General features: G+C 44.0%; 56 protein-coding genes and 3 tRNA genes (2 of these 59 cut by a window edge). 18 read left to right on the top strand and 41 right to left on the bottom strand.

The window, feature by feature from the left end; all coding sequences use genetic code 11:
* Positions 1-382, bottom strand: the 5' end (the start) of a protein-coding gene (locus IW644_RS14830) for a hypothetical protein (RefSeq protein WP_269918241.1). 1,313 nt of this gene lie to the left of the window's left edge; only the first 382 of its 1,695 coding nucleotides appear in the window; the start codon lies at positions 380-382; its stop codon lies off the left edge, out of view.
* Positions 383-933: 551 nt separating this feature from the next.
* Here IW644_RS14830 and IW644_RS14825 point away from each other — a divergent pair.
* Both IW644_RS14825 and IW644_RS14820 read left to right on the top strand, forming a co-directional pair.
* Positions 934-1,704, top strand: a complete 771-nt coding sequence (locus IW644_RS14825) for a PRC-barrel domain-containing protein (protein ID WP_269918240.1) — start codon at positions 934-936, stop codon at positions 1,702-1,704.
* Positions 1,705-1,759: 55 nt separating this feature from the next.
* Positions 1,760-2,299 (top strand): hypothetical protein, encoded by a 540-nt coding sequence (locus IW644_RS14820; RefSeq protein ID WP_269918239.1) that lies wholly within the window; start codon positions 1,760-1,762, stop codon positions 2,297-2,299.
* Between the two features lie 77 nt (positions 2,300-2,376).
* On the opposite strand, the gene IW644_RS14815 is transcribed toward IW644_RS14820, so the two are convergent.
* The 5 genes from IW644_RS14815 to IW644_RS14795 form a co-directional block, all read right to left on the bottom strand.
* A complete protein-coding gene (locus IW644_RS14815; RefSeq protein ID WP_269918238.1) occupies positions 2,377-2,793 on the bottom strand; it encodes a VOC family protein in 417 nt (138 codons plus the stop codon).
* Positions 2,794-2,804: 11 nt separating this feature from the next.
* Positions 2,805-4,211 carry an aldehyde dehydrogenase family protein gene (locus IW644_RS14810; RefSeq protein ID WP_269918237.1) on the bottom strand — a complete coding sequence of 469 codons (1,407 nt, stop codon included), beginning with the start codon at positions 4,209-4,211 and terminating at the stop codon, positions 2,805-2,807.
* A gap of 314 nt (positions 4,212-4,525) precedes the next feature.
* Positions 4,526-5,824, bottom strand: coding sequence for an adenylosuccinate synthase (locus tag IW644_RS14805; protein WP_025256721.1), 1,299 nt, complete (start codon positions 5,822-5,824; stop codon positions 4,526-4,528).
* A gap of 282 nt (positions 5,825-6,106) precedes the next feature.
* Positions 6,107-6,289, bottom strand: coding sequence for a DUF2065 domain-containing protein (locus IW644_RS14800; RefSeq protein WP_071816877.1), 183 nt, complete (start codon positions 6,287-6,289; stop codon positions 6,107-6,109).
* A gap of 145 nt (positions 6,290-6,434) precedes the next feature.
* Positions 6,435-7,613, bottom strand: coding sequence for an aminotransferase class V-fold PLP-dependent enzyme (locus IW644_RS14795; RefSeq protein ID WP_269918236.1), 1,179 nt, complete (start codon positions 7,611-7,613; stop codon positions 6,435-6,437).
* A gap of 264 nt (positions 7,614-7,877) precedes the next feature.
* Between IW644_RS14795 and IW644_RS14790 the strand changes: the two genes are divergently transcribed.
* Positions 7,878-8,297 carry a hypothetical protein gene (locus IW644_RS14790; RefSeq protein ID WP_269918235.1) on the top strand — a complete coding sequence of 140 codons (420 nt, stop codon included), beginning with the start codon at positions 7,878-7,880 and terminating at the stop codon, positions 8,295-8,297.
* Between the two features lie 59 nt (positions 8,298-8,356).
* On the opposite strand, the gene trxA (IW644_RS14785) is transcribed toward IW644_RS14790, so the two are convergent.
* A complete protein-coding gene (trxA, locus tag IW644_RS14785; protein WP_269918234.1) occupies positions 8,357-9,226 on the bottom strand; it encodes a thioredoxin in 870 nt (289 codons plus the stop codon).
* A gap of 250 nt (positions 9,227-9,476) precedes the next feature.
* Here trxA (IW644_RS14785) and IW644_RS14780 point away from each other — a divergent pair, with 250 nt between their 5' ends.
* Positions 9,477-9,809, top strand: a complete 333-nt coding sequence (locus IW644_RS14780; RefSeq protein WP_179982221.1) for a DUF962 domain-containing protein — start codon at positions 9,477-9,479, stop codon at positions 9,807-9,809.
* Between the two features lie 292 nt (positions 9,810-10,101).
* On the top strand, positions 10,102-12,210 hold the full coding sequence (locus tag IW644_RS14775) for a S9 family peptidase (protein ID WP_269918233.1): 2,109 nt from the start codon (positions 10,102-10,104) through the stop codon (positions 12,208-12,210).
* 83 nt (positions 12,211-12,293) lie between these two features.
* Here the strand turns inward: IW644_RS14775 and IW644_RS14770 are convergent, their stop codons facing one another.
* The 6 genes from IW644_RS14770 to purE all read right to left on the bottom strand — a co-directional run bounded on the left by IW644_RS14770 (position 12,294) and on the right by purE (position 16,765).
* On the bottom strand, positions 12,294-13,487 hold the full coding sequence (locus IW644_RS14770) for a PQQ-dependent sugar dehydrogenase (RefSeq protein ID WP_269918232.1): 1,194 nt from the start codon (positions 13,485-13,487) through the stop codon (positions 12,294-12,296).
* A 187-nt stretch (positions 13,488-13,674) separates the two neighbouring features.
* Entirely contained in the window at positions 13,675-14,148 is a 474-nt protein-coding gene (locus tag IW644_RS14765; protein ID WP_118490413.1) for a Dps family protein, read from the bottom strand.
* 187 nt (positions 14,149-14,335) lie between these two features.
* Entirely contained in the window at positions 14,336-14,935 is a 600-nt protein-coding gene (locus IW644_RS14760; RefSeq protein WP_269918231.1) for a copper chaperone PCu(A)C, read from the bottom strand.
* A 66-nt stretch (positions 14,936-15,001) separates the two neighbouring features.
* Positions 15,002-15,077 (bottom strand) — tRNA-Thr (locus tag IW644_RS14755).
* 60 nt (positions 15,078-15,137) lie between these two features.
* Positions 15,138-16,274, bottom strand: coding sequence for a 5-(carboxyamino)imidazole ribonucleotide synthase (locus tag IW644_RS14750; protein ID WP_269918230.1), 1,137 nt, complete (start codon positions 16,272-16,274; stop codon positions 15,138-15,140).
* Complete coding sequence (gene purE / locus IW644_RS14745; protein ID WP_269918229.1) at positions 16,271-16,765, bottom strand: 5-(carboxyamino)imidazole ribonucleotide mutase; 495 nt, start codon at positions 16,763-16,765, stop codon at positions 16,271-16,273. The genes IW644_RS14750 and purE overlap by 4 nt, the downstream gene beginning before the upstream one ends.
* Before the next feature lie 276 nt (positions 16,766-17,041).
* Here purE and nhaA point away from each other — a divergent pair, with 276 nt between their 5' ends.
* A complete protein-coding gene (nhaA, locus tag IW644_RS14740; protein WP_269918228.1) occupies positions 17,042-18,316 on the top strand; it encodes a Na+/H+ antiporter NhaA in 1,275 nt (424 codons plus the stop codon).
* Here nhaA and IW644_RS14735 read toward each other — a convergent pair.
* From IW644_RS14735 to trxA (IW644_RS14720), 4 genes are all read right to left on the bottom strand, one after another.
* On the bottom strand, positions 18,278-21,094 hold the full coding sequence (locus IW644_RS14735) for an ATP-binding protein (protein ID WP_269918227.1): 2,817 nt from the start codon (positions 21,092-21,094) through the stop codon (positions 18,278-18,280). The genes nhaA and IW644_RS14735 overlap by 39 nt on opposite strands.
* 22 nt (positions 21,095-21,116) lie before the next feature.
* Positions 21,117-22,412, bottom strand: coding sequence for an amidohydrolase (locus tag IW644_RS14730; RefSeq protein WP_269918226.1), 1,296 nt, complete (start codon positions 22,410-22,412; stop codon positions 21,117-21,119).
* A 226-nt stretch (positions 22,413-22,638) separates the two neighbouring features.
* Positions 22,639-23,904 carry a transcription termination factor Rho gene (gene rho, locus IW644_RS14725; protein WP_014948094.1) on the bottom strand — a complete coding sequence of 422 codons (1,266 nt, stop codon included), beginning with the start codon at positions 23,902-23,904 and terminating at the stop codon, positions 22,639-22,641.
* A 271-nt stretch (positions 23,905-24,175) separates the two neighbouring features.
* A complete protein-coding gene (gene trxA, locus IW644_RS14720; RefSeq protein ID WP_118490421.1) occupies positions 24,176-24,502 on the bottom strand; it encodes a thioredoxin TrxA in 327 nt (108 codons plus the stop codon).
* A 100-nt stretch (positions 24,503-24,602) separates the two neighbouring features.
* Between trxA (IW644_RS14720) and rhlB the strand changes: the two genes are divergently transcribed.
* Positions 24,603-25,892, top strand: a complete 1,290-nt coding sequence (gene rhlB / locus IW644_RS14715; protein WP_269918225.1) for an ATP-dependent RNA helicase RhlB — start codon at positions 24,603-24,605, stop codon at positions 25,890-25,892.
* Between the two features lie 36 nt (positions 25,893-25,928).
* The gene (locus IW644_RS14710) at positions 25,929-27,440 is read left to right on the top strand and encodes a Ppx/GppA phosphatase family protein (RefSeq protein WP_269918224.1); all 1,512 of its coding nucleotides are present in this window, start codon (positions 25,929-25,931) and stop codon (positions 27,438-27,440) included.
* 91 nt (positions 27,441-27,531) lie between these two features.
* On the opposite strand, the gene hemB is transcribed toward IW644_RS14710, so the two are convergent.
* From hemB to tatA, 7 genes are read right to left on the bottom strand one after another with little or no spacing between them, the layout of a single operon-like run.
* A complete protein-coding gene (gene hemB, locus IW644_RS14705) occupies positions 27,532-28,542 on the bottom strand; it encodes a porphobilinogen synthase (protein ID WP_269918223.1) in 1,011 nt (336 codons plus the stop codon).
* Positions 28,539-30,437, bottom strand: a complete 1,899-nt coding sequence (locus IW644_RS14700) for a sensor domain-containing diguanylate cyclase (RefSeq protein WP_269918222.1) — start codon at positions 30,435-30,437, stop codon at positions 28,539-28,541. The genes hemB and IW644_RS14700 overlap by 4 nt, the downstream gene beginning before the upstream one ends.
* A 12-nt stretch (positions 30,438-30,449) precedes the next feature.
* Positions 30,450-31,226: a TatD family hydrolase gene (locus tag IW644_RS14695; protein ID WP_269918221.1), complete on the bottom strand. Its 777-nt coding sequence runs from the start codon at positions 31,224-31,226 to the stop codon at positions 30,450-30,452.
* Positions 31,227-31,781: a hypothetical protein gene (locus tag IW644_RS14690; RefSeq protein ID WP_269918220.1), complete on the bottom strand. Its 555-nt coding sequence runs from the start codon at positions 31,779-31,781 to the stop codon at positions 31,227-31,229.
* Positions 31,782-31,806: 25 nt separating this feature from the next.
* Positions 31,807-32,562 (bottom strand): twin-arginine translocase subunit TatC, encoded by a 756-nt coding sequence (tatC, locus tag IW644_RS14685; RefSeq protein ID WP_179982206.1) that lies wholly within the window; start codon positions 32,560-32,562, stop codon positions 31,807-31,809.
* Positions 32,563-32,862, bottom strand: coding sequence for a Sec-independent protein translocase protein TatB (tatB, locus tag IW644_RS14680; protein WP_012517066.1), 300 nt, complete (start codon positions 32,860-32,862; stop codon positions 32,563-32,565). It lies immediately after the preceding gene.
* Positions 32,862-33,107: a Sec-independent protein translocase subunit TatA gene (gene tatA / locus IW644_RS14675; protein ID WP_232091269.1), complete on the bottom strand. Its 246-nt coding sequence runs from the start codon at positions 33,105-33,107 to the stop codon at positions 32,862-32,864. The genes tatB and tatA overlap by 1 nt, the downstream gene beginning before the upstream one ends.
* Positions 33,108-33,284: 177 nt before the next feature.
* On the opposite strand from tatA, the gene IW644_RS14670 reads away from it, so the two are divergent.
* Positions 33,285-34,346 carry a hypothetical protein gene (locus IW644_RS14670; protein ID WP_269918219.1) on the top strand — a complete coding sequence of 354 codons (1,062 nt, stop codon included), beginning with the start codon at positions 33,285-33,287 and terminating at the stop codon, positions 34,344-34,346.
* A 69-nt stretch (positions 34,347-34,415) separates the two neighbouring features.
* Here IW644_RS14670 and ilvN read toward each other — a convergent pair whose 3' ends face one another.
* The 10 genes from ilvN to orn form a co-directional block, all read right to left on the bottom strand.
* The gene (ilvN, locus tag IW644_RS14665) at positions 34,416-34,913 is read right to left on the bottom strand and encodes an acetolactate synthase small subunit (protein WP_179982204.1); all 498 of its coding nucleotides are present in this window, start codon (positions 34,911-34,913) and stop codon (positions 34,416-34,418) included.
* Complete coding sequence (locus IW644_RS14660) at positions 34,913-36,631, bottom strand: acetolactate synthase 3 large subunit (RefSeq protein ID WP_269918218.1); 1,719 nt, start codon at positions 36,629-36,631, stop codon at positions 34,913-34,915. The genes ilvN and IW644_RS14660 overlap by 1 nt, the downstream gene beginning before the upstream one ends.
* A 273-nt stretch (positions 36,632-36,904) precedes the next feature.
* Entirely contained in the window at positions 36,905-37,282 is a 378-nt protein-coding gene (locus tag IW644_RS14655) for a DUF413 domain-containing protein (RefSeq protein WP_232091090.1), read from the bottom strand.
* 232 nt (positions 37,283-37,514) lie between these two features.
* Complete coding sequence (locus IW644_RS14650; RefSeq protein ID WP_269918278.1) at positions 37,515-37,976, bottom strand: hotdog fold domain-containing protein; 462 nt, start codon at positions 37,974-37,976, stop codon at positions 37,515-37,517.
* A gap of 143 nt (positions 37,977-38,119) precedes the next feature.
* Positions 38,120-39,691, bottom strand: coding sequence for a tetratricopeptide repeat-containing sulfotransferase family protein (locus tag IW644_RS14645; protein WP_269918217.1), 1,572 nt, complete (start codon positions 39,689-39,691; stop codon positions 38,120-38,122).
* Positions 39,692-39,784: 93 nt separating this feature from the next.
* Positions 39,785-42,256 (bottom strand): TonB-dependent receptor, encoded by a 2,472-nt coding sequence (locus IW644_RS14640; protein ID WP_269918216.1) that lies wholly within the window; start codon positions 42,254-42,256, stop codon positions 39,785-39,787.
* Between the two features lie 472 nt (positions 42,257-42,728).
* Positions 42,729-43,514, bottom strand: coding sequence for a hypothetical protein (locus tag IW644_RS14635; RefSeq protein WP_269918215.1), 786 nt, complete (start codon positions 43,512-43,514; stop codon positions 42,729-42,731).
* 224 nt (positions 43,515-43,738) lie between these two features.
* Positions 43,739-43,814, bottom strand: a tRNA-Gly gene (locus IW644_RS14630).
* A 53-nt stretch (positions 43,815-43,867) separates the two neighbouring features.
* A tRNA-Gly gene (locus IW644_RS14625) sits at positions 43,868-43,943 on the bottom strand.
* Positions 43,944-44,044: 101 nt separating this feature from the next.
* A complete protein-coding gene (orn, locus tag IW644_RS14620) occupies positions 44,045-44,590 on the bottom strand; it encodes an oligoribonuclease (RefSeq protein ID WP_269918214.1) in 546 nt (181 codons plus the stop codon).
* 86 nt (positions 44,591-44,676) lie between these two features.
* Here orn and rsgA point away from each other — a divergent pair, with 86 nt between their 5' ends.
* From rsgA to IW644_RS14600, 4 genes are all read left to right on the top strand, one after another.
* Entirely contained in the window at positions 44,677-45,720 is a 1,044-nt protein-coding gene (rsgA, locus tag IW644_RS14615; RefSeq protein WP_269918213.1) for a small ribosomal subunit biogenesis GTPase RsgA, read from the top strand.
* Positions 45,721-45,970: 250 nt separating this feature from the next.
* Complete coding sequence (asd, locus tag IW644_RS14610; RefSeq protein ID WP_269918212.1) at positions 45,971-46,948, top strand: archaetidylserine decarboxylase; 978 nt, start codon at positions 45,971-45,973, stop codon at positions 46,946-46,948.
* A gap of 3 nt (positions 46,949-46,951) precedes the next feature.
* Positions 46,952-47,827 carry a DMT family transporter gene (locus IW644_RS14605; RefSeq protein ID WP_269918211.1) on the top strand — a complete coding sequence of 292 codons (876 nt, stop codon included), beginning with the start codon at positions 46,952-46,954 and terminating at the stop codon, positions 47,825-47,827.
* A gap of 32 nt (positions 47,828-47,859) precedes the next feature.
* On the top strand, positions 47,860-48,552 hold the full coding sequence (locus tag IW644_RS14600; protein ID WP_269918210.1) for a glycerophosphodiester phosphodiesterase: 693 nt from the start codon (positions 47,860-47,862) through the stop codon (positions 48,550-48,552).
* Between the two features lie 93 nt (positions 48,553-48,645).
* Here the strand turns inward: IW644_RS14600 and IW644_RS14595 are convergent, their stop codons facing one another.
* Together IW644_RS14595 and IW644_RS14590 are read right to left on the bottom strand one after the other, a co-directional pair.
* Positions 48,646-49,074: a MerC domain-containing protein gene (locus tag IW644_RS14595; RefSeq protein ID WP_269918209.1), complete on the bottom strand. Its 429-nt coding sequence runs from the start codon at positions 49,072-49,074 to the stop codon at positions 48,646-48,648.
* 158 nt (positions 49,075-49,232) lie between these two features.
* Positions 49,233-50,180 (bottom strand): divergent polysaccharide deacetylase family protein, encoded by a 948-nt coding sequence (locus tag IW644_RS14590; RefSeq protein ID WP_269918208.1) that lies wholly within the window; start codon positions 50,178-50,180, stop codon positions 49,233-49,235.
* A gap of 253 nt (positions 50,181-50,433) precedes the next feature.
* On the opposite strand from IW644_RS14590, the gene IW644_RS14585 reads away from it, so the two are divergent.
* Complete coding sequence (locus tag IW644_RS14585) at positions 50,434-50,772, top strand: hypothetical protein (protein ID WP_269918207.1); 339 nt, start codon at positions 50,434-50,436, stop codon at positions 50,770-50,772.
* Between the two features lie 22 nt (positions 50,773-50,794).
* On the opposite strand, the gene IW644_RS14580 is transcribed toward IW644_RS14585, so the two are convergent.
* The gene (locus IW644_RS14580) at positions 50,795-51,958 is read right to left on the bottom strand and encodes a murein hydrolase activator EnvC family protein (protein ID WP_269918206.1); all 1,164 of its coding nucleotides are present in this window, start codon (positions 51,956-51,958) and stop codon (positions 50,795-50,797) included.
* Between the two features lie 265 nt (positions 51,959-52,223).
* Between IW644_RS14580 and IW644_RS14575 the strand changes: the two genes are divergently transcribed.
* The 4 genes from IW644_RS14575 (at position 52,224) to gpsA (ending at position 54,539) form a co-directional block, all read left to right on the top strand.
* Positions 52,224-52,649, top strand: coding sequence for a rhodanese-like domain-containing protein (locus IW644_RS14575; RefSeq protein WP_269918205.1), 426 nt, complete (start codon positions 52,224-52,226; stop codon positions 52,647-52,649).
* A gap of 12 nt (positions 52,650-52,661) precedes the next feature.
* Entirely contained in the window at positions 52,662-52,922 is a 261-nt protein-coding gene (grxC, locus tag IW644_RS14570; protein WP_269918204.1) for a glutaredoxin 3, read from the top strand.
* 61 nt (positions 52,923-52,983) lie between these two features.
* Positions 52,984-53,493 (top strand): protein-export chaperone SecB, encoded by a 510-nt coding sequence (gene secB, locus IW644_RS14565; protein WP_269918203.1) that lies wholly within the window; start codon positions 52,984-52,986, stop codon positions 53,491-53,493.
* Between the two features lie 8 nt (positions 53,494-53,501).
* Positions 53,502-54,539: an NAD(P)H-dependent glycerol-3-phosphate dehydrogenase gene (gpsA, locus tag IW644_RS14560; RefSeq protein WP_269918202.1), complete on the top strand. Its 1,038-nt coding sequence runs from the start codon at positions 53,502-53,504 to the stop codon at positions 54,537-54,539.
* A 58-nt stretch (positions 54,540-54,597) separates the two neighbouring features.
* Here gpsA and IW644_RS14555 read toward each other — a convergent pair whose 3' ends face one another.
* The 4 genes from IW644_RS14555 to IW644_RS14540 all read right to left on the bottom strand — a co-directional run.
* Positions 54,598-54,990 (bottom strand): NAD(FAD)-dependent dehydrogenase, encoded by a 393-nt coding sequence (locus IW644_RS14555; RefSeq protein ID WP_269918201.1) that lies wholly within the window; start codon positions 54,988-54,990, stop codon positions 54,598-54,600.
* A gap of 172 nt (positions 54,991-55,162) precedes the next feature.
* Entirely contained in the window at positions 55,163-55,627 is a 465-nt protein-coding gene (trmL, locus tag IW644_RS14550; RefSeq protein ID WP_269918200.1) for a tRNA (uridine(34)/cytosine(34)/5-carboxymethylaminomethyluridine(34)-2'-O)-methyltransferase TrmL, read from the bottom strand.
* Positions 55,628-55,694: 67 nt separating this feature from the next.
* A complete protein-coding gene (locus IW644_RS14545; RefSeq protein ID WP_269918199.1) occupies positions 55,695-56,663 on the bottom strand; it encodes an alpha/beta fold hydrolase in 969 nt (322 codons plus the stop codon).
* 66 nt (positions 56,664-56,729) lie between these two features.
* On the bottom strand, positions 56,730-57,671 hold the 3' portion of the coding sequence (locus IW644_RS14540; RefSeq protein WP_269918198.1) for an ATP-binding protein. 417 nt of this gene lie beyond the right edge of the window; 942 of the gene's 1,359 nt are visible here — the last part of the coding sequence; its start codon lies off the right edge, out of view; its stop codon occupies positions 56,730-56,732.

The raw sequence follows: 57,671 nt of genomic DNA, 5'->3' as shown, positions 1-57,671 counted from the left end.
TTAAAAGGCTTTCTGCCACACTAATTTCGATGGCTAATAATGTTGCAACAAAAACAGAAATAGACATAGTCACCATGGTAAAAATACCGAAAGCGGAGGAAACTTTCCTTCCGGTTTTTTTAGTATTATGTGATGAACTACTATTTTTACTACTAGAGCTATTATCGCTATTATCGGAAATATCTCCTATAGCACTTATACCTGATGCAATAGCTAAATTACTTAAAAGAAATTGAATACCTACCGCAACAACAACACCGGTAATAACACTAGTAAAAAACACGCCTGATAAAGAGGTTGTATCTTCTACTACGGTTTGAGCGCTAACTAAGGAGGGCAGCAATAAAATGCTCGCCAAAGAAAGATGGTTTAATTTACGCATGATGATTTCCTTGTTCCAAATTAAAGTAACTTCGTGTCGTCACTCTATGGAAAGCAACATAAATACCAGCGTTATTAAAGTGGCACATTCCTTCTTATAAACAAACACTTAACGCATAAAAACCATTCTTCCTGTCATTATTTTTTGTTAATAAGTTATACGTACCAGCGAACACAATGTAAAGATTGGTCTACCGTGTGTAAATACGTAATCATTGCAAGCACAAGATTGGTAAGACCAAATATTTTACTCTTTTCTTATTTATTAAAAATAGCGGATTTTTGTATTCGTAAAATTACTTCATACTTTCATAAAAACACTAAATTTATAATAAATACTGAAATTAGTAAAACCCACAAATAATCAGGAACCTACAACAAATCTAAATTTTAAAAATTCAAATGATAATTAACTTTATCGAATTAAAAAAAAGATTTATCTCTTTGGCAAAAGCAATATCTATTGTATAGGCGGTATACCGGTTGCAACGTCAGTTTTGTCTTTAAGCGGTAGACAAAATTCAAGGCAGTTTAATTTTCAAGGAGAAAACGATGGATATTCGTAAAAGACAAAACAACGCGTCGCTATTAAAGAAAAGCTCGATAGCTGCTGTCGTAGCACTAGGGCTGAGTAGTGGTGTTAGTGCACAGGAGCTGGATGAAGCGGAACGCTCTCAGATTGAAGTAATTAAGGGACAAACAGATGTTGATGTAAAACAGCCTGCCCCGTCAGTAGATGTTAAACAACAAGATCCTCAAGTTGATGTAGCCGTTGGCAAACCTGAAGTTGATATAGACTATCAGGACCCGGAGATTTCCGTGAAACAACAAGAGCCTGAGGTAAATGTTGTTCAAGCAGAACCTCAGATAAAAGTTAATGCGGCGAAGCCAAAGGTGACCGTAAATCAAGCGGAGCCTGAAATCACTATTGAGAGTAGCGAGCCCGAAATAAATATTGTCCGTCGAGACGCAAGTGGCGACATTCGTGAAGATAGTGATAAGGCCATGGTTGCGCACATGACTATTAACGAATTAGAAGACAACGATGTGGTAAATACTCGCGGTGAAGAAGTTGCATCAATTGAAGAAGTTGTTATGCAAAAGCAAAGTAACGATGTTTACCTTGTCGTAGAATCGGGTGGCATGATGGGTCTTGGCGAGAAGAAGAATGTCATTCCTCTAGATGAAGTGAAATTAGAAGAGGGTAATTTACTGCTTTCTTCAAGCAGAGAAATTCAGCAGTTCCCGGAGTACGTAGAATCTCGTTATTCATCTATAAGCGAAAAGCAGCAAACGTTAGAAAACATTTTGTCAGCTGAATAACCTTCGCAATTTTCAATAGATGAACAATGTAAAATAGATACCAAAGGAAATGACCATGAATTTTAAGAAAATCGAGAGTAAAGCCTTAATAACATCTGCACTACTGACATCAGCTTTGTTTAGCACAGGTAGCTTCGCGCAGGAAACAATGAGTTCGACGCTAGAGCCAAGTAAGTACGATAAAATTATGCGCACTTATGACAAAAACAAAAACGGGGAGCTTGATAAAAGTGAGTTAGCCCAGTACATGGCAAGTGAACAAAACAATGAGCGTAAAGGCGACAAGGTCACTGTAACGCAAAAGCCAGCTATAGTGACTATTAACCAAAAGCCTGCACAAGTTACAGTGCGTCAGCCTAAGCCTGAAATAACGATCACCACTAACGATCCAGATATCACCGTAGATCAGCCTGATCCTGAGGTAACTATCTCTCAAGCTCAGCCTAGAGTGAATATCAAAGCAGGAAAGCCTGCCGTAGATGTAAAACAACGAGACCCTGAAATAGAAGTAGAGCAACCAGACCCAGAAGTAGCGGTTGAACAAAGCGACCCTGATGTAGAGTTAGAAGGCAACTATATTGAAGTAGATCAGTAACCTTATGATTAAGCTCTATCGATATATGCCTATTGAGATATCTCAATAGGCATACCTATTAGCCTTGAAATGGCTTTCTAACTTGCAAATAGCTGATTAATATCTGCAAACGCTTTAAATTCTAACGCGTTACCGAAAGGGTCTTTAAAAAACATAGTGGCTTGTTCACCCGGCTTACCTTTAAAGCGAATATAAGGTGCGATAACAAACTCAGTATTTGAAGCCTCTAGCTTACTTGCCAGCGCTTGCCAATCATCCATCGTTAGAACAACCCCAAAGTGCGGCACCGGCACAGCATGATCGTCTACCCCGTTATGCGAAGGCGGTGACGGCATGGCCTCTACACAGTGTGTCACTAACTGATGACCGAAGAAGTTCCAGTCTATCCACTGTGCATCACTGCGCCCTTTCTCGCAATCCAATAGATCACCGTAGAACGCTTCAGCATCGGTTAAATTAGTGACCGGTATGGCAAGGTGAAAAGGCTGAACCATGAAAACTCCTGTTATAAAAACTTTTTAAGTAACGATAGCTTAAACTTTGAAAACGGTGCGTAACGAAAGAACACGTCTAAGGCAAAAGAACGCTTCATCACTGTTTTGATATGACTGAATGTATCAAAACCTGCTTGCCCATGATAGTTACCCATTCCGCTATTTCCCACGCCACCAAACGGCAACTCAGGGTTAGTCATAAACAGCATAGTGTCGTTAGTACACACGCTGCCTGAACTGGTTTTACTGATGATATTATCAAGCACATCGTCTTTATCACTGAATGCATAAAGCGCGAGTGGCTTAGGTCTGCTATTCACAAACTTAATGCCTGCCTCCATATTGTCGACAGTGATAATAGGTAGAATAGGGCCGAAGATCTCTTCTTTCATCAGCGGGCTATCTAACGAAGGCTCTAGCACAAGGGTAGGCGCCATTGCTGGACGAGATTCATCTAGCTCGCCGCCATACACCACATTGACGCTTTCAAGATAGCTCTCTAGGCGCTTTAGGTGACGATGATTAATAATATTGCCGTAGTCTCGTGAAGATAAAGGGGCTTTGCTATATTGCTTTTTCAGCTCTTTTTTAACCGCTTCGATAAGCTTGTGCTCAAAGCCCTTTTCTACAATGACATAGTCAGGGGCAATACAGGTTTGCCCAGCATTCATCCATTTACCCCACACTAGACGGCGTGCAGTTACGGCAAGATTTGTGTTTTTATCAACAAAACAGGGGCTTTTACCGCCAAGTTCTAGGGTTACTGGGGTTAAGTGCTTTGCTGCGGCACTCATAACAATTTTACCCACCACTTCCCCGCCAGTGTAGAAAATGTGGTCCCACTTGCAGGCAAGTAACGCTGTGGCTTCATCTTTACCGCCTTCAACCACAGCAACACATGAGTTATCCATGTATTGAGGGATAAGCTTAGCCACCAGCGACGATGTTTCTTGTGCTAGTTCGGAAGGTTTTAATACTGCACAGTTACCCGCCGCGATTGCAGCAATGTAAGGAGCAAGTAATAACTGAAGTGGGTAATTCCACGCACCAATGATAAGTACAGTGCCAAGGGGTTCAGGCTTGCGAAAGCTTTTACCGGGCCACGCCACCATTGGCGTAGATACTTTGCGCGGCTTTGCCCATTTATCCAAGTGCTTAAGCGTATGTTTTATATCAGAAAGTAGAAAGCCTTGTTCAGCGACCATGGCTTCGGTTTTACATTTGCCTAGGTCATTTTTAAGGGCCTGCAAAATGTCGTGCTGATTATCTTTAAGTAGTGTCTCTAATGCCTTTAACTGGCTTTTGCGCCACTCAAGGGACTGAGTTTTCCCTGTATCAAAACTATCATTAAGTTTGTGAACAACATCAACGAAACACACACCGGTTTCCACTGCGTGAAGAGAAGGTCTATTTGGCATAAGAAGGCTCCGATAGCATAACACCCACTGCAACAATTCGATGACTCTCTCTGGTATTGTTGACGGGTAAAGCAGCGTAATAATTAACTGATACTATCTTATATTAATAGGGATGTTCGAAGACAACGCAACTAAATTGTTAATTAATGTTTAATGCGATTACATATTAGAGGCTACAAGTAGATTTTATATGCGTGAAATGCAGGCGCTAAAAAGTGGGCGTGATGAAGGCAAGTGAAAAAGAGGTAAAGTCTGTCAGCAACAAAAAAGCCCAGTAAACACTGGGCTTTATAAACGTATTTAACGTAACGCTTTTACGCGTCGTAAGGGCTGCGCAAAACGATAGTTTCGTTTCTGTCTGGGCCTGTTGACACAATATCAACTGGTACACCTGTTAGCTCTTCAAGGCGCTTAATGTAGTTTTTCGCCGCTTGTGGAAGGGCTTCAAACTCAGTTACACCAAAGGTGTTGTCTGTCCAACCTGGCATTTCTTCATATACTGGCGTTACTTTTTCGTAACCGTCAGCGGCCATAGGTGGGACGTCTTTTACATTGCCGTCTGCATCTTTGTAGCCAACACAAATTTGAAGGCTTTCAAGACCGTCTAATACGTCAAGCTTAGTTAAGCAGAACCCAGTAATAGAGTTAATTTGTACTGCGCGCTTCATTGCAACTGCATCGAACCAACCAGTGCGGCGCTTACGCCCTGTAGTTGCACCGAACTCGTGGCCTTTAACACCTAAGTGTTGGCCTACTTCACAATCTAGTTCAGTAGGGAAAGGGCCTGAGCCTACACGCGTGGTGTATGCTTTTACGATACCCAGTACGTAATCTAGCTTAAGCGGACCGAAGCCAGCACCTGTTGCTACACCACCAACGGTAGTGTTAGACGAGGTTACATAAGGGTACGTACCGTGGTCGATGTCTAGAAGTGTGCCTTGAGCACCTTCAAACATGATAGGTAGACCAGCATTGTGCGCTTTGTCTAGTTCGTCAGTTACATCAACAACCATTGCTTTAAGAATGTCAGCAACTTCCATTGCACCTTTCAAGGTTTCATCAAAGTCTACCGCTTCTTCACCATAGTATTGCGTAAGTGTGAAGTTATGCACATCTAGCACTTCTTTCAGCTTTGCTGCGAAGTCTTCGGCGTTAAATAAGTCGCCTACGCGTAAACCGCGACGAGCTACCTTATCTTCATAAGCAGGACCGATACCACGACCAGTTGTACCAATTGCTTTTGCGCCACGGGCTTTTTCGCGCGCTACGTCAAGTGCAATGTGATAAGGAAGAATTAGCGGACAAGCTTCACTAATCTTTAATCGCTCGCGCACTGGAACGCCACGCTCTTCAAGCATAGTCATTTCTTTCATTAGTGCGTCTGGGCTAAGCACAACACCGTTACCAATAATACAGGTAACATTATCGCGTAGGATGCCTGATGGGATTAAGTGAAGTACGGTTTTTTCACCGTCGATTACTAGAGTGTGACCTGCATTGTGTCCGCCTTGGTAGCGAACAACATATTTTGCGCGATCAGTGAGTAGGTCTACGACCTTGCCTTTACCCTCGTCACCCCATTGAGTGCCGAGTACCACAACGTTCTTTGCCATGAATCATATGTGTAAGAAAATTAGGCGGGGATTCTACAAAATTCTAGGGCAAGGATCATCTCTTTTTCGAACAAAAATACGACTATTTTGTTTTTATTTTTGAAATCACAAAGATACCCAACCATCGCCGGCGGCTTTTTAAAATAAGGCTTGGCTTATTGTTTTATAAAACATATTTCCTAAAGCGCTAATTTTTATAGCATTCTAAACATTAGCTCGCGCAAAACCTGAACAGGCGGTCAACCTTGAACTTCGCAGCTCACAAAACAGCTTCTTCCTACATTAACTGAAATAAAAAAGCAGTAGCGCGCCAATTATCACAAGGGTACCGCCAATTTGGCGCAACTGATTACTCGGTTGCTGACTGATTTGAAGCAAATAATTGCGCCATTTATTCGGAAAAAGCAGCGGTCCTATTCCCTCAATTATAAGTACCAAAGCGAAAGCGGGTAATAGCCACTCCATAAATTTATCCTTAAAGTTGTGAGAGCCCTGTGATCTTGAAAAGCATGCTTTTAATGAGCATGTCGTCGATAAGTGCGCTGTTAATAAGTTCGCCAGGTTTTTCGCGACATTTTGTGCGGACTTTCCTGTAACGAACTAACACCTTTTAAGGTATTTCCGAAAGCGCACGTAAATCAATGTATTCGGGAGTATGGTATAGGCCAAAACCAAAGCGTAGCCGGTTACCTCTAAAGTCAGTAAGAATATGATGTGCTTTAAGCTTGGAAGCAAGGGCTTTTGTCACATCGGCATTATCTAATTCAAAGGTAAGAAAATGACCCCGATTCATTTCATTGTTAACGGCTAAGTGTTTTTCATTGAGTAACGGATGATTGCAGTCAGCAAGCTTTTTTAGAAATGTTCGCTGCATGCTCATTACGTAATCATTTATCGCGGCAACATCTAAACTATTATCTTCAAACATGCGAAGCACAGCTCTTAACCTGTAGAGCGCTGTAAAATCCATAGTAGCACCGGCAAAGCGCATACCATCTAAACTATATTGCACGTTATTTTTACCGCCCGTCTCGCGGGGTTTGTCTAACTCGCCAAATTCGGCAAACCAGCCGGTATACGTGGGTCTTAGCTTACAGCCCACCGGCACGTGGGCGAAGCACGCCCCCTCTCCCGCCTGTGCGTATTTATAACTACCTGAAAGATAAAAAATACGATGAGCAATATCGGCAAGGTCCGTAGGCTTTGCCATAAAGCCGTGATAACCATCAACTACGACGAGGGTATTGTCGTTAGTCACACTATGTACAATATCTGAAACGTCATTTACCACATAACCAGAATTGAAAAAGACCTGGCTAAAAAAAACTAGCTCAGGATTGTGTTCGGCAATAGCCGCCTTAAAGCGTGAAGCAAAAGTATGATAGGGCTTGGTAGGTACGGTAATAAGTTCTATTGCCCCCTGTTCTTCTAATCTACTCGCTTGGCGCTGAAAACTGTGAAACTCGCTGTCTGTCGACACCACTTTATAAGGTGCAGCACTATCTATGCAGCTCATAATACGATAAAGCAATTCGTGGGTATTTGGCGCAAAAACAATTTGCTCAGGCGCGCCAGTATTCAGTATTTTGCTAATACGCTGCTGCAGTTCCGGTACTAAAGTTTGGAAAAAGTACCCCCACTTTTCGTCTACGTATTTAGCGCTGTCATCCCAATAGTTGAGCATTGCTTCGCGTGTGCAGTCTGGCCAAAAATAATGGCTGTGACACGCATAATGCTGCTTACCTTTGTTAGCGTTGAGAAACCCCGTATAAAACTGCTGATATGCCATGCTTTATTGCCTAATATAAAAACCGCTTAAACCCTATCAAACTTCGGCGTATTTCGCATGAACCTGCGCCTACAGCAAAACATTTATTTACAAAATAGGTGTAAATAGTTTTGCCCAAATCGTTGCGCTTAATGTTATTTCTTATATACATACGCCCACTGCAAAACTGAAAAACTCTGCTATACCCTATAGAGGCGAGATGGTTTTGTAAGTCTAGTTAGCAAGCTCCATCTGTTCCACGCAGACACATATTAAAGGTACTTTATGCGTTTTCCTAAATACGGAAATTATTCATTGGATGTCTCAGGTAACGTTCTTGAAGTGTTTGCTACTGGCGCGTGGAATCTTAAAACAACAGAGTTTTTTATAGAGGAAATGCATGTGCTTATTGATAGGTTCGACAATAAGCCTTGGGCAGCCTTAATGGACGGACGCCGTTGGGTATTATCTACGCCGGAATGTCAGACCCGTTTAGCGGATGCAATAAAGGTAAATATTTCGAAAGGGCTTAGTCGCTCAGCGTATGTGCTAGATAGCGGAATGATCAAGCGTGCTCAGCTAGAACGCACCCACCCTTCAAACCAACGTGATTTTGAAACGGGCAACTATGAACGGGAGTATTTTGAAAAATACTTCGAGGCACTTAACTGGTTGCATAAGGAAGGGTTTTCACCTATTTGCTAGTTTTTATAGCCCAAGGCGATGGTTTTAGCGTTACGGTGAACGCTAAAACCCGAATAGGCTTAGTACAACAAGCTATAGACTTTACGACGATACTCTGACTTAAGCGGGTCGCCGTCAGCGAGTGCGTTCATCATATCCATCATTAACTTTCTGGCATCGCCAAAGCCAAGTTCTTTCTTTAATACTGTATAAAGAAGCTCTAATGCATCTTGTGCTTTGTTCGCTTGCTGCAACTGTACAGCTAGGTCAACCTTAAGCTGCAGGTCATCAGGGTTCGCTTCTACTGCCGCTTGAAGCTGGCGTATTTCAGGCGTATCTGCCGCTTGTTCTGCAAGTTCAATTTTGCCCGCCAAACTCTTATAGCGAGAGTCTTGATCTACTAACTTAATCTCTTCAAGCAAAGCTTTAGCTGTATCGATAGAGCCAGTCTCAACGTAGCAATCAATAAGCATATACTTAGCGTTAACATTGTCAGGGTTAAGCGTTAAGGCTTCTTTAGCCGCTGGCAGTGCTTCTGCGTAATCCCCTTGTTGGATCGCCTTGCCAGCAGTGGCAAGTAGATCATCTTCTGGGTTTGGCAAATATTTATCCAGCATTTCACGAATTTGCTGCTCAGGTTGTACACCTGCAAAGCCATCGACGGGCTGACCATTTTGCACCACCATTACCGTTGGTAGGCTTCTAATACCAAACTGAGCAGCCACTTCTTGCTGTGCTTCGCAGTCTACTTTGGCCAAAATCAAATGCTGACTATATTCACCTGCCAGCTTTTCTAGTATGGGCATTAGGTCTTTACAAGGTTCGCACCAATCAGCCCAGAAATCGATAAGCACCAGTTTTTCTTGTGATGCTTCTACAATAATTTGCTGAAAGTTTTCTACCGTAATATCCACGATGGTTGCTTGGCTATTTGCAACGAGATTTTCCATAACGCAGGCCTTTAATTTCTTGTATTGAGAGGAATATGGGGTAGACGCTGTAAAATTACAAGGTTAAGGCGCGTTATCTTTAGTTTCGCAACGAGCGACATACCCTTTTTATAAAAGCGGCCATTTCGCCTTTGTCGCTTTCACGACAATATCCAACCCCAATGAATGTTAATGTAGTGTAAAGTCGCTCTATTGAGCTACTTTATTATTGAGCCACCCTACATCTTTAAGATTTGGCCGAGAGGGTTTTATGACTACACAAACCAGTACAGACACTCAGTTTGCTTCATTCAAAGAGTTTTACCCATTTTATTTAAATGAGCATAAAGACGGCACATGCCGCACGCTTCATTTTATCGGCTCTTGGCTAGTACTTAGCGTTATAGCGCTGGCAATATATATGGCGAGCTGGTCGCTACTGTGGTTTATACCGCTAGTAGGTTACGGCTTTGCGTGGGTAGGACACTTCTTTTTTGAGAAAAATCGCCCCGCTACATTCAAGCACCCCCTTTACAGTTTGATGGGCGATTGGGTTATGTTTAAAGATATTCTGGTGGGCAAAATTAGCCTTAAAGGCGAATAAGCCTTATGAGAATTACACAAAGGCGATACTGCGTTAATACCGATAATACCCGCTGTAAGCCTCCCATTGTTATACATAGCGCTATGTGTTGCGATACATGCAGTAATACGCACTTTTAACGGACAATCCTGCCCCTTCACCGCACACCCTTTACATAATGGAAACGAAAGCGATATGGTTGAGAATAAGGTTCACAGTTTACTAAATTAACCCTAGCGTTAACGTTAAGAGCACGACTGCGAACACATTACCTATCGCGCTTAGCGCAAAAAGAATAACAAAAGGAACAAACATGTTTGTGTCTCGTTTCCCCCTTCGCCCTATGCGACAAGGCTTATTAGCTACCTCGACAGCATTATCATTATTGGTTTTAGGTATGAGCCAAGCCAGTGCGTTGCAAGATTCTGGCTCTGATTCAAATAGCGTAAATGCGCTAACGTACGAAGATACCTTTAACTTGGAATTTGTCGCTAACCCTCAATTCCTTGATAAAGAAACAGTCATTTATTCTCGTCAAAGCATGGATGTCATGACCGACGGAAGACAAAGCCGATTATGGCAGGTTAACATTAAATCAGGTGAGCATCGCCCGTTTATTGGACTAGACGAGAACTTGTCACAGGCGACTGTGTCGCCAAACGGTAAAATGGTGGCGTATACAAAATCGGTCAACGGCCGCGCACAAATCCACCTTTATTATTTAGATACAATGCAGTCTGTGCGTTTAACCAATACCATCGAGACACCTCGCCAGTTAACCTGGTCTCACGACAGTAAAACTTTAGCCTTTACGCAGTTTACCGAAGAAAAGCAAAAGCCATTGTTTACAGGAATGCCGAGCAAGCCAAAAGGAGCAAAGTGGGCTGACCAAGGCACCTATATTGACGCGGTAAAATATAGAGGTGACGGCAGAGGCTACTTGCGTGAAGGCTTCGATCAGATTTTTGTTTTGCCTGTGGAAGGCGGCACACCGCGACAGTTAACAACGGGGAAATTCCCAAGCGGGGGGACCCTTGCCTTTTCTAGAAACAATGACTGGATTTATTTCGCCACACCGCAGCGAGAAGACTATGCGCTGCACCCATTGTCTGGCGATATCTACAAAGTGAACGTAAGCACAGCGGCAGTTGAACAAGTTACCGATATGGAAGGCCCTGAAGGCAGACCAACCTTAAGCCCCGACGGAAAGTACCTTGCGTTTACTCAGCTAAACGACAGAAAGCTTTCATACCAAAACGGTGACATTGTTGTACTAGAGCTTAAAAGTGGTGATATCACCCGCTTAACTACATCGTTAGATAGAAGCTTAGGTAAGTTCACATGGCGTAAAGACAGTCGCGGATTAGTTTTCTCTTATCTTGATCATGGCGAGACTAAGCTTGCTACAGTCAACCTTAAAGGTGATGTAAAAACTATCGATGTAAGCATTGGCGGTCAGGCCTTTGGCCGTCCTTACACGTCAGGTGACTTTGCGGTTAGTGAAAAAGGTGACATCGTTTATACCACTGCCAGCCGCACCATGCCTGGCGACTTAGCGCTTTACAGAAAAGGTAAAGACGACACAGTGCTTACCGCTTTAAATAACGACGCACTTGGCCATAAGACATTGGCAGAGGTGCAAGACCTTTCCGTAGTATCAAGTGTTGACGAACTACCTATCGACGCATGGATTGCTTTGCCACCAGGATTCGATAGCAGCAAAAAATACCCGCTGATATTAGAAATTCACGGCGGTCCTCATGCGGCCTACGGCCCTCATTTTGCTATGGAAATTCAGCTAATGGCGGCGCAAGGTTATGTTGTGGTATGGGCTAACCCAAGGGGCAGTAGCTCTTACGGTGAAGACTTTGGTAATTTAATTCACCATAACTACCCGTCAGAAGACTACAACGACTTGATGGACGTGGTAGACGCCGTTGTTGAACAAGGCTATGTTGATTCAGAGAACTTGTTTATTACCGGCGGCTCGGGTGGCGGTACACTTACTGCCTGGTCTATTGGTAAAACTGAGCGCTTTAGTGCGGCAGTAGTGGCGAAACCCGTTATCAACTGGATGAGCTTTTCGTTGACGGCTGATGCATATCCTTACTTTAGCCAATATTGGATGGCTGATATGCCTTGGAAAATTGCCGATAAGTTGTGGCAGCGCAGCCCGCTAAGTTTAGTGGGTAATGTAGTAACGCCAACTATGCTCCTAACCGGCGAAGCCGATCACCGCACCCCTATCAGTGAAACCGAGCAATACTACCAAGCGCTGAAACTGCAAGGTGTGGATGCGGCGATGGTTCGAATTCCAGGTGCATCACACGGCATTGCAAGCCGCCCATCTCGGTTGATTCAAAAAGTGGGAAATATTGTGGCGTGGTTTGAGCGCTACAAGAAAGACAAAGACAGCGAGTAAATCGGTTTAAACTCTTAGCTCTGTTTACGAAAAAAGGCGCCCTTCAGTGTGAAGTGGCGCCTTTCTTTTTTTATCATCGACTCTTATTTGGTCAGCTTCACTACTTTGCCATTGGGCGCGCCTGTCAGTAAGTAAATAGCACCATCTGGCCCCACTTCTACGTCGCGGATGCGGTCGTGATTGTCGCGAACATACTCGAACTGCTCATCTGGCTTTCCATCTTCTACCTTGATACGGCGAAGGTGTGTAAATTTCAAAGAACCCACTAATATATCGCCGTTCCACTCTTTAAACATGTCGCCCTGATAGAAGGTTAGGCCGCTTGGTGCAATGGACGGGTTCCAGTACAACCAAGGCTGCTTCATACCATCCATATGAGTTTTATCGCTGATAATATCGCCGCTGTAGTCAACGCCATAAGTAATTTCTGGCCAACCGTAGTTCGCACCGCGCTCTAAGATATTTATTTCATCACCGCCTTTTGGGCCGTGTTCCATCGCCCAAACTGCGCCGGTTTCAGGGTGAATAGTTACGCCTTGGACATTGCGGTGACCATAGCTAAATATTTCAGGGGCATTGCCATCGGTGAAGGGGTTATCCTCTACTGCGCTGCCGTCACGGTTGATACGCACAATTTTACCAAAGTGATTATCGGTGTTCTGCGCTTCTTTCATGTACTTATAGCGATCGCCCATGGTCACGTATAAGTGCTTTTTAGCATCGAATGCTAAGCGACAGCCAAAGTGAAAGCCATTATCGACTATAGAGTCGGCACTGAAGATAACATCGACATTCTCAAGGCCCGAATCAGTAAGCGTGGCTTTTGCAACACTACTACTGCTGCCAGGCTTGCCTTCTGTCTCACTCGCTTTGCTGTAACAGAAATAAATTGTGTTGTTGCTGGCAAAGTCTGGGTCGATGGTAATGTCTAACATACCACCTTGGTTCTGTGCGACCACTTCTGGTACGTTGTTTAGGCGCCCTGACAATTTACCGTCTTTTGACAAACGTTGGATACCACCCGCTCGTTCGGTTACCAGCAAGTCGCCATCAGGTAAAAACACCATGCCCCATGGATGCTCTAAACCTTCAGCAAGCGTGGTTACGGTTATATCGCTGTCAGTAATTTCATGCGCTTCGCCATGCTTATGATCGCCGTGAGCTAGGGCAAATTGGCTTACCGTTAGCGCCATTGCACTCGCTACTGCGCACGCTATCGGGCGCGCTAACGTGCTTAAGGGTTTGGATTTAACTGCTAAAGTGCTTAATGGTTTCATCGTTAGAAGCCTCTTTTACAGAAGCTGTGTTTGGTTGCACAGACTTCTTCTATTATTTTTTAAGTTATAGCAGTATACAAAAAAGGGTACAGCGCTGCTGTACCCTTTGTGATAGTTTTACTCGCTAATGCGATAAAGTTAGTTTGTCGTCTAAACGATGCGAACCACCTTTACCACGGCGGCGTATTTATTTTGGAAGCGTTGCACGAAGCATCCACGCTGTTTTCTCGTGAACACGCATGCGGTCACCGATTAGCGCTGCAGATGATTCATCGTCAGCATCTTGCGCTAGCTTTAATGATTCGCGGCACGTTTTCACTACTTGCTCATGACCATGAGTCAGTAAGCGAACCATTTCGTTGGCCTCAGGCACACCTTCAACTTCTTCAATTGAACTAAGTTCAGCGAACGACTTATATGTGCCCGGCGCTGAAACACCTAAAGTACGGATACGCTCTGCGATTTCGTCTACCGCTTCCGCAAGCTCGGTGTAATGCTCTTCAAACATAAGATGCAGTTCACGGAACTGTGGCCCTTCTACATTCCAGTGGAAGTTATGCGTTTGAAGGTACAAAGTGTAAGAATCGGCCAATAGCTTTTTCAGGCCTTCTGCTACTGCGTTACGATCGCTTTCAGAAATACCAATATCAATCTTGCTCATGTCACACTCCTTAACGTTGAAACCCTTTTAAAGATTTTCGTTCAACCAGTTTCTTGGCCATCAAAAATCTAGGTCTTGATAATATAGGTTAATAATACTCTATAATTTTTGATTTAGATTAACGGTTTAGTTAATTGCTCCCATCGTATTAATCGATGACGTTAAGCGTTTTGTCTTAGATACCTGACTAATGGTGATGATGATGGCCATCGCCCGTTTCTTTTTTGGCTGACGGCTCTTTTCCAGCTGATAGCTCTTTTCCAGCTGACGGCTCTTTTTTAACAGGCAGTCTCACCTTAGCCTCGCTCGCATCGTCAAACTTAAGTGTTAGCGCTATTTCACTGCCCTCTTTTAAACCTTTGGTCAGTCCCAACAACATTATGTGGCGACCACCTGGTTCAAACGCAATCATTTGGCCCGCTTTAACCTTAACCCCTTCGGTTAGCTCACGCATTTTCATGACGTCATCTTGCATAACCGTTGTGTGGATTTGCGCATCACTTGCTATATCTTGGGGTACTAAAACAGATATCAGCGTTTTATCGCTTTTACTTTGATTATGTAAAGTAAAGTACACTGCGCCGGTTTTTGCCAAGGCAAAGGTTGCTCTGGCGTAACCATTCATCACCATAACGTCAGTTTTCTTACTGGTGTGCTTGTGCTGCTCTTCTGGCTTGTGGTGGTTATCATGATCATTGCCATGGGCTGAAATAGTCCCAGACAAGCTTAAAGAAAATAAGCCAGTAACGATAACTAAAGGTTTAAGTGATTTGGAAAAAAGTGACATACAGTCTGCTCCGAATGAGTATTCGTAAGCAAGTGTACGTAAGTTTGGCATAGGAAAAAAGAAAAATGGTGCCGACTGCCGGAATCGAACTGGCGACCTACTGATTACAAGTCAGTTGCTCTACCAACTGAGCTAAGTCGGCACACTTTAAAAACCGCTGCCTAGACAGCGGATGCGTATTCTAGCGATAAACGCGTGGGTGTCAACCTTTTAATCGCGTTGCTTCACCAACTAATTTCGGGAAGTACTCAAGTGGTAAATATTTGCTCAATGCCATGAGCTTTTCACCTAAACTTTCATAACTATTAGTGGTGACATTGATGTGCCCCATTTTGCGTTTTTCACGAACAGACTTTCCGTACCAATGCAGGTGGCTTCCATCAATGCTTAGCAGGTCTCGTGAAAAGCTGCTGCAACCAATGATGTTAACCATAGCACTAGGCCCTATGGCCGACGTATCGCCAAGAGGCAAACCGCAAACAGCACGCAAGTGATTCTCAAACTGACTGGTTACAGCGCCTGACTGGCTCCAATGCCCAGAGTTATGTACACGCGGAGCAAGTTCATTGACAAGCAGTTTATCGCCTACTTGGAATAACTCCACTGCCAGCACGCCTATGTAGTCCATGCCTTCAGCTAGTTTCACGAAAATATCGTGAGCTTGAGCCTGAAGAGCATCATCCACACTAGTTGCAGGCGCGACCGAAACATGAAGCTGACCTTGATGATGCAGATTTTCAGCAAGTGGATAGGTTCTCACGTCGCCATTAGCGTTGCGTACACCAATTAATGATAGCTCTCTATCGAATGCCACCATTTTTTCTACCACTAATGGCACGTTTTCTAAGTCCAAGCCTTGTAGCGAGCTTTTTAGTGCTGGCAAATCCGCTTCATCACTTAAACGCCACTGTCCGTAACCGTCGTAGCCATCGCGACTCGCTTTAAGAATAAGTTTGCTACCAAGCTGTTTTACGCAATCATCTAATTGAGCAAGGTCGGTCACTATCTGGTGATCACAGTTTGCTACTTTCATGCTTTCAAGCAGCTTTTTCTCGCGTACGCGGTCGGCACCAACTAGAATACTGTCGATATTCGGCATCAACTTGTTTGTTTTAGCCGCTTCTTCAAGCAATCTTTCAGGGACATGCTCAAACTCTACCGTTAATGCATCGGCATCTTCTAGCGCTTGCGCTAGTGTTGTATCGAGTGGGGTTTTGCTAACTGGATGTACAACGGTATCGTTGTTTACGTCCACAGCTTGAACCTCAATACCTAACGGGCTTCCCGCTAAGTACATCATCTGAGCAAGTTGGCCTGCGCCGTAAACAACTACTCTCATTCATCTAGCTCCAATGTGTTGCTTGAAGCAAGTACTGTCTCAGTCTGAGATTTTCTAAAAGCGATAACGGCTTCACGCACACTCTCGTCTTGCAGCGCAACAACTTGCGCCGCAAGTAGACCCGCATTTGCTGCACCAGCTTCACCAATGGCTAGTGTGCCTACTGCTACGCCTTTCGGCATTTGAACGATAGAAAGCAATGAATCTAACCCGTTGAGCGCTTTTGATTTTACCGGGCAACCAAACACCGGCAGATGAGTGTGTGCGGCAATCATTCCCGGCAAGTGTGCTGCACCGCCCGCGCCAGCAATTATTGCGCTAAAACCTTCATCGGCAGCGCCTTCAGCAAACTCTACTAGCAAGTTAGGTGTACGATGTGCCGACACCACCTTCGCTTCAAATTCAACACCAAACGACTTCAGCATTTTTGCGGCCTGCTGCATGGTAGGCCAGTCTGAAGTTGAACCCATTACAATCGCGACTTTTGCCATCTAGAGATCCTCGGAGTAGGTAAAATGGACAACCTTGGAAAGGCCGCGATTGTAGCTTAAAACCGTTCAAAATCCCACCGTAAATGGCGTGAAATATAGCGCTATAGAGTACGAGCGTGTAAAAGCACTCTACCTTTAAGGGTGATCTATCTAAACTTAATAATCCGTATTAACTATAATTAATTTGTGTAGAAAAACTGCCTTGTAACACGGATTAGCAACCGCGACTCTACAAGCTTTGCGGTGTTAGTAGTTAAATGGCGCAAGAGGTTATTAATGACAGATAAGCATGAACCCGACGTACTTGATGAAGTGATAGAAGAAGTACAGGACGTGGTCTCTGATTTCTTAAACCGCGAGGCGGCTCCCGGTATTTTGCTGATGGCCGCGACAACACTCGCACTCATTATTGCCAACTCCCCACTAGATACACTTTACGACCATTTAATCAGCATGCCAGTTCAAATATCCGCTGGTTCGTGGGCTATCGATAAACCTTTGCTGCTATGGATTAACGATGGCTTGATGGCAGTCTTTTTCTTTCACGTAGGCTTAGAGCTTAAACGTGAAGTGTGTGAAGGTGAACTGGCAAACCCTAAAGATATTATTTTACCCGCTGCTGGTGCAGTTGGCGGCATGGCGTTGCCTGCATTAATTTATGTAGGCATAAACTGGGATAACCCTGTGGCGATTGCAGGGTGGGCGATTCCCGCTGCCACAGACATTGCCTTTGCGTTGGGTATTCTCGCGTTACTGGGTAGCCGAGTACCTACTAGCCTAAAAGTATTTTTGGTTACGTTAGCCATCATCGACGACATCGGCGCTATTGTAATTATTGCTTTGTTTTATACCGACAACATTACAGCTGGCGCGTTGTACGTTGCAGCTGGGTGCTTGTTACTACTGTGGCAAATGAACAAGCGAAATGTAGTGGATATTCCAGCCTATGTTTTTGTAGGCATCATCTTATGGGTAGCTATGCTGAAGTCGGGCGTGCACGCGACGTTAGCCGGAGTGGTATTGGCTAGTTTTATTCCCATGCGGGATCAAAAAGACGCGTCATACTCTCCCGTAACACGACTTGAGCACGGCTTAAATGGTTCTGTAAGTTTTGCCATTTTGCCTCTGTTCGCCTTTGCTAATGCAGGTATTAGTTTTGGGAATATTAGCCCTGAGGGTATTTTCCACCCGGTTACTTTTGGTATTTTTCTTGGCCTTGTTGTAGGTAAACAAATTGGCGTGTTTGGTTTCTGCTATCTAATGGTGAAGCTGAAACTGGCTAAGCTGCCTGACGATTTAAACTTCAAGCATATTTACGGTTGTGCACTACTGTGTGGCGTTGGTTTCACTATGAGCCTGTTCATAGGAGGACTTGCTTTTGAACAAACCGGGATTAATCAAATCTTTGATGAGCGGGTCGGAATTTTAGCGGGCTCTCTTGTGTCTGCGTGCTTGGGCTACATTGTATTGCGACTGGTAAGTGATGCCCCAAGTGATGACACTGACGTAGCCTCAAACGCTAGTAAGCTCACGGGCAATACAGTCAAATAACACTTGCTTGCGTATAGGCTTACTTAAATGCGCATTCATGCCTGCTTCTAAGCAGGCATTTTTATCTTCAACAAATGCGTTGGCCGTTAACGCTATAATTTTAATCTTAGTTTTATTTCTACCTTCTTTGCGGATAAGTGTGGATGCAGTCAGTCCATCCATTATGGGCATCTGACAGTCCATTAAAACTAGGTCGAAATCATGTTTTTTCTCTGCTTGTACAGCATCTCTGCCATTCTTAGTTCGAATACATTTGATGTTCGCTGATTTAAGCATATCCATCACGATATCAGCGTTTATATCGTTATCTTCTGCAAGAAGTACGCGAAGACGGCTGGGGAGTGTTGCTGAGGTCTTAGGTTGCTCCTGCTTATCGCTATTACTCGTAGTGGCCGGAATATGGAAAGTAAAATTAGTCCCCTTGCCCAATTCACTTTCAACGTAGAGCTCGCCGCCGAGCAACTCAACTAGCCCTTTGGATATGGCCAAGCCTAGACCGGTTCCTCCGAAGTGGCGGGTGGTTGATGTGTCAGCTTGTTCAAATTTTTCAAAGATAAGGTGTATTTTTTCAGGAGCGATACCAATGCCGCTATCCTGTATCGAAACTTTAAGTCCTTGGTGCGCGTAACTAACGTCAACCGAAACTTCACCTTCATTGGTAAATTTAATCGCGTTACTAAGAAGATTATTAATAACCTGAGCTACTTTTCCAGCATCAATGTTTAAAGCATCGGGTACATTGTCTCTAATATTAAGCGCAATGTCGTAACCCTTAACCTGCGCTGTATGGCGATAAAGTTCACAGGAAGCAACAAGCAATTCTCGAATGTCACAGCGCTGGATATCACTGAGCATTTTTCCTGATTCAATTTTCGACCAATCCAAAATACTGTTCAAAATAATCAGTAAATTAGTAGCTGAACGAGAAATCGTTTTTGCTCTCACTGCAATATGCTCAGGGAGGTCATTGTCTAACATCAATTCGCACGAGCCAACGATACCGTTCATCGGCGTTCTTATCTCGTGGCTCATATTGGCAAGAAATTGGGTTTTGGCAACGTTAGCAGCTTCAGCTTCTTTTAGCGCTAGCGCCAAATGCTCAGTCTTTTCCTCTATGCGTTTTTCTAAAGACTGGTTTAACTCATTAAGTTCTACGTTTAGCCCCTGCTCTATTTCTCGCGCTTTCTTAAGCTCATCAAAAGCACCTAACAAGCGGGTTTCTAAGCGCATAAACTCATCGCTTAGTGACGATAATTCTTGAATGTGGAGTGCTCTTTGCGGCGCTTTTTTTCCTTGTTGCTGTGTAGGTTCGAAGTCTGCAATATAGCGAATGAGACGGCGAATGGGTGCTCCCACCATTTTCGCTACTACATAGCCTGTAAAGGTCCCGAACGCAGATAAAGCCAGTAATAAAAGTAAATCTTTGAGTAAATAACTACTCATTGATGCCATCAAAAGCCGTTTATCGAAATAATAGCTAACCTTCCAATTGGCGAAAGAAACATTATCAGTAAATCTAAGCCACGTCTTACCTTGAGGACCATTATCAACTTCAATGGCACATTTGGGCTCGCATGAATAAAACGGTGCTTTAGTTAAGGGCTTTAACGCTAACGCTTCTGAGGCGTAAATTACCTCACCCTTTTGATCTTCGATTAACATCGAGAATCCACCGAGACTAAGGCTATCAATAGAATGAAAGCTCTTTAGTGATAATGACCCTTCTACAATACCTTTAGGCGACCCATTACTATCTAAAATAGGCGCAGATAGCGCAACAATGGGGTCGTTACCAAAGCCGCGGCCTTGGAAAACGTTAGATAAAAATGGCGCCCCACTTTGCATTACCTCATAAAAATAAGGCCGATAAGACACATTCGGCCGCCCATTTCGCTTTGCTTTTTCCAACATGCTTGGTGGATAGGCATGCGTAATATCACCATCTTCATTGGCTACCAAAAAGGTTAAAAATTCAGGGTTATGAGAAGCCACAATTTGTAGATTTTTGTCTGCGGTGTTTTCGTCATTTTTTTCCGAACCACTATTAGAAAGTACTTTTGCTGTGGCGGTAATAGCATTTTGATGATGACGTAAAAAATTTGAAAGCTGAAACTCCAGCACTTTAACGCGCTGGGTCATATAACTGTGAATTTGCCGTTCTTGTTGATGCTGAAACAAGCTTACTGACAGATATATCACCGCCATAGAAGCGACAAAGAAGCATCCAGAGAAAAAATACCCGAAGAGAAAGTGAAGCGTGACCCGCTCGGATTTGTACGAAGTTTGCCGCTTCAGACCGTAAATGGCTAAGTACGCGAAATGGCCGATGATTAAGCCAAATACACCGCTGACCCAAGTAACTAAAACACCCGAGAACACCATGTTCACGTTGTCATCATCGAACAGAGAGTGTTCTAACAGCAAAATGGGTAAAAAGACGATAGACCAGAAACCTGCGCCTACTTTGATCACCTGCTTTAGCGATTTATCGTAGCCGAAAAAGCTAAGTACTATTGGCAAAAGAGTGAGACTTTCTTTGCCTACAATGCTGCCTTCGTTTAACCACAGTGGAAGACTAGTTAGCAGTGCGATGGGAATTGAAATAAAAGGGGAAAAGCGAAGAGAGGCGTAAACTGCCGCTCCTATACCAAATGCGGCTATCCCAGTGCTGTCAAAAGGTGGAGAGAGCGCATTTAAACCTGCACCCAGTAGACATACAATTAATGCTTGGAAGGCCAGAGACCATGAAATGGAAAACGAATTACTACCAATTTTCAATACATGTCTCCAGCCGCCAGTATTAGTGTTGCGCCATATAATCTAAAGTAAAGTTAGTAAGTAGCTTCACACCCAGCTTCATTCCCTCATCATCAACATAGAACTCTGGCGTGTGATGAGCGGGGCTGTCTTCTTCAGATACATCTAGCGGCTTACCGCCTACCCAAACGTATAAGCCTGGAACTTGCTCTTGGAAAAATGAAAAGTCTTCTGCTCCGGTTACCGGCTTGGAAAGCAATGTATTTTCTACGCCAGCGGTACGCTGCATGGTAGGTAGCATGGCTTTTGTAAGCTCTGGATCGTTATAGGTAATTGGGTAATAGTAATCTAGTGGTAACGTAAGTTCTGCCTCCGCCCCCATACTCTCTGCAATCGCTTTAACTTTGCGTGGAAGCGACTCGTAAATATGATCGCGAGCGGCTTCGTTAAGAGTACGGATAGTGCCAACCATCTCCACTTCATTTGGAATGATGTTAGAGCGGTTACCACCATGTATTGAGCCAATCGATACCACTGCGGCGTCGTCAATCAGTTTTAATTCACGACTTACAATGGTTTGAATAGACATTATCATTTGCGCAGCAGTAACTACTGGGTCTACGCTTTTCCACGGATAAGCGCCATGCGCTTGTTTACCGTGAATAACAATTTTGAACGGATCTACTGCGGCCATAGTGCCACCGGCGTTATAGCGCACTTTGCCCACATCGGTGTTGGCATTAATATGCAAACCGAAAATAGCGTCAACATCAGGATTTTTTAATACGCCTTCTGCCACCATAACTTCAGCACCGCCTTTTTCTCCAGCGGGGGCGCCCTCTTCTGCAGGCTGAAAAATAAATTTCACTTTACCCTTTAATTCACCCTTTATTTCGGTAAGGATTTTTGCAGCACCCATGAGCATAGCCATATGCGTATCGTGACCACAAGCATGCATCACTGGCACTTCTTTACCATTATATTCGCCTACTTGCGTAGAGCGATATGCTAGGTCGTTTTGCTCTTTGACCGGAAGCCCATCCATATCCGCTCGTAGGGCAACCACGGGGCCAGGCTTGCCAGAATCTAATATTGCTACCACCCCGGTTTTAGCTACACCGGTTTGAACTTGTAAGCCTAAGCTTTTAAGGTAATCAGCCACATACTCAGCGGTTTTGAACTCGCGGTTCGACAGCTCTGGAAACTCATGAAAATGATGGCGCCATTTAATAACGTCTGACTCGACTTTGTTAGCCAGTTCATCAACGTTAACGGGGTTAGCGCTAGCTGTAAAAGAGGCTAGGCCAGCAAATACAAGTGACAGCAATATCCGATTCATATCTCTTATTTCCTTTGATGTTTTTAGACAGAGTAAATCATCTTAAAGGAGAACACACCAATGCTTCTACAATTGCAGCAAAGAATTAGCAGGCACTTGAAAATACCCCATTCGCCCAGCCGTGAATATTAGACGGAAGTATAAGGTAAACCACTAAGTAAACTGGGAAACAAAAAAGGCGCCATGAGGCGCCTTATGTATATATCAACTTATTGCTAAGTCGCGATTAGCTCTTTTGTCTACGCATTGCGTCAAAGAACTCATCGTTAGTCTTGGTCATCGACAGCTTACTGATAAGGAAGTCCATGGCATCAATTTCAGACATTTCGTGAACAATTTTGCGAAGGATCCACATTTTCTGTAGTTCGTCTTGCGCAGTAAGTAGCTCTTCACGACGGGTACCTGAGCGGTTAAAGTCGATAGCTGGGAATACACGTTTTTCCGCAATCTTGCGGTTAAGGTGAAGTTCCATGTTACCTGTACCTTTAAACTCTTCGTAGATAACTTCATCCATCTTAGAGCCGGTATCAATTAGCGCTGTTGCGATAATGGTTAAGCTTCCGCCTTCTTCAACGTTACGTGCAGCACCGAAGAAGCGCTTAGGCTTGTGTAGTGCGTTTGCATCAACACCACCGGTAAGTACTTTACCTGATGAAGGAATTACAGTGTTGTATGCGCGAGCAAGACGGGTAATCGAATCTAGCAAAATAACCACGTCCTTTTTATGTTCTACAAGACGCTTCGCTTTTTCAATTACCATTTCTGCCACTTGTACGTGACGGCTTGCTGGTTCATCGAAGGTCGATGCAACAACTTCCCCCTGAACAAGGCGGTGCATCTCGGTTACTTCTTCCGGTCGCTCGTCGATAAGTAACACCATTAACTCACAGTCTGGGTGATTAGCGGCGATTGACTGGGCGATATTCTGAAGCAGGAGTGTTTTACCGGCTTTAGGCGGTGCAACGATAAGGCCACGCTGACCTTTACCGATTGGCGATGCTAAATCGAGTACACGAGCCGTGATATCTTCCGTTGAACCGTTGCCGCGTTCCATACGCAAGCGGTCTGCTGCGTGAAGCGGTGTAAGGTTTTCGAAAAGGATTTTGTTACGTGAGTTTTCAGGCTTGTCGAAGTTAACTTCGCGAATTTTTAACAGAGCGAAATATCGTTCACTGTCTTTCGGTGGACGAATTTTTCCAGCAATCGTATCACCTGTACGCAAGTTGAAGCGTCGGATTTGGCTTGGCGATACATAGATATCGTCTGGCCCTGCAAGATACGAAGAGTCAGCTGAGCGTAAGAAGCCGAAACCGTCCTGTAAAATTTCTAGTACCCCATCACCAAAGATATCTTCACCGCTTTTTGCGTGTGTCTTTAGGATTGAGAAAATGATGTCTTGTTTTCTGGCGCGCGCCATGTTTTCCAGGCCCATTTCCTCGGCCAGGTTAACCAACTCGCTTATTGGTTTGTTCTTTAATTCAGTTAAATTCATACTGGTGGGTCTTTGTGCTTGAACTTCGCTTACAGGACTTAAAGTCACTCTGTTCTAGTTTAGATTTGATATCACCCGGATGTGGGCGTAAGCAGAATGCTGCTCGGATGAGCGCTGAGGAAAAGTTAGCACTATATTTAATCAACGTCCAGCGTTTTACCACCGAAATGTTAAATAAATTGATATGCCCTTTTCTAAAACAATTCGTAAGTACCTGTGATGCAAATAAAAACCGGCGCTTTATTCGCACCGGCTTTTTATTTTGTTTCAATTACAGATTTTCGTTTAGGAATTCTGTTAATTGAGCTTTTGATAGCGCGCCAACTTTAGTGGCAGCAACGTTACCGTTTTTGAAAAGTAGCAATGTAGGAATACCACGAATACCATATTTAGGTGGAGTTTCGTTATTTTCATCGACATTCAACTTGCCAACTGTTAACTTGCCTTCAAACTCGGTCGCAACTTCTTCTAAGATTGGTGCGATCATTTTACACGGGCCACACCATTCAGCCCAGAAGTCAACCAGTACAGGACCTTCAGCATTGATAACATCTGCTTCGAATTTATCGTCAGATAACTGGATAATTTTGTCGCTCATTCTTTTCTCCATTATTGGTCTGTCGCTGATTTGTCTCAGCCCGACCATAAGTGTTATATAGAAACTGTTTTTTAATGCAAGCACTGATAAGCTATAAGCTATGCCTACTCACTTAACTGATACTCATTTTTCCGACCTGCCGATTAACGGCAAGGTTGTTGACGCCTTAACGGCAGCTAATTTTTCACATTGTACACCAATTCAAGCACTTGCACTGCCTCCATTATTGGAAGGTCACGACATTGCAGGTCAGGCTCAAACAGGAACCGGTAAAACCATTGCCTTTTTGGTGGCTACATTTCACTATTTGCTAAGCAAAGCAGAAAATGCAGATAACAGCAAATCAAATGGCCCACGCGCAATTATTATGGCCCCGACCAGAGAACTCGCCGTTCAAATTTATAACGACGCCAAACTGCTTAGTGAGCATACCGGATTGTCGCTTGGTTTGATTTATGGGGGCGAAGGTTACCAAAGTCAACGTGAAACTTTGGAAGAAGGGGTGGATATTATAATTGGTACGACGGGACGCATTCTTGATTACTATAAACAGAATGTGTTTACTCTGAATAATATTCAGGTTGCCGTACTTGATGAAGCCGACCGCATGTTCGATTTAGGCTTTATTAAAGATATCCGCTTTTTATTCCGCCGTATGCCACCAGCAAGCGACCGCCTAAGCATGCTGTTTTCAGCTACGCTAAGCTATCGCGTACAAGAACTTGCCTATGAGCATATGAATAACCCGACTCATGTTCAGGTTGCTCCGGAACAAACCACGGCTACTCGCGTTTCACAAGAGCTATTTTACCCGTCTGACGATGACAAGATGTTACTTCTTCTTACGCTACTTGAAGAAGAGTGGCCAGAAAAAGCGATTGTTTTCGCCAACACTAAAAATAGCTGTGAGAAAGTCACCGACTGGCTTACCGCTGATGGACATCGCGTAGGCTTACTAAGCGGTGATGTACCGCAGAAAAAGCGCCTAGGGATATTAGAGGGCTTTACCAAGGGTAGCCTTGATATCTTGGTAGCAACTGACGTTGCAGCTCGAGGCCTTCATATCGACGCGGTTACTCACGTATTTAACTATGACCTCCCTGACGATGCGGAAGACTATGTGCACCGAATAGGTCGTACTGGCCGCGCAGGTCAAAGCGGCGTCGCAATTAGTTTTGCATGTGAGAAATACGCACTAAACTTACCTGCTATCGAGCAATACATTCAAAAAGCAATTCCGGTTACCGATTACGACCGCAGCGCCCTGCTTGATGATGTAACGCCGCCCAAGCCACGTAGAAGACGCACGCCCAACAACCGCAACTCTTCACGCCGTGGTAACGGTAGAGGCCGAGGCAAGCCTCAAAACAGAAACAGCAGAGCGCAATAATAAGGCGTAAGGGTAGTTAATAAGAAACGAGATTTTATGCAGGCAGAACTCCAGCACGATGCACAAACCTACGGCGAGTATTATGCCGCCGTAGACTTAGGCTCTAACAGCTTTCACATGGTAATTGTTCACGTTGTTAACGGCAGTGTGCAGATAATAGGGAAAATTAAACAAAAAGTACGTTTAGCCGCTGGCTTAGACGATGACTTTGCACTTGATGATGTGAGCATGGAGCGCGGCTGGCAATGTCTGCAAGTTTTCTCGGAGCGTCTGCAAGATATCCCATCATCTAATATCAAAATAGTCGCTACTGCTACCCTGCGTCTTGCGACCAACGCCCATATTTTCATTCGCAAAGCTGAAGAAATACTTAATCACAAGCTCAACGTGATAAGCGGCGAGGAAGAAGCGCGACAAATTTACCTAGGGGTAGCCTATACGTCAGCTAACCAAGGTAACAGCCTAGTCATTGATATTGGTGGCGCCAGCACCGAAATTATTATCGGTAACGACATGCAGCCTATCCACTTGAAAAGTTTGGATATGGGCTGTGTGACTTTTATGGAGCGTTATTTCACGGGCGGTACCATAACCGAAGAGAACTTCATTAATGCTAAAAAAGCGGCCCATGCATTGATTGATGATGTATCGAGCGCTTTTTTGTGTTTCGACTGGGAAAATTGCTTAGGTGCGTCGGGGACGCCGCAAGCGATTACCGAAATTTTGGTAGCGCAGGGTATCAGCGATGCCATTCGCTTAGATTATCTGTATCACTTGGAAAAGCAGTGCATCGAATGCGGCAGTATTAAAAGCCTTGATATCGACGGATTAGAAGACAACAGAAAAGCTATTTTCCCTTCTGGGTTGGCGATTCTTATCAGCTTGTTTGAAGCGCTGAATATCAAACATATGAATATTTCTGGCGGGGCATTGCGCGAAGGGCTTATCTACGGAATGTTAGATAACGTTACTGAAAACGATAGACGCCAACAAACACTCAACCAAGCAAAGCAACGTTATCACGTTGATAAAAACCACGCTAATTCTGTTCGCCATGTGGCGCTAGCTTTATGCCACCAGCTTTGTGCTCAACAAAATATTTGCCATCTAGATACGGAAACTATTTTAGGGGCCGCTGCACAATTGCATGAAATTGGTCTTCATATTGAATATAAACGCCATCACGAACACGGTGAATATATTTTAAGTCATATCGATTTACCGGGGTTTACTCGCTTGCAACGATCAGCAATTCGCGACCTTGTTGCGCAGCATCGTTTAACGATTGATGCAGAAATTTTTGATAAGTACCACGAAGATTATCGCCCTATGCTAAAAGGCATGCTTCGAGTATTACGCATAGCGGTAGTCTTATGTCTACGCCGCCAGAACAAACATATTCCGGAAGTTTCGCTACAATGTGATGAAAGTAAGTGGACACTTACTTTCCCTGAAGGCTGGTTAAAGTCTCACCCTTTAATTAACGCTGAGTTAGCTAACGAGTGCTGGCTACAGCACAAAGCTGGGTGTGAGCTTGTGTGTAAGTAAATACTCACATATTGATTCTATGATTAAAAAAGCCGTGCTTAGCACGGCTTTTCTTTGGCACACGCATTTCAATGCCACTTAATTTTTATGTCTATTTACCATTTTGCTTTGCTAGCAGCTCTGCTGCTTTAGGTGCAAAATAGGTTAAGATGCCATCCGCCCCAGCGCGTTTAAATGCAAGTAAAGACTCTAAAATTACCGCGTCTTCATTTAGCCAACCATTAGCAAAAGCAGCTTGATGCATGGCGTATTCGCCACTTACTTGGTAGGCAAACGTCGGCACTTTAAATTCGTCTTTGCAGCGTCGTACAACATCTAAATAAGGCATGCCGGGCTTCACCATTACCATGTCTGCGCCCTCTTCTATATCAAGAGCAATTTCATGAAGCGCCTCATCGGTATTTGCAGGGTCCATCTGATAGGTTTTCTTGTTGCCGCCTTTGATGTTTGCGGCAGAGCCGACGGCATCACGGAATGGACCATAGTAAGCCGATGCGTATTTAGCCGAATAAGCCATAATACATGTGTTGATATGGCCTGCTTCTTCAAGTGCCTTACGAATGCTGCCAATGCGGCCATCCATCATGTCAGAAGGCGCCACAATGTCAGCACCAGCATCGGCATGTGACAAAGCTTGTTTGATGAGAACCTCAACGGTTTCGTCGTTCATCACATAACCCGTTTCATCTAGAAGGCCATCTTGTCCATGAGACGTGAAAGGGTCTAATGCAATATCAGACATCAGCATGACTTCAGGGAACGCCTTTTTAAGCGCCCTCATAGCTTGTTGAGCAAGGCCATCAGGATTAAATGCCTCACTGGCACATTCGGTCTTAAGGGACATAGGTGTTACAGGGAAAAGTGCAATAGTTCTAATACCCAATGCTACCCAATTTGCGGCTTCTTGAACCAGCAAATCAATAGAAAGTCTTTCAACACCAGGCATAGAGGGTACGGCTTCCCTTGCGTTATCACCAGGCAACACAAAGACGGGGTAGATTAAATCATCCGTAGTTAGCCTGTGCTCTGCCACAAGCCCTCTTAACGCATCTTTGGCACGCAGTCTACGCATACGACGGAGAGGGAAAGGTGAAGACGTCATAGTTTTTCCTGTAAATGTTTGTGTATTACTGTGTTTCGCCCTGAAGCTTTCGCTTCGTACAGGCAGTCATCAGCATATTTAAATAAACTTTGCGCGTGCTCTTCATCCGCGATAATGGTTGTAGAAACACCTGCGCTGGCGGTTAGCTTAATCATTTGTCCCTCGTATTCAAGTGGACTGTTTTCTAAGCTATGTCGAATATTCTCAGCAACGTGGTATGCGCCGCTTAAGTCGGTATTAGGCAATATAATGGCGAACTCTTCACCACCTATGCGACACAAATCATCTGTTGGGCGATGGATGAGTTTTTGAAAGACATTTGTGACGTGAATTAAACACGCATCTCCGCCGTCGTGTCCGTATTCGTCGTTAATTTTTTTAAAGTGATCCACGTCAACAATGATCAGTGATAAAGGCGTTTGCTCGCGACGGCTGCGCCTTCCCTCCGACCGCAATCGCTTATCAAAGTGGCGGCGGTTATGGGCCCCTGTAAGCGGGTCTATTGCGTTAAGTCTTTCTAGCTCTTGATTCACATCGGAAAGCTCCCGCAGTGTTATTTCTAACTCAAGCGTTCGCTCCTGGACTTTATATTCAAGATCATCTTGGTAGCGCTTTTGCACCTCCAACAAATTTTCCTTAGCGGTATTCGCCTGTTTTTCTTGTTCAAGGGCAAACTGCTGTGCCTCAATTAAGTCGTCACGACTGTGGCTGTAATTAATCGCCAGGATAAGTGCCAATATTAAGGTTTCAACGGTGCCACCTATCACTAACAAGTCATTAGACGAAATAGGTAGCTGAATAATATTCACATTATCTAAACTTGCACACAGCCCGCTAATTAATAGAAAGCCCCAAGCAATTGTAAAATAGCGCGCTACGGCTTCTCGCTTAAGAGACAGCCACACCCCCAGAGCTAGGATAAAAATGACAACAAGGCTTAATACTAAAAGAAACGCTTTTATCATTAGCCAATAAGGCAGAACAAGACCCGCAACAATGCTCAAGCCGCAAACCCAACCAATAGCTTTGGTCACGCTATCGAGTTTGTTACTGTAATTTTTAATGGGCAGAAGACTACGAGTAAATAGCGCCGCAAACATTATAGTAGCGTTTGCAAATACGATAATTGCTTTGCTCTGAAACCAAGTATTTGTGGGCCAAATATATGAAAAGCCATAACCATGAAGCGTCATTAAAATAAACGCTAGATTGATTACATAACCCGAATAAAACAGAAACGACACGTTTTTAGTCGTGACAGTTAAAAACGCGTTACTCACGCCCATTGCTAGCAAAACGCCAAAAAAGATGCCTAATACCAAGTTTCTTGTTGATGTGTATTCTATAAACTCTGTCTCTTCCCAAATACGAATGGGAAGGCGAACGCTGCCCGATGTTTGCAGTTTAATAATGATGCGCTGAGACTGTGCACTGTCAGGTAAGGGGAACAAGGGTTTGACGTGCGCAATGGGTCTATCATCAAAGCTTTGCCCATCGCCGCTAGAGTAAGTCACAATGGGTCTAGTGCCTACTTGGCTATATACCGCTACATCCAGATTATCTAAAAGCGGATAGTCAATATGTAAGAGAAACCGGCTTTGGCTGCTTTTCGTTGGCTCAACTACCATTGAAAACCAGTGCACATCGGTGTTCATTCCTAAATTCACTGGGGACGAGACTTGCGTCCATTCGCTTGTTGGTGTTTGAACAACACTATTGAAATCAAGTGTCGTCCCTTGAGTTTCTTTTAGATAGATTAACTGTGAAAACCGAGGGGACAGGCTTGAGGCTGGTGAAAGGTTAAGCAGAACTATGGCAAATGCTACCACGGCAAGGGCAGTGATAAGAATGAGACCCGCATCATACTTGCGCATCGCTTTTAGATTTGTCTGCATATAAACCTATGTTTAGCTGAGAGAAAACAACTCACAGCTATTAGCATAACTGCTAATACGCAATTTATCAGTGTCAACTTGCAGATATTCGCCTAATTGCTGAGCGATATGAGGCAAAAAAGCGGGTTCATTATTGCGTTTACGCGGACGAAGTGTTTTTGGAAATAAATATGGGGCATCAGTTTCAAGGATAAGCTTGTTCAGCGGGATATGCTTTACAGCATCACGTAAGTCAGCACCGCGCTTATCATCACATACCCACCCTGTGATACCGATATAAAGACCTAATGACACATACGCTTTTACCTGTTCAGCCGTGCCAGTAAAGCAGTGGGCAATTCCCCCTTTCAAACTTGGCATATAATGGGTCAACAAGCTAATCTGCTCGTTAAAGGCATCTCTTTCATGTAAGTACACGGGTAAGTTTAATGACGTAGCTAATTTTAACTGCGCTTCAAAAACCGTTAACTGTACATCTTGAGGAGAAAAATTACGGTTAAAGTCTAACCCGCACTCACCTATAGCCACACACCCTTTATGTTGAGCAAGCTCACGTAAACGGTCATAGTCGCTTTCAGTGACATCTTTCGCGTTATGAGGGTGTACACCGATGGTAAAACAGCACTGATCAGGGTACTTTTTATAAAGCGCTACCGCGGCATCCCACTCATTGGGATGAGTGGTAATGACACACAGTTTATCAACACCGGCGTCTTGCGCACGTTGTATGACTTCTTCGGCGTCAAAACGCTTATCAAGCAGATTGACGCCTGCGTCGAACCAAGACATTTACTTAACGCGTTTTACTTTCATGCGTTTGTTAACACCTTCTACGCTTAAAAAGAATGACCCTAGCAGGCCTCTTTCAATTGATACTTGCTGACCTTCTTCAATCTTCAAGTAAGCACTATCGCTTTGCTGCCACACTGAGCCATCGCTAAACGTAATAATCTTTTTACCTCGAAGAGAGTCTTTAAACGATGCGATAGTGAGTGAGATCTCTGAGGCTTCAGCAGTTAGATCACGTCTATGCTCTAAACCAAATTCATTCTCAGGCTTTTGTACGGTAGTAGGTTCGCTTACAGCAGGGCGTTTATTCGGTTCAGCTTGCACTCTTGGTTTAGCAGCTGATTGCGATTTATACGCTTGCAATTGGCTGACAGATGCATCTGTGCCATCATATTGATTCAGCGATTTAGCAATATTGTCGTAACAAATGAGACGTTTTAAGCTATTGTCTGTGTTGCGGCACTTTTCCATAGCATCAGCTACAGTTTCAGCGTGAACGTTAAGCGCCCCAAAAGCACACAATAATGTGGCAATAGATATCAGTCGAGTTTTCATTCTTATTCCTTGCTCTTTAAAACTTTTATGTATTGTCAGTGACTTCTTCTGACTCTTCTTCTTTTGGCTTTTTACCCGCATAAAAGCCACCTACAATAACGCCGACTTCAAATAGTAACCACATTGGTATCGCTAACAGAGTCTGAGAGATAATATCTGGTGGCGTCAGTAACATGCCTACTACAAAAGCACCTACAACCACATACGGGCGTTTAGCTCTTAGCGACTTGGCATCAGTTACGCCAGTCCAACACATCAGAATTATGGCTATGGGTATCTCGAATGAGACCCCAAATGCGAAGAACAGCTTCAATACGAAATTTAAGTAGCTCGATATATCGGTACTTACCGTTACTCCTTCGGGCGCCACGCTGGTAAAAAATGCGAACGCAATAGGGAATACGACAAAGTAGGCAAAAGCCATACCGGCATAAAATAGTAAGGTACTTGATAAAAGCAGAGGCGCAACAAGGCGTTTTTCATTTCGGTATAAGCCCGGCGCAACAAAGCCCCACACTTGATAAAGCACATAGGGGATAGCTATGAAAAACGACAGCACCAAAGTAAGTTTAAACGGCGCGAAAAAGGGCGATGCAACATCGGTTGCAATCATACTTGAGTTTTCAGGTAGCGTTGCAAGTAAGGGCATTGCTAACAGCTGGTAAAGGTCTTGTGCGAAAGCGGCAAGACACACAAATACAATTAGCACGCTCAAAAGCGCTTTGAGAATACGGCTGCGTAATTCAATTAAATGAGAAATGAGATTGTTAGCGTCAGACATTTATTGCTTTTTATATGGTTCTTGAACCGACTCGGCGGCTTTTTTTAGCTCATCGACACTTTGTTCAAGTTCAGGTGAAAGATCTTTAAGGCCTTGCTGCTCTGCTTTTTTCAAGTTTTCATGCAATTCATGCACACGCAGCTGATGCTCAACTTCTTGCTTAAAGCCCGTTGCTACATTACGCACGCTGCGAATTGTATTTATAGTAGAGCGCATGGCACCTGGCAGTCGTTCGGGCCCTAAAATAAGGAGTGCCAATACGCCTACTACCAATAGCTCCCAAAAGCCGATATCAAACATCAGGATTTTTCTTTAACGTCGCTCTGTGTTTTTGTCGAAACAGGCTCAGCCGCTGACTTTTCTTCAACTTGCTTCTTTTGCTCAAAGTCGGCGTCTTTGTCTTCTTCGCTCACTGCTTTTTTGAAGCCTTTAATTGCGCCGCCTAAGTCAGTGCCGATACCTTTAAGTCGTTTTGTACCAAACAAAAGCACTACGATAACCAGTACGATCAGCAACTGCCAAATACTAATACCACCCATAAAAATAATCTCCATTACATCGTTGTACACAGTATGCCATTGCCCGCCAATGCTTTCACCTGAATATTTACTCGAATGAATAAAGATTGACGTTTTAGCAGCGACAATACATTCTCTGTATATCTTAAAAGCGAATAGCAAATACATTCAACTATTCTAATTTTTACAAGGAGTTAGTAAGCAATGCTGTGTCTTACCGTTGTCTATTGCCAATTATTGCTCTCTGCTCCCTCTACGCTGAATAATACCCCGCACACGTTGAATTACCCCGTAAACACGACCAGTAGAAGTGCTGCTGACCAAGACGCCATGAAACCTTCGCATGCCCATACTACAAATTCTGTCACGTCGAAGGATGACATAACGTCTGCCTCACAGGCACAAGACAATGAGCAGTGGTTTGATATTTGGCAGCGCAGTTTTACTGACACTATGGACTTTACGGTAAAGCAGCTCGATGGTTTGTTTGTAAGCGATAGCCTTCCAATCACTTCAGGGCGTAAAGAAGCAAGAGCGGAAGGCCGTATTCAACTCTCATGGGAGCCAAGAAGCAGTATGCTTACAGATACTGACTTACGCTTTCGTATTCGCGTTCGTTTGCCAGCTTTAAAAGAGCGCGTTGATTTACTATTAAGTGACAATGAAGACGAAACGCAGAACAATACAATACGGGCAGCGAGAGACACCGGAAATAACGACCGCGATAGGACGACTATTGCACTAAGGTTTCGCCCAGAACAAGATTCACATTATTCGTATAGAGTCGGCGCAGGACGTCGCGACCAACTCTATGCCATGACGCGATACAAAGACGCCTTCGCCTTTTCCAAACAGTGGGCCATGCTCTATGACGCAGAGCTTTATTATTATACCCGTGACCGATTAGGGGCTGAACTTGGGTGGGCAGTTCAATACGAAATGAGCAAAAAACATCTCATTCGCCAAAATAACCGTTTTTATTTTCGTGATGACACTAACGACTGGTTGTGGCGCCACGAAGTACATCATTTGTTCTCAGTAGATCAACATAACGCTGTTATACCCCATTTAATGGTGGAGGGGTTGAGCCAACCTAACTATCGCGTAGAAGAAATTTACGGCGGGTTTAGATGGCGTAACAACATGCTGCGCGATTGGCTTTTCTTTGAAGTTGAACCCTTTGTATTATGGCTACGAAAAGAGGATTTCAAAACCTCGTATGGCTTAGCGTTGCGCGTTGAAGCCTATTATGGGCGCGATACTTAACTTAGGTGAGCACCCATAAAAAAAGCTGTCGTAAGACAGCTTTTTTAAAAACGATACAATGAGTGATGTTTAAGGACGAAGCGCCCTATCACCTCTAGCTAGGCCACAAACACCAGTGCGTGATGACTCGATAATTTCAGCGCATTGCCCCATAGTTGCTGCAAACGCATCTAACTTATCTGTAGTACCAGTAATTTCAATGGTGTAGTTATTTACGTTCACATCTACAATACGCGCACGGAAAATATCAGAATTCCGCTTCACTTCAGCGCGTACCGACTCTGTGCGGGTAGCGACTTTAATCAGCATAAGCTCACGCTCAATATGCGTACCTTCAGTAAGATCCACGACCTTTAGCACATCAATAAGCTTGTTTACCTGCTTAGTGATCTGCTCGATAACCTTGTCGTCGCCATGAGTGATGATGGTCAAACGTGAAAGGCTTTCGTCGTCAGTCGGTGCCACACATAGTGAGTCAACGTTATAACCACGCTGAGAAAATACACCAACAATTCGAGAAAGTGCGCCAGGGGCGTTTTCCATTAATACAGAGATAATACGTTTCATCAGGTTCGCTCCGTCTTGCTTAAGCGCATGTCATCCATTGCGCCAAACTTAATTTGCATTGGATATACGTGTTCGTTTTGGTCTACTGCTATGTCCATAAACACTAAGCGATCTGTGTAGCTGAAACATTTCTCCATTGCTGCGTCTAGCTCGTCGAGCTTGTCTACTTTAATGCCTACGTGCCCGTAAGCTTCTGCTAACTTCACAAAGTCAGGCATTGAATCCATATACGAGTGTGAGTGACGCCCTTTATAGATCATATCCTGCCATTGACGAACCATACCAAGAGCACGGTTATTCAGTGAGATAATCTTGATAGGCAAGTTGTACTGCAAACAAGTAGACAGCTCTTGAATATTCATTTGAATACTGCCATCACCTGTTACTACCACAGACGTTGAACCTGGGTGGGCAAACTGTACGCCCATCGCCGCAGGTAAACCAAAGCCCATAGTGCCAAGACCACCTGAGTTAATCCATTGACGCGGTTTATCATAAGGATAATAAAGCGCCGCAAACATTTGGTGCTGACCTACATCAGAGCTTACATAGGCTTTGCCGTCGGTATGCTTATACAAGGCTTCAATAACGCGCTGTGGCTTAATAGTTTCTTCGCCTTGTGCGTAGTTCAAGCACTCACGAGAACGCCATGTTTCTATCTGCTGCCACCAATCGGCGAGCTTTTCACTTTGACCTGATAAATCTTTTTTATTTACCTGGCTTAAAATTTGATCAAGTACTTTATCTACCGAACCTACTACAGGAATATGCGCATTTACGGTCTTAGAAATTGATGCAGGGTCAATATCAACGTGGATAATGTCTGCATGAGGGCAGAATTTATCAACGTTGTTGGTAACACGGTCATCAAAACGTGCACCTAGCGCAATGATACAGTCGGCATTGTGCATGGTTTTGTTCGCTTCAAGCGTACCATGCATACCGAGCATACCAATGAATTGCTTGTGTGTTCCCGGCATAGCGCCAAGCCCCATCAGCGTACAAGTTACTGGAGCATTTAGCTTTTCAGCTAACTCAATAACTTTTTCTGACGCGTCGCAAGCTACTGCACCACCACCTACATATAATACTGGACGTTCTGCTTTAAGTAGCGACTCGACCGCTTTCTTAACCTGCTTAGGGTGGCCCTTTTCGGTAGGGTTATAAGAACGCATGGTAACGTCAGTTGGATACACATAAGGGTGCTCTTCCGCTACGTTAACAATATCTTTTGGCAAATCTACAACCACCGGACCAGGACGGCCAGTGTTAGCAATATAATAGGCTTTAGCAATCGCTTCTGGAATATCAACCGCGCGCTTAACCAAGAAGCTGTGCTTAACGATAGGACGCGAGCACCCTACCATGTCAGTTTCTTGGAATGCGTCTTCACCAATGTGCTTCGACGGCACCTGTCCCGATAAAATTACCATCGGGATAGAGTCCATGTACGCAGTAGCAATACCTGTAATAGTATTCGTTGCGCCTGGACCTGATGTGACGAGCACTGTGCCGGTTTTGCCAGTTGAACGTGCATAACCATCCGCCATGTGGGCGGCTGCCTGTTCATGACGTACGAGGACGTGTTTGACATCATCTTGCGCAAATAACGCATCATAAATGTCTAGTACGGCACCACCTGGGTAACCGAACACGTGTGTCACTCCTACATCTTTTAGCGCTTCAACCACCATGGCTGCGCCCGACATCATTTTCACAGTGCTTTCTCCTGTAATGGGTTGGGGGGTTTGTCAGCGTACGTTGACGATGCCCCGACTATATCTAAGGTAATAGGAAGATAAAACACCAAATTGCGTAAAAGTGAGATATATATCCCAATATTCGCAATAATTAGGATAAATATTTCGACACCAGTATCAAATTGACGAAAAATAGGATAATTATTTACACAATATTAACAGTGTGAACAATAAAAATGACGAGCGAAAAGAAAGCGCCTTTATCTACCTTTTGTAAATGAAGGCAAAGCCTTAATCATCGAGGCTAATATCAATGTCACTGTTATCGCTTATATCTTCATCATCGTCAACCTCTTCTGAAGATGGGCGCTTAGAGCCATAAATGCTAGCGGTCTTTGGTCTATTGATTCGCGCTTGGTATTTTAACCACGCTTTTTCTTGAGGCGTTGCGGGCTCGCGATGGCCGAGAGCCGACTCTAAATAGGCTTGTTCTTCGTCGTTTTCCGGCGTGATCTTTCCGTCTACCAGTGCAGCAAACAAGCTTCCGTGACTTTGCAAAAGCTTGCTCTCGTTAATTGAAAAATCTCCTGAACGCGCAAAGCCGTAAGGGTAATTTTTCTTATCTGCGAAGGGTTTTCTGGTGATTTTTTCTTTTGTGATTACAGACATCTTAACCTCTTTCATTGCGGCCCCCTCGTGTTACATAAATAGAGGGCTGCCAGCTAATAGTTGAATGAAATAGACTTCCGATATAGCGCCTTAATCGCTTACCACGTTATTCTTAGATGTGTTTTTGAATACTGTCAAATAGAAATAAGCGTGTCGTAAAAACTTAATATTGTGCTTTAAAACTGACATAAAAAAAGGCCGCAAAAGCGACCTTCAAATAACACGACATAGTTTAGCGTTTTTCGCTTACCCAAACCGTAATAGTACCATCTACAACCACTATGCCTTCAGCGTTGTACGCTTTAACTGAAATAGGTAAATCGCCAGGCTTCCACGCATCTGCTGGCACTTCGGCGACACAGCGAATATCTGAGTCTGCTTTTGCTGGGTATTTCACTTCCATACCCTTTGGGATCCACCTAAGGTTTTTAGGAATTGATGCTTCACACATAAAGCCCATGGCCATTTCTAAACCATTACAAATTGCAATGACGTGAACCGTGCCAATGTGGTTTTCTACCCCTTTGCGCTTTTTAATAAGCACTTCACAGTAGTTAGGTCTAATGTCTGTAATAAGTGGTGAAACTGTTGAGAAATAAGGTGCTCTGCGCGCCGAATACCAGCTAAACAGCTTTTTGCCAAAGGGCAGTTTAAGGAATTTATTATAAGTATTGAGTACGTAGTTCTTTGACATAGTATTTAACGCCGCTTTTCTAGAAAGTACTAATTCAGAAGCACGATGATAACGCACCGACTTCACGCTCACCTGGTTAGACCAGTAGATATAACGTTAACATAATCGTTACTTTTATACGTTGCAAATGAATCTGTATTTTTCTAATCATTAATACCTAAAGACTTCTGTAATGCTTCGGTGTATAAGGCATAGCGCTTCCAGCGTCCAATTGAACGAGTATTTATTGGCTCTCTTACCTGAACTTTGCTGGCTGTTGATACCGGAAGCTTGTTATTTTCAACACGCAAACATTGTTCTTCCCAAGGTAGATTGCAATACGCCAATAGCTCTTTAACTTCAGTTTCTGGGTGCTGAGCAAGTTGCTCATATGACTGCAGGCGAATAGCATCTGGGTAATTTTCAGCAAATTTTCTCACCCATTTTTCGAAACTTTGATACAGCTTTCCTATGACATCAAGGTCGTAAGCATAGGCGTAATAAGGGCTATGGATAGAAAACAATTGTCTAAAATTACCCACGCAAGTATCCATAGGATCTCGCAACAAGCACACTATTTTCGCGTTAGGTAGAGCCTGCCGTATTAGGTCGATATAAAAGAAGTTAAACGGCAGTTTGTCGACTAGGTGTTTTGAATTTTGTCGCAAGAAAGCCGTACGCTGGAGATAGCGCTCTCCAACTTTAGCAAGATCGCATTCATATGCCCTTTCGATAGTATGCTTATCGAGCACTAGTTGACTGCTAGTTTGAGTTACCTCTTTAACAGCAACGCCAAAATCTTGTAGCTCTCCTCCAGAGGCAACTAACGAATGATGACTTAATATCCGCTCAACTAACGTTGTGCCGCTGCGCGGCATACCAACAACAAAAATTGGAGCGTCGCTTTGTGAACCACTAATAGAAATGGAATCGGAGTTTACCTGTGCCTGCAAGTTACTATGAAGAGTGCTGAATATTGCCTGATAATCTTTCAGTGTGCTTTCGCTACGCGCCTTTTGGGGTGCTTTCGCGTGATTTAGCGCGTCGAAAGCACGCCTGTAATCACCTATAGCTTCATACTCCTTGGCAAGCGCATGCCCTATATGAAGACGCGCATCAAAGTTTTCCTTTACCCTTTCAACTAGAGGCTCAAGTCGTGCTAGATGATTATTTTCAGCTGATACACCGCCAAGATCAGACAGCGCAAAATGTGCCTGAAAAAAATGAGGTTCACTGTCTATGGCTTTTTCAAAGTGTTTTCTAGCCAGCTCAAACTTCCCCGCAAACTTGCAGCTGACAGCATAGTTGTAGTGGTATTGCGGATTCGCTGGCGCTAGCGTAAGTGCTTTTTCAAAATAAGCGATAGCCTTTTCATGTAGGCCGACTCGAGAAAGTGAAACGCCAACGGTATCTAAATCGAGTGCACGGGAAAGGCTCTCTACTGGCGAACGAGCCACATACTCTAACGCTTGCTGCATATCGCCTTTTAACGCAAAACATTTCGCTAGATAGGCAAAAGTAATAGGACGGTTTTCTATTTCGTTAGACTTCGTTAACAAGGCGATCGCCTTTTCTATTTGGCCAATTTCAATATGAATAATGCCAAGTAAAAAATAGGCATGAGCATGCGGCCCGTATTGTTGAATCACTTCAACGCAACAGCGGTGCGCTTGCTTAAAATCTCGTTGTGTTAAGAACCTAACGGCATCTTCTAAGCGAGTTTGGCTTGTATTCATTTTTATCTTTTTTTAAAACCGTTATTAAACAAAAAAGGCGCTTACACGTTAAGCGTAAGCGCCCCTATATTGTATCGTACAGCAGTAACTATACTATATGCCAAATTGATACTTAAACATCAATCCTACAGTACGCGGCGTTAGGACATAGTGACCATAGTTTCGCTGTATTTCAGTACCATTAGGTTCTAGGGTATCGTTGAATTGACCTAAACCAATATCACCTACGTTACGACGGGTAGAAGTAAATGCATACTTATCAAATAAGTTGTCGATATAAAGCGTTACCGACCAGTCTTCATCTGAAATAGTGGCGTTTAGATTACTCACAGCATAACCAGGTAGCGCTTCACCATCTTGGCGAAGGCCAACGGTGGTATACACATCGCTTTGCGCAGTGATACCGTAGTTTACGTTTAGCATTTTGTCGTCGAATACTTCTTGGCTGTAAGTAATACCGAATGAAAACTGATGCTCTGCCGTTCCTGGTAAACGATCACCCTCTTTGCCATCGTAGAAATCTTGAAGCTCTGTACCTTGGTCATCGAACACGCCGAATAAGAAAGGTGCGTCGGCTGTTAACTCAGCTTTTGTGTAGGCATATGTTGCATAAGTCGTGATATTGTCGCCAATAATACCACGCACCGAGAACTCAGCTCCTTTCGACTCTGCACCCTCTGCGTTAACAATAATAGGCTGCTGACCATTAACTGTTGCCCCAGATACCTGTGGGTCCTGCCAGTCAACATAGAATAGCGCCGTATTTAATTGAAGCTTATTTCTAAAGAAACTGGTTTTAACGCCTAGCTCGTAGTTAGTGGTAGTATCTGCCTCAAAAAGTTGCTCTTCCGACGTTGCACAAACAATCTGATTATTCAAATCATCAACATTGTCTGGACAAGCAGCAACACCGTTTGCACCACCAATTCTAAAGCCTTCACTAACGGTCAAATAACCCATAGTATTAGCGGTAAACTGATAGCTAGTATTGAATTTAAGTAGCGTACCGCTATCGTCAGCTTCCGTCTCACCATAATCTAATACAATAGAGTCTGATGCCCTACCTTCAAACACTGAGTAGTAAAGTGGCAAGTCTACTGCCGAGCGTGAATATACCTCGTACTCATATGCTCGAAGCCCAAGAGTGACATCCCAATCATCAGTTAACTCGTAAGATAGTTCACCGAATAGCGCTTTTTCAGTCACTTCGCTTTCGTCTACTGAAAAGTATTCAAGGGAGTCAGGGCGGTAGTTACCATCTACGCCCCACACTTCGATAGCATACACATCAAAGTTAGGCGTGAATTCTTTACTACTACCTTCACTGTCTAAGTCGTAATAAAAACCGCCTATAATCCAAGAAAGAGGACCGTCCATTTGTGACACTAAGCGAAGCTCTTGAGTAAAAACTTCCCGTTCAGATTCTTCTTCGGTGTAAGACGAGAATGCTGGAAATTCTTCGTAGCTATAGTCTAAGCGAATTAGCAAGTCTGTTTGGTCACGCTGACCGTTTGCATTAAAGTTAGATAAACCCGTTGCAGACACTAATTCAGCAAAGCCCAAATCGGCACTCATTTCTAAGCTTAAAAGTTCGTCTTCTTTCTCGCGAGGCTCTTCATAGCGATACGCTGACTCATACTCACCAATAACTTCGCTTAAAGGATTTTCAGAGGAAAGGGCGTCGTAATGGGTAATAGAACGGCCTTCAACGTCTTGCTTTTGATAGAAGTAAGTTAAAGTGCTGTCAAACCAATCGTTTGGCGCCCAACGTACTGCAATACGACCGGTTAGCGTGTCTTCGCCGTTGGCATCTTCAACCTGTTTTAAGTTGCTATTTACTTCTTCTTCGTTAGACCAGTCTGGATCAGGCAAGGATACACCGCCTTCTCTTACTACATAGTTGTAGTCAAGGAAGCCAGGGTTATTGAAATAGTTTAGTGACGCACGTACCGCTAATTCACCATCAATAATAGGTGCATTAAAGACAATACTGCTTTCTCCGCCTAGCGAGTCACTTTCGCTGATGTTGAATACATCACCTGTCACTTCACCAGACATAAACTCTAGGTCAACTTTCTTCGGAAGGTAGCGAATAGCGCCACCTAAAGTTCCGGCCCCATAAAGCGTACCTTGCGGCCCAATAAGAACTTCAACCCGATCCACGTCGACAAGACGCATGTTTAGGAAAAGAGGAATGTCACCAAAATAAGTGGCTACCGTGCCCCCATTTGAACCAGGACCTGATGAATTAGTATTTAGACCACGTACGATAATTGGAGAGTCGTTTCGCCCGCCCTGATCTGTCACAGTAAGACCAGGTACCCATCGGGCTACGCCGTCAAGATCTTCAATATTCTGTTGGTCTAACACGTCAGATGTTAGTGCAGAAATATTAATAGGCACTTCCTGAAGGGTGCCACTTCTTCGCGTTGCGGTTACTTCTACTTTTTCAATTTGTTTTTCGTCTACTGCAACCGTTTGGGCGTATGCGCCTTGGCTTGAGCAAGCGGCTAGTACTGCGCCTGCTACAGCGGAAATATGAAAAGGAGCACTTTTACTCTGCATGTTCTCTCTCTTTAAATGGACATTACTAAAAAGTCACTAGCCCATTCCGTTGGAATAACAGAGTCCTTCTGATTGAGTGTTTCTAGCGTGAATTGGGTAATTATGCGTACCGGCTCGTTCTTGGTCGCCTTACTTTTATCTATCGTTACTATTCGCTGAAACGGGTCTAGAGCTTATAGCTCAGCAGAATACGTGCCGGAATTTGCGCGCATTCTAATATAAAAACCAGTAAAAGCCAGATCAAAACAGGGTATTTATTCATTTAAAGTGCAATTAATCTCAAACAATGACACAAGAAGAGGCAGGCGCACTGTATAAGAACTCACAAAACAATGGCTTTTTAACTTACACTTCAATTAGTTATAGACTTTAATCTACAACCTAACCACAAGCGCACCATTTTGATGCAAAGGCGTTGGAATTAATATCCAGAACCAGAGAATAATGTGATGTAAACGAGAAACTTAAAAAATCATTCGTTATTTAGTCGACGATTAATATAATCATTGAAGCGACTGTTATCCCTACACTTTACAGTTCCCTGGACGGTTGTAGAGCCGGGTGCAGAAGGAAAATCGCGATCCTCAATCCTTACTCCCTTATTTTTACTGAGTGTGCTAAATAACTTCCCTTTTATTGAACTGCAATCAACGACTATTTCGATGCTTTTTAGAAAGTCTTCGTTTTCAGTATTGGAGGAGTTAGAAAGCTTAGGGTTTCTTTTCACATTCGAATGGGTTTGGTTTGAAGGTGATTGATTAGCGATATCATGCAATCGTTGTGCGTTCAAACGATTGATATAATCTTGTGTGGCATCGCGAATTTTAACCTTGGTTTCTTCTGTTCTTGCTTTAAATTTTGGTGAAGGTTCTTTTACCAATAGTTTCTGTGGTTCTTTAGGTTTGCCAACCACTTTGCTAGCGCTCGATACTTTCTCACCCTTTTTAGTTTTTTCAATGGCAGCGCTATGTTCTAGGTCGCTACCTTTCTCATGCTCTGGTTTTGAATCAATTTCGCTCTTTTGAGGGGCAGTCGTTGGCGTTACTAATATTGCTTTTAATAATACGGGTGGAAAGTGTTGCTTACTTACAGACTGGTTTTCTGTGGTGAATGCCAACGCGAGTAACAATGCCCCATTGATACCTAGAGAAAGTATAAACGCACCTAGAGCAGAAGCGTTTGGCAGGCTTATTTGAGTAAAACAGTTCCTCTCAAGCTCATATCTATCAATCCTTGACTCTACCATTAATGCATCCATCCATAAAAGCACCTAGTAGTTGAGCATTAACAAAGAAGAAAGTTCAGATAGCTTTCACTTACAAAGTAACTGCGATTATGGGATATGAATACTGAAGAAAAAATTGGAGCGGGAAACAGATTTGAACTCGTTGCGAAGCAATGGCCGACACTCGGTCGCGGGCCCTTCAAGGGGTCGCACTTAAAAACTAGATAAGTTTTAATTTTTGAGGTGTCTGAGAAATTTGGAGCGGGAAACGAGATTCGAACTCGCGACCCCGACCTTGGCAAGGTCGTGCTCTACCAACTGAGCTATTCCCGCATAGAGTCGATGCTGTGCATCTTTTGATATCTGATTAGATTCAGATTTAAATTTGGAGCGGGAAACGAGATTCGAACTCGCGACCCCGACCTTGGCAAGGTCGTGCTCTACCAACTGAGCTATTCCCGCAACAAAAGAGGTACTTCGTTTGAAGTGGTGCGCATTTTACAAAAATTTTGGGGTAACGCAACCTTTAATTCTACTTTTTTTGCACCTCGATGCTCGAATGCTTAAATCGTAAACACTTTCTCTCGATAATAGCGCATTTCTTCAATAGACTCGCGAATATCATCTAGCGCTAAGTGCACCCCTTTCTTTTCAAAACCATCTAATATTTCAGGCTTCCAGCGGCGCGTTAGCTCTTTTATTGTACTTACATCAACATTTCTGTAGTGAAAGTAAGCTTCAAGCTCGGGCATGTACTTCACCATGAAGCGTCTGTCTTGCCCGATGGTGTTTCCACACAGTGGCGATTTACCTGCATCTACCCACTGCTCTAAAAAGGCAATGGTTTGTGCAGACGCCTCTTCTACACTTATTTTACTTTCTCGACAGCGCGCAGTTAATCCACTGTCCCCGTGAACGCGTGTGCACCACTCGTCCATATTGTTTAACACTTCATCGCTTTGATGTACTGCAATCACAGGGCCTTCTGCCAAAATATTAAGCTGTGCATCGGTAACTATGGTCGCAATTTCCATTACTACACAGGTTTCAGGATCTAACCCTGTCATTTCCATGTCTATCCAAACAAGGTTACTGTCGTGTTTACTCATTACTTTCCTCTTTGCGCTACAGACATGGCAACCATGCCCTACAAACGGTATTATTGACATAGTATACGTGAAACTAGAAAAGAATCGTGGCGAAAAAACCAAAACTTACACAACGACAGAAACGACAAGTGGCAGCTAATAGAAGCAAACGCTTGCGTGAAAAGCACGCTTCAAAGGGCGCGGCGAACCTTGATGAAAGCACGCTAGAAAGCGGCACGGTAATCGGCCGCTTTGGTAAACACGCCGACGTTGAAGACGCAAACGGTGCAGTATCTCGCTGTCACATTCGCCGCACGGTAGACTCTGTGGTATGTGGCGACAAAGTGTTTTTCAGTAAAGGGGATGACGCCGAGTCGGGTGTAAGCGGAGTCATCGAAATTGTAAAAGACAGACACTCTGTACTGACTCGCCCAGATTATTACGACGGCATTAAGCCTATCGCCGCAAATATCGACCGCATTATTGTGGTCAGCGCTATTTTACCTACCCTTTCACTGAATATTATCGACCGTTACCTGGTTGCCTGTGAAGACATAGGTATCACGCCGCTCATTGTCCTTAATAAAGTAGAATTGCTTAGCGATGAAGAACGCGAAAACGTTACGGAGCAGCTTAAAACCTACGAAAAACTAGGCTACGAAGTACTGTTTACCAGCTGCAAAACTGGCGAAGGAATCAACACACTTAATGAATACCTTAACGATAATATCAGCGTTTTCGTAGGGCAGTCGGGTGTTGGTAAATCGAGCCTTATTAACCAAGTACTGCCAGACGCGGATGAGTTAACGGGTGACATTTCAGATAACTCAGGACTGGGGCAACACACAACCACAGCGGCTAAACTGCTTCATTTACCGGCTGGGGGTGATTTAATTGATTCTCCAGGGGTACGTGAATTTGGTTTGTGGCATATTCCTACCGAGCGAATTACATGGGGCTTTATTGAGTTCAGAGATTATTTGGGCGGCTGCAAATTCAGAGACTGCAAGCACTTAAATGACCCTGGCTGCTTATTAAGAGAAGCTGTAGAAGAAGGAAAAATTAGCGCTGAACGCTTCGATAGCTACCATAGAATTTTAACCACCATGGAAGAGCAGCGCCCTAGCCATAGTCAGCCACCCGGGGCATAACAACTGCCCTAGGGTTTTGGCATTGCTGAAACGCCGAACCTGCAGACACGTTTGAAAAGCACATCACTTATTACTGAAATTAATTGGCGAGGCTAAGCCATTAAAGAAAACGTTGCAGTGTGAACCATATGCTTATGCTTTTGTGTAAGCACTCATAACCCTAAAGTTGCTCTTAATACTACGACTTACTATACAATAACGCTATCTATGCAATGCGTTATTGCTTGCATAAAAGAAACGGAGATATTTTGTGTTAGATTGGCTTAAAGTTAATTTACAATACGTTACCCCAAAGCACCTGCTTTCACGCCTTGTAGGCAAACTTGCAGAAGCGGAAATGGGTAGCGTAACCACCTTTTTCATCAAGCTGTTTATCAAACAATACAATGTTGATATGACTGAAGCGCTGCATGAAAAACCAGAACATTACCGAAGCTTTAATAAGTTCTTCACCCGCCCGCTTAAGCCTGAAGCGCGTACCATTGACGAAAACGAAGATGTACTGATCCACGCCGTAGACGGCACAGTAAGTCAGTTTGGCGATATTCATAGTGACAGTATCTTTCAAGCCAAAGGTCACGACTTTAGCTTAACTACGTTGTTAGGTGGAAAGCCTGAAGTAGCAGCACCATTCAAAAATGGTAAATTTGCTACCATTTACCTAGCCCCTCGCGATTATCACAGAATTCATATGCCAGTTGAGGGCACCCTAACTGACATGCTGTATGTGCCAGGCGAATTGTTTTCAGTAAATCCGCTTACGGCACAAAATATACCTGGTCTATTTGCACGTAACGAACGTGTTGTGGCGCTGTTTGATACACCAGTAGGCAAAATGGCTATGGTATTAGTAGGCGCAACTATAGTGGCTAGTATTGAGACCGTTTGGGCAGGCACAGTTACGCCACCTGCAGGTAAAAACGTTCAGCACTGGTCATATGAAAAAGACACAGAAGCGTCTGTTTTCCTTGAAAAAGGTGCCGAGCTAGGCCGCTTTAAACTGGGTTCTACCATTGTGGTATGTTTTGAAAAAGACATGATCAACTTTGAAGATATTGCCCCAGGTATGGTTACTCGCCTAGGTGAACCTATGGCTTCAAAACTATCTTCACAAGAGATAGCTTCACAAGACCTTGCCTCGCCAGAGCCTGAGCAAAATAGCGATGAGTTCGATGACGATGCAGGTGAGACAAAAAAAGAAACACCATCTGAGGGCGCTGACAGCTAGTTTATGGATGCTGTTAAAAAAAGCCTGATTTCGCTTCACCTCACGGTCATTTTATTAGGTGGTACAGCCCTTTTCTCTAGGCTTGTACCACTTAGTGCCAGTGACATTACGCTGGTGCGTTCAGTATTTGCTTGCATCGCCCTGCTGGCATTTTTGAAACTGGCCGGAAATAAAATAAAGCTAAATTCCAGAAAAGATTATGGCGTCGCTCTTGGTCTAGGGCTTTTAATGGCGCTACATTGGGTTACCTATTTTGCCGCAATGCAATATGCTGGCGTATCTGTGGGCATGATTGCGCTATTTACCTTTCCTGTCATCACAGTGCTCATTGAACCTTTTTTCGAACGGGTTAGGCTGGTGTGGCAGGACATTGTATCTACGTTAACGGTAGTCATTGGTGTTTATTTGATTGTGCCTGAAACATCACTGGAAAATGACGTTACCCTTGGGGTACTTATCGGTATTGCATCTGCCATCTTGTACTCGTTTAGAAACCTAATTCACCGTAAGCATTTTAAGCACTACAGCGGTGCGCAAGCTATGGCGTGGCAAACTTTGGTTATCAGTGTATTAATGCTGCCAATAGGCAGTGCGGAAATAGCCTCGGCGTCAACGAGCTCTTGGCTAATGCTGTTGCTTTTAGGCACTGTATTTACCGCGCTTCCCCATGCTTTGATTGCGGCGAGTCTGCGTCACTTGCGGGCAAAGACATTTTCACTTATTGCCTGCATGCAGCCGCTTTACGGTGTTTTTCTTGCCATAATTTTACTCAATGAAAAGCCCGGCTTAAGCGCATTGCTAGGCGGCATTCTTATAACGTCGGCGTCAGTCTATGAAACGCTCAACACGCATAAGTTACACAGCGCGAACGATAAGTAACGTTCGCTCTGAGACTTGAGAAGGGAATGTAGATGCTAATTTTTGCCCACCGTGGCGCTAGTAAAGCCGCCCCAGAAAATACGCTAAAAGCCTTTAAGCTGGCCTTCGAACAAGAAGCCGACGGCATTGAATTTGATACTTATCAACACGAAAGCGGCATTATTGTTTTTCACGATAGAACCCTTACACGTAGAGCCCGCGAGACAGGTTATTTGTTAGATACGCCTTGGCAATCCCTCGAACAGATGGACATTGGCGATGGCGAGCACATCCCCTCTCTTTCAGAAACCCTTCAATGCGTTCCAAGTGATAAGTGGTGCAACATTGAAATTAAGCATCTGCATGACGTAAATAGCTGGGTAGAAGACGTAAAGAAGGCACTGAAGCAAAGCAACATAAGCACTAGCCAGCTACTTATCTCTTCATTTAATCATCACTGGCTTAAAGCGATCACACGCCTATGGCCGGAAATAAAAATTGGCGCTTTAACCGCAAGCTATGAATTAAACTGCACGGCAAGCGCAAGGGCCCTTAGTGCTTACTCGGTAAATATTGCGCTAGACGCGGTTAATAAGCAGTTCGTACAAACTGCGCTGCAGGAAGGCTTTGATGTATTCGTTTATACAGTGGACGAACCTAGAGATATGCTAATGCTTAAAGAGTGGGGTGTAACCGGCATATTTACTAACCTGCCAAATGTAGCACTTAATACCCTATCTGATTAGGTCACGTTTTTTTCGTAAGCCTAAGTTCTTTTAATAACACCAGATATAAAAAAACGAGCCACTGGCTCGTTTCTTTAAACTCTTTTTTACTGGCTACTTAAACTCAGTAGATAGGTGGTCTGAAAACACTGTATTTTTGCAGCACTTACACTGTCGACACAGGCGCATATTGACCCAGTGACCCGCTACAATTAATCCTGCCCCTACCGCAATAGTAAATGGCTCGTAATGATGCCCAAAAATATCTTTATGCCAGTAAATTGCGCCACCAGTAAACAGTAGTGCCAGCGGGTAATATTTGCCGTGGTAGCGAATGGCACCGCTAATCAAGGCTACTGCCCCTACGATTAGTGAGAACGTCAGAATAGTTCTTTCAAACCATACTTGTGCAAAAAAGCTAGAACCAATAAGCGGTAACAGAGGCACCAAAACAGGCAGCGCAAGGCAATGCAGCGCACACAAGCTCGACACCCAAATGCCAAGTTTGTCTAGTTTTGTTGGATTCTCGTCAATTGGAGTCATTACTCTAATTACCACCGTGCTTGAAAATGTATACGCGAATTATTCGCCAGAGACGTTATATTATAACAGACTCACGAAAATGAGAAACGTTCCCACATTAAATTTTGATCTTATCGAGATGAAAATAGACTAATTAAGTAAGAAAAAAGGCGAAGATGTTACTCGTTAGGCGCTGTAGTCGAGAGTTCAGTCATCTCTTTGGCCAAGGTACTTTCTTTGGTTGCAGTACTTTCTTTAGATAAAGTAGTACTCTGCACAAACCCTCTGCTAACAAACCTATCCTTTTCACTTATTTCAGAGCTGGTTTTGCTTACATCTACACGAGTGATTTGAGCAGTCTGATTCCCTTCTTTACCAAACTGTTTAGCCACTTTGGGTGCGTGTGAAAAATAGTCGGCTACGGAAGTAAGAGTAAAACCTTCTTTTTCAAGTAAGGGTAAATGCGTTTTCAAGAACTCGACCGTTTCAGGATGAGGGTGACCAATCACCACAACGTGCCCATTCTTTTCAGCGATGCGTTTCATTTGGTTAAACTGTTTCAACAAGAACGATGGCTCTAATTTATGGTCCAGAAATACCTGTCTGCTTGCGCTAGGCACACCCAAACGCTGCGCAATTTCTTCACCTTTAGTTAGCACAGTAGTTCTGCTATCGACAAAGAACAGGCCTTGGCGCTTCACCTCTTTTAACAGTGCTTCCATTCCTTCTTGCTGACCGGTAAAGGCACTGCCCATGTGGTTGTTGACACCTACTGCGTTCGGCACACTTTTCATCGCTTTGCGCAAGTTATAGGTAATAGCCCCGGCAAACATATCCGTGGTTAACCCGAGCGGGCCCATGTTTTTACCGTTTTGGGCTTGCATGGGCATATGAAGCATAACCGCCCTGCCCTCTTGCTCAGCACGGCGCGCAATTTCAGATGCCAATGGAGTTTGTGGAAGTATGGAAAACGTAATTTCTTTAGGGAGGGCAAAAGCAGCGACATCGGACGGCCTGTATCCCAGGTCATCTAATATTATTATTATGTCTGACTTTGCGTTTACTTTAGGGCTAATTAGCCCGCATAAAACAAAGATTATACAAGGCATTAGCAGACGCAAAAGCATCTAGGTCACATCCGTTTTTCATCATTATTATTAAGCGCACTGTGTGAATGTATTCACTTTAACGTTAAGCATACCAACAACAAGCGTACTTTCAACAAAACTAGTTTTTTATTGCTGTCTTATTACAGGTGAATCATGAACAACCTTTGTAAAGGGAGGTAAATGTTGCGTAAATCTAGTGCTACGCACTAAAAAAATCAGTGAGAGGTCGATACTTTATGGTTAACGACCACCCAGCATTTAAGGTTTCACTATGATTTCAGGTATTAATGATTCTTCAGCAGCACAACAACTTAGACCAAGTACTCCACCACCGCCACCAAAGGGTCAGCAAACATCACTTACTGACGAGCAAACACAGGCTTTGCAATCGATTTTAGAGCAATACGACGCTGATTCACTTACCAGTGAAAACGCGACGTCTATTGTTGAGCAATTGAAAAGTGAAGGCATAGAGCCAGGAAAGGCATTAGAAAGTGCGCTTAGTAGTGCAGGTTTCGATGCTAAGCAAATTGGTGAACTGGCTGGCTTAGGTCAAGGCAAACCTCAACGCCCTTTACCGGATACAGCGACATTTGAAGTCATTGCTTAAACATTATTGTGGCGTTAACGATTTAATCCAACCAAGCTTTCGGATTTAGCGCCTTGCCTTTGTGACGAATTTCAAAGTAAAGGTTAGGATATTCCTGACCACCGCTTCGACCAACAAGGGCAATACGCTCCCCTTGACTTACATCATCACCTGCTTGCTTAAGTAGCGCTTGATTGTGGCCATAAACACTCATGTAGCCTTCGCCATGATCGATAATAGCCACTAGACCAAACCCTCGCAGCCAATCGGCATACAATACTCGCCCTGGCGCAATACTTTTTACAGGATCGCCCTCAGCGCCGTCTATCACAATACCTTTCCAAGATACTTCGCCTTGGCGGCGACTTCCAAATAAATGGCGTATTCTGCCTTTTACAGGTGCGGGAAGTTTACCCTTTCGCTTAGCCAGTCCATTCATGCTGAACTCAGCGGCACGGGCAGCGCGTTCAGCGGCTATACGCGCTGCTTCTATAGCACCTTTAAGGGCTTTCTCATCGTCTCGTAAGGACGCAATGCGCTGATTTTCTGAAGCAATGGTTTTATTTATTTTCTTTAGCGTTGCTTTGCGGTCGGCTTGCCGGGTGATAAGTACTGCCCGCTGACCTTCTTGCTCGTCTTTGAGGTCGGCGAGAGACGATGCTTTTTCACTGAGTTCGGCAGTAACGTCTTCAAGTCTTGCGACATTACTTCTAAAACTTTCGATTTCTTTTTGGCGCGCTTTCGCCACGTATTGATAGTAGGTAATAACACGTTCAAAAGTACGCGCATCGTCTTGATAGAAAAGCATTTTAGCGTAGTCATAGTGACCTGCCATGAACGCACTTTTAAGTTGACTTGCCAGTAAGGATTGTTGTTTGCGAATAGCAACTTTCAATGCATCTTGCTCTTCTTTTAGCGTAGCTTCTTCTTGCTTAACGCTTTTAAGTGCTTGTTCGGTGGTAGATAACGCTTTTGCAACTTTTGCGATATCAAGCTCTGAAGCCTTTAGCACGGCTTTTAGCTCTTCTGCACTGGCTTTATTGTTTTCAAGCACTTGCTGTCGTGCACGTAACTCGGCCTGAAGTTTAGCTAACTTTTCTCTTTGCGCACTAGCGTCGCCGTCTTGCGCTAACGCATCACTTCCAATTGGCATAACAGCCAGAGCTAGTATGCATCCGATAACTGAAAGAAAAGAACGTGCTGACATAACGTGCGCTTAAAACCTCTACCTTTGCAATGATGCCAACTGCCTGACTAGCTGTATTTCACCACTACTATTAATAACAACATCCAGTGTATCTGACGGCTTCCCATATGCCCAGTGCAATTTATTCGTAATATCAATCATCTAAAGTATTTATGATCAAAGCATGGTGAAAGTCTCTTAGCTAACTGAAAGGTAAGCTGGTTTCTCGCCCATTTTTCTATATACTTTGCACTCTTTTCATGGTCTGTAGACAGGGTTAGAGGTAATGGATCAACTAATAGAATTTGCTAGCAACAATATTATTCTTGCTGGTATTTGGGTTGCGCTGATTGCCATGTTGATATTTAGCTATATCAGTACATGGACATCTTCAGTAAAAGAATTAAGCACACATGAAGCAACACTTTTAATTAATAAAGATGATGCGATAGTGTTAGATACACGACCTGCAAAAGAGTTTAAAGCTGGCCACATTTTAGGAGCCAGACAAATTAAACCTGAAGAAGTGCGTGAGAAAAACTTCAAGAAACTTGAAAACAGCAAAGACAAACCCATTATCGTAGTATGCGCTATGGGTAATCAGGCTCGTGGTACAGCAAATGCGATGCTTAAAGATGGCTTCGCGAATGTGAATGTATTAAAAGGCGGAATGAACGCGTGGCAAAATGCCAGCCTTCCCGTTTCTAAATAACAGGTAACCTTTATGAGCAAAGTAGAACTTTACACCAAGGGTCATTGCCCTTACTGCCATCGTGCGAAAGCACTGTTAACGCAAAAAGGTGTAGAATTTATCGAATACCCAATAGACGTTAAGCCCGAGCTACGCGACGAAATGATTGAACGCGCAAATGGCGGCTGGACTGTCCCACAAATTTTCATTGACGATCAGCACGTTGGTGGCTGTGACGATATGATGGCTTTAGAAGCACAAAGCAAACTAAACTCTATGCTGGGTTTAGCGTAAGCGTCAGCGCATAGAGCAACGCACTACATTAAATTAAAACGACAATTAAATAGGAAATACCATGGCTGACGAAAATCAGACAAATCCAGGTGAAGCAGCAGGCGCACAGGCGCAACAAGGTGCTCAGTTCAATATTCAGCGTATCTATACAAAAGACATTTCTTTTGAATCTCCAAACGCACCGGCTATCTTCACTAAAGAGTGGAAGCCAGAAATTAAATTAGACATCGACACTAGCACTAACAAACTAGAAGAAAACACTTTTGAAGTTGTACTTTCAGTTACTGTTACTGCAACACTAGGTGAAGAGACTGCTTTCCTTTGCGAAGTACAACAGGCAGGTATTTTTGCTATTGGCGAAATGCCAGATCAAAACAAAGCGCACACGCTAGGCTCGTTCTGCCCGAACATGCTTTTCCCATATGCGCGTGAAACTATTTCTAACTTGGTTAACCGTGGCACCTTCCCTCCACTTAACCTTGCGCCTGTTAACTTTGACGCTATCTTTGCGGCTTATGTGCAAAAACGTGCACAACAAGCGCAAGGCGAAGCGCCTAAAATGGACGCCTAATTAGTTCCATGGAGCAGGTGAACATGAAGTCGAATTCGGTTTCTGAGTCGGTTTCAGTGTCAGTATTGGGGGCGGGGTCGTATGGCACCGCCCTTGCTTTTTGTCTTGCCAGAAATGGCAACCCAACACTGCTTTGGGGTCGCGATGAAAAGCACATTACTGAAATGGAAGCGAATCGAGAAAACAGCCGTTATCTTCCTGGCGCAACTTTTCCCGATTCACTGATTGTAAATGCCAACTTAGAAGAAGTGGTTGCCGCCAGCCGAGACATCTTGGTAGTGGTTCCTAGCCATGCTTTTGCAGCTATGCTTCAAAGCTTAAAACCATTGCTTAAACCGCATCAACGTATCATTTGGGCGACCAAGGGGCTTGAACCTAAGACTGGGCGCTTGCTTCGCGATGTGGCAGAAGAAATTCTGGGAACGGATTACCCTTTAGCTGTTTTATCCGGGCCTACCTTTGCTAAAGAAATGGTAGCTGGTCTACCCACCGCTATTTCACTGTCTTCTACCGACGATGCTTTAAGTGACGAGTTTGCAGCAAAGCTTCATTGTGCAAAGTCGTTCAGAGTATACAAAAACTCAGACTTTACCGGTGTTCAATTAGGTGGCGCGGTTAAAAACGTTATCGCTATTGGCGCTGGCCTAGCCGACGGCCTTGGGTTTGGAGCAAATGCGCGAACGGCACTTATCACTCGTGGTTTGGCAGAGCTTTCTCGTTTAGGTGTGAAGTTAGGGGCCAACCCAGAAACCTTTATGGGCATGGCAGGCCTTGGCGATTTAGTATTAACCTGTACTGACAATCAGTCGCGTAATCGACGCTTCGGCTTGGCACTGGGCCAAGGAAAGAGTGTTGATGTTGCCATTGAAGAAATTGGTCAGGTTGTTGAAGGTTACCGCAATACAGAAGAAGTGCATGTATTATCTAAAAAGGTGGGTGTAGAAATGCCTATTTGCGAACAGATATATGCTGTACTTTATCATGGTAAATCACCGAAGGAAGCGGCCTTAGCGCTGCTTGGGCGAGATTTGAAAAACGAAGCGTAATTACTCATTACGCTTCGCTTTAATTCCTGCTGTCGACCTTATCATTCAGACCCAATAATTAACGCCCTTCCCTTACTACAATAACTTTGCTATCGCCTCGGTAACTTTGCTTATTACGTTTATAGCGTTTAGCTTTTTTCGCGTTTTTATAGGGTGAATCTACAACCACATAGCGGTTTCCATGTTTGCGATAGTAGTGGTTGTTCGCAACGTAATAGCGGTGGTTATTAACAACCTCAACCCTATGTGCGCTTGGTAACACGTTAACGAATACTCCAATTTCAGGCACGCTAATGACTACGTCAACCAAAGAACGGACGGGCTGCGAGATAACAGTTACTGGTTCACTTTTGCCTCTTTTGCCATGAGAGTGATGGCCTGAGTGCGCGCTAGCCTGCCCGGCCACTAGTAAACAAACGCCGGTAATGATACTCAGTGTTATGCGTTTCATAATGTTACTCCTAACTCATTTGTGTATATTCAATGGCTATACTAATGAGCGAAGCTGAATGAAAACTGACTTTAAGGGGCTTTACGCTGTCTTTACATTAGGCATAAAAAAAGCCCTTGTTACAGGGCGTTTTTAACAGGTATATCTTCAGGCAACTTTTGCCTACCTTCTACTATCGGGCACCTTCGTAGCCAAACTGACGCCAGCTTTCGTATACAAAGACAGATACGGCATTAGATAGGTTCATGCTGCGACTGTCTGGCAACATGGGAATGCGAACGCGCTGTTCTGGAGGTAACGACTGAATATAATCGTCCGGTAAGCCGCGAGTTTCAGGGCCAAATATAAGTGCATCGCCTTTTTTATACGATACATCACTATGAAACGCTTTGCCTTTTGTTGTACAAGCGAATACGCGGTTCGGCTTCGCGTCTTCAAGGTAGGCTTCTAAGTTTGCATGGCGCTTTACGTGAGCAAATTCATGATAATCTAAACCTGCACGTCGTACTCGCTTGTCGTCCCACTCAAACCCTAAGGGCTCGATTAGATGTAGTGTGAACCCACTGTTTGCGCATAGACGGATAATATTTCCCGTATTTGGCGGGATCTCTGGCTGATAAAGTACGACATCAAGCATGTTTTTTTAAACTACCTTCACTGTTATTAACCGACTCATTCTATAACGAAACACAGCAATTCATCACCTACTCTGCAGACAAGAAGTCTAAAATTCTGGAAAGAGAGCGCTCGCGAATGTCGTCTGACTCGGTGAATAACTCATGATAAGCCCTTGGTATAATTTCAAGCTCAGCATTTGGCATTAGGTGTGCCACCCGCCGTTGGCGCTTATTATCTATTATGGCGTCATCGTCGGCGCTTAAAACCAGCGACGGGGTAGTGATTGCCCCCGCACTAGTTTCAATTCTATTCATGGCCTGATGGGCTGCGGCCAACCACTCGGTAGTTACGCCCCCAAGCTGGATATCTTGCTCTTCGTCATAAAGCTCGCGAAACAACGCGTAGCGGGATTTGCTATGGGTAAGCTTATTCAAAGAAAAAGGAAACGCGATATACGGGGTTTGCCCAAAAAAGTAGCCTGCATCGGCTTTTTTCATTCTATTCACCGCAAGACCAGTGCGAATTAAACCGTTTGCCAACCAATTGGGCAATGAAGGTTTAATACCGAACATAGGGGAAGCCAATACAGCTTTAGAAAACAAATTGGGTAAACGCAATAGCGTAAGCGCACCAATAGCGCCGCCCATTGAATGGCAAACTAACAACAAAGGGCCTTGTTGCATAGGCTTAACGATAGACTCAACGAAGGCAACGAAATCGTCTACATAGTCATCGAAATGCGCAACATAGCCGTGTTGGGGATCCCGTGTCATTCTGTCTGACAGGCCTTGCCCTCGGTGATCAAGAATAAAAACCGCAAAGCCATTTTGATAGAGGTCGTAAATAAATTCTTTGTATTTTAAGTAAGACTCTATACGCCCAGAACAAATAACGATAGTTGCTCGCGGCGTTTCAGGAATGCAGTAGGCGTAGCGCACCTTTATATCATCTTTGCCGGTGAAGTGGCTTTCAGTAACACTTTCCTGCCAAAACGGGTTAATGTGAGTGGCAAAGGTGCTGGCTAAATTCTCTTCCGACGTGAACGTCCAGTTCATAAATACCCTATAACGGTCAATTTGCGCTCGTTGTGAAGCTACATACTACTGTCAAAGTATAGGTTACTACTTCGGGAATGACAGAGTGACTCGCAGCCCACCGCGCTCAACAGGTTCAGCGATAATGCGCCCATGATGCAACTCAACCGCCGCTTTTGCAATGGATAAACCTAGACCAACCCCTCCTGACTCTCGCTCTCTGGCAAGCGTAGCTCGGTAAAAAGGTGAAAATATACGTTCGCATTCTTCTACAGTTAGTCCCTCGCCGTCATCGGTAATATGAATGCACCATTGCTTAGCATCTTCGCTAAAAGAAACATGTGTTAAGAACTCGCTATGTCGTATAGCATTGCGTAGAACATTCTCGACCGCGCGGCAAAGCATCATATTGTCAACAACAACAAGCTTTTTGGGAATATCATCAATTTTTAGCTGCTTGTTTTTGTTTGCTGCTTCAAAATTCGCATCGGTAAAGACATCGTTGAGCACTAGCGAAAGCATTTGTTTTACCATCGTCGCTTCGCCAGCTTCAGCTCGGCTTAATGTAAGCAGCTGGCTCACCAGTGCTTCCATACGCTCAGCCTCTCGTTCGACTCGAGATAGCGTTTCAGGATCTACGTTTTGCTGATGAGCAAGCCCAAGCGCCATTTGCAAACGCGCCAGCGGAGAGCGAAGCTCGTGGGATACATCGGCTAACAAACGCTTTTGCGCCCCCCACATAGACTCTAATTGCTCAGCCATTTTATTAAAGTCACGAGAAAGCTGTCCTAGCTCATCCTGACGCTTAGCTGCTCGGCCCACCCGCGCTTGCCAGTCACCGCTCGCTATGCGTTTGGCTGAGCTTTGGATACGCAGTATGGGATTAGTCAGTGATTTCGCAAACAACCAGCTCAATAAAATGGTGGTGATCAACGCAATTGTAAGAAACAGTAAAATGGGAGGAGTTTGCTTATCAGGCATTTCCAGTCTTACTGAGAAAAGCGCAAATCGGGTACCGTTGCGCTCAAA

This window comes from Alteromonas sp. PRIM-21 (assembly GCF_027563165.1).
GTDB lineage: Bacteria > Pseudomonadota > Gammaproteobacteria > Enterobacterales > Alteromonadaceae > Alteromonas > Alteromonas macleodii_A.
This window is presented reverse-complemented; position numbering and strand designations above follow the sequence as displayed.

What these genes read in the sequence shown, in the direction of transcription:
- IW644_RS14825 (WP_269918240.1), top strand. Translation starts at nt 934, where the DNA reads ATGGATATTCGTAAAAGACAAAACAACGCGTCGCTATTAAAGAAAAGC.
- IW644_RS14820 (WP_269918239.1), top strand. Translation starts at nt 1,760, where the DNA reads ATGAATTTTAAGAAAATCGAGAGTAAAGCCTTAATAACATCTGCACTA.
- IW644_RS14815 (WP_269918238.1), bottom strand. Translation starts at nt 2,793, where the DNA reads ATGGTTCAGCCTTTTCACCTTGCCATACCGGTCACTAATTTAACCGAT.
- IW644_RS14810 (WP_269918237.1), bottom strand. Translation starts at nt 4,211, where the DNA reads ATGCCAAATAGACCTTCTCTTCACGCAGTGGAAACCGGTGTGTGTTTC.
- IW644_RS14805 (WP_025256721.1), bottom strand. Translation starts at nt 5,824, where the DNA reads ATGGCAAAGAACGTTGTGGTACTCGGCACTCAATGGGGTGACGAGGGT.
- IW644_RS14800 (WP_071816877.1), bottom strand. Translation starts at nt 6,289, where the DNA reads ATGGAGTGGCTATTACCCGCTTTCGCTTTGGTACTTATAATTGAGGGA.
- IW644_RS14795 (WP_269918236.1), bottom strand. Translation starts at nt 7,613, where the DNA reads ATGGCATATCAGCAGTTTTATACGGGGTTTCTCAACGCTAACAAAGGT.
- IW644_RS14790 (WP_269918235.1), top strand. Translation starts at nt 7,878, where the DNA reads ATGCGTTTTCCTAAATACGGAAATTATTCATTGGATGTCTCAGGTAAC.
- trxA (WP_269918234.1), bottom strand. Translation starts at nt 9,226, where the DNA reads ATGGAAAATCTCGTTGCAAATAGCCAAGCAACCATCGTGGATATTACG.
- IW644_RS14780 (WP_179982221.1), top strand. Translation starts at nt 9,477, where the DNA reads ATGACTACACAAACCAGTACAGACACTCAGTTTGCTTCATTCAAAGAG.
- IW644_RS14775 (WP_269918233.1), top strand. Translation starts at nt 10,102, where the DNA reads ATGTTTGTGTCTCGTTTCCCCCTTCGCCCTATGCGACAAGGCTTATTA.
- IW644_RS14770 (WP_269918232.1), bottom strand. Translation starts at nt 13,487, where the DNA reads ATGAAACCATTAAGCACTTTAGCAGTTAAATCCAAACCCTTAAGCACG.
- IW644_RS14765 (WP_118490413.1), bottom strand. Translation starts at nt 14,148, where the DNA reads ATGAGCAAGATTGATATTGGTATTTCTGAAAGCGATCGTAACGCAGTA.
- IW644_RS14760 (WP_269918231.1), bottom strand. Translation starts at nt 14,935, where the DNA reads ATGTCACTTTTTTCCAAATCACTTAAACCTTTAGTTATCGTTACTGGC.
- IW644_RS14750 (WP_269918230.1), bottom strand. Translation starts at nt 16,274, where the DNA reads ATGAGAGTAGTTGTTTACGGCGCAGGCCAACTTGCTCAGATGATGTAC.
- purE (WP_269918229.1), bottom strand. Translation starts at nt 16,765, where the DNA reads ATGGCAAAAGTCGCGATTGTAATGGGTTCAACTTCAGACTGGCCTACC.
- nhaA (WP_269918228.1), top strand. Translation starts at nt 17,042, where the DNA reads ATGACAGATAAGCATGAACCCGACGTACTTGATGAAGTGATAGAAGAA.
- IW644_RS14730 (WP_269918226.1), bottom strand. Translation starts at nt 22,412, where the DNA reads ATGAATCGGATATTGCTGTCACTTGTATTTGCTGGCCTAGCCTCTTTT.
- rho (WP_014948094.1), bottom strand. Translation starts at nt 23,904, where the DNA reads ATGAATTTAACTGAATTAAAGAACAAACCAATAAGCGAGTTGGTTAAC.
- trxA (WP_118490421.1), bottom strand. Translation starts at nt 24,502, where the DNA reads ATGAGCGACAAAATTATCCAGTTATCTGACGATAAATTCGAAGCAGAT.
- rhlB (WP_269918225.1), top strand. Translation starts at nt 24,603, where the DNA reads ATGCCTACTCACTTAACTGATACTCATTTTTCCGACCTGCCGATTAAC.
- IW644_RS14710 (WP_269918224.1), top strand. Translation starts at nt 25,929, where the DNA reads ATGCAGGCAGAACTCCAGCACGATGCACAAACCTACGGCGAGTATTAT.
- hemB (WP_269918223.1), bottom strand. Translation starts at nt 28,542, where the DNA reads ATGACGTCTTCACCTTTCCCTCTCCGTCGTATGCGTAGACTGCGTGCC.
- IW644_RS14700 (WP_269918222.1), bottom strand. Translation starts at nt 30,437, where the DNA reads ATGCAGACAAATCTAAAAGCGATGCGCAAGTATGATGCGGGTCTCATT.
- IW644_RS14695 (WP_269918221.1), bottom strand. Translation starts at nt 31,226, where the DNA reads ATGTCTTGGTTCGACGCAGGCGTCAATCTGCTTGATAAGCGTTTTGAC.
- IW644_RS14690 (WP_269918220.1), bottom strand. Translation starts at nt 31,781, where the DNA reads ATGAAAACTCGACTGATATCTATTGCCACATTATTGTGTGCTTTTGGG.
- tatC (WP_179982206.1), bottom strand. Translation starts at nt 32,562, where the DNA reads ATGTCTGACGCTAACAATCTCATTTCTCATTTAATTGAATTACGCAGC.
- tatB (WP_012517066.1), bottom strand. Translation starts at nt 32,862, where the DNA reads ATGTTTGATATCGGCTTTTGGGAGCTATTGGTAGTAGGCGTATTGGCA.
- IW644_RS14670 (WP_269918219.1), top strand. Translation starts at nt 33,285, where the DNA reads ATGCTGTGTCTTACCGTTGTCTATTGCCAATTATTGCTCTCTGCTCCC.
- ilvN (WP_179982204.1), bottom strand. Translation starts at nt 34,913, where the DNA reads ATGAAACGTATTATCTCTGTATTAATGGAAAACGCCCCTGGCGCACTT.
- IW644_RS14655 (WP_232091090.1), bottom strand. Translation starts at nt 37,282, where the DNA reads ATGTCTGTAATCACAAAAGAAAAAATCACCAGAAAACCCTTCGCAGAT.
- IW644_RS14650 (WP_269918278.1), bottom strand. Translation starts at nt 37,976, where the DNA reads ATGTCAAAGAACTACGTACTCAATACTTATAATAAATTCCTTAAACTG.
- IW644_RS14645 (WP_269918217.1), bottom strand. Translation starts at nt 39,691, where the DNA reads ATGAATACAAGCCAAACTCGCTTAGAAGATGCCGTTAGGTTCTTAACA.
- IW644_RS14640 (WP_269918216.1), bottom strand. Translation starts at nt 42,256, where the DNA reads ATGCAGAGTAAAAGTGCTCCTTTTCATATTTCCGCTGTAGCAGGCGCA.
- IW644_RS14635 (WP_269918215.1), bottom strand. Translation starts at nt 43,514, where the DNA reads ATGGATGCATTAATGGTAGAGTCAAGGATTGATAGATATGAGCTTGAG.
- orn (WP_269918214.1), bottom strand. Translation starts at nt 44,590, where the DNA reads ATGAGTAAACACGACAGTAACCTTGTTTGGATAGACATGGAAATGACA.
- IW644_RS14605 (WP_269918211.1), top strand. Translation starts at nt 46,952, where the DNA reads ATGGATGCTGTTAAAAAAAGCCTGATTTCGCTTCACCTCACGGTCATT.
- IW644_RS14600 (WP_269918210.1), top strand. Translation starts at nt 47,860, where the DNA reads ATGCTAATTTTTGCCCACCGTGGCGCTAGTAAAGCCGCCCCAGAAAAT.
- IW644_RS14595 (WP_269918209.1), bottom strand. Translation starts at nt 49,074, where the DNA reads ATGACTCCAATTGACGAGAATCCAACAAAACTAGACAAACTTGGCATT.
- IW644_RS14590 (WP_269918208.1), bottom strand. Translation starts at nt 50,180, where the DNA reads ATGCTTTTGCGTCTGCTAATGCCTTGTATAATCTTTGTTTTATGCGGG.
- IW644_RS14585 (WP_269918207.1), top strand. Translation starts at nt 50,434, where the DNA reads ATGATTTCAGGTATTAATGATTCTTCAGCAGCACAACAACTTAGACCA.
- IW644_RS14580 (WP_269918206.1), bottom strand. Translation starts at nt 51,958, where the DNA reads ATGTCAGCACGTTCTTTTCTTTCAGTTATCGGATGCATACTAGCTCTG.
- IW644_RS14575 (WP_269918205.1), top strand. Translation starts at nt 52,224, where the DNA reads ATGGATCAACTAATAGAATTTGCTAGCAACAATATTATTCTTGCTGGT.
- grxC (WP_269918204.1), top strand. Translation starts at nt 52,662, where the DNA reads ATGAGCAAAGTAGAACTTTACACCAAGGGTCATTGCCCTTACTGCCAT.
- secB (WP_269918203.1), top strand. Translation starts at nt 52,984, where the DNA reads ATGGCTGACGAAAATCAGACAAATCCAGGTGAAGCAGCAGGCGCACAG.
- gpsA (WP_269918202.1), top strand. Translation starts at nt 53,502, where the DNA reads ATGGAGCAGGTGAACATGAAGTCGAATTCGGTTTCTGAGTCGGTTTCA.
- IW644_RS14555 (WP_269918201.1), bottom strand. Translation starts at nt 54,990, where the DNA reads ATGAAACGCATAACACTGAGTATCATTACCGGCGTTTGTTTACTAGTG.
- trmL (WP_269918200.1), bottom strand. Translation starts at nt 55,627, where the DNA reads ATGCTTGATGTCGTACTTTATCAGCCAGAGATCCCGCCAAATACGGGA.
- IW644_RS14545 (WP_269918199.1), bottom strand. Translation starts at nt 56,663, where the DNA reads ATGAACTGGACGTTCACGTCGGAAGAGAATTTAGCCAGCACCTTTGCC.